We start from the raw sequence: 57,500 nt of genomic DNA, 5'->3' as shown, positions 1-57,500 counted from the left end.
ACCCGAATAAGGACGTGTATAAACGAATGTACTGCTCGCCGGCCAGCTTGGAAAGGCCATAGAAGGAGATCGGGTGCGTTGGGTCGTTTTCTGTCATGATGTCCTTCTGCAGGTTACCGTATACACCTGATGTGGATGCAAAGATGACCTTGCGGACCTTTGCTTCCCTGCAGGCGTTCAGTATGTTAAGCGTGCCCCCAATGTTAATGTCCATATCCAGAAAAGGATCCCGTATCGATTGCTGCACATCCGCCTGCGCAGCCAAATGGACAACGACATCCGGCTGAATGGAAACAATCATCTTATAGGCATCCGGGCTTCGAATATCAAGCGTATGAAGAACCGCCTCGGAGGGGACTTTTTCGGCTCGGCCCGTGGACAGATTATCAATCACATGCACCTGCGAACCAAGAGACGCAAGACGACGGACAAGATGCGAGCCGATAAATCCCGCGCCGCCTGTCACGACAACCGTATTCATGCATCTACCTCCTGTGTGTTAGGTCATGATCTATCGTATGTGGAGGAGAAACGTTCGGTATTAGGCGATCCAACCATTTCTGGGGCTGATGCAAAGTTCTCGAGCGGGATGGGTAAAATGAAGGCAAGGAAGGGTAAAACCGAATGCCTTCAAGCAAATGGGGGATGAGCCATGCACGTTAAGAAAAGCATAGGAGCGGCGGTGTGCCTGCTCTTGGGCGTCATCGTTGCAACACTCATGGCGGATCGTGAAGCGAACCCGCCGGATCCGGCCCGGGAAACAATGGCTGCTAATGGAGAGCAAATCCAGGAGTCGACGGGGATATTCCAATGGAATGATAAAGAGGTTCGAAGTGTGGAGTGGGAAGGGAGAAACCAGTCCTGGATTCTGCAGCGCCAACCGGCTGCGACGGAAGAGAGCATGTTAAGGGGCGGATGGCTGCTTAATGGAAGCGAGCTGCCTGTAAGTCAAGCGGAATCGAGGATTCGAAAGCTTCGCGAGTTGGGGAAAGAAGGGGGTACCCGCCGCACTTCGACTTTAAGCCATGAAGTGATCGTTGGTACCATTACGGTTACTTTAAGCGGATTAAAAAAGGAGCCGGAAGTTTACCTCATTGCGGTCGAACCGGATCACCCCGAACAGGTGTGGATCCTGCGCAGTGGCGATCCTTTAGCTTATTTGGTATCCAAGGATGCATATTTGGAACTTGAGCAGCTGCAGTAGCGCCTGATCCCGCCATGCCAAAACCTTTCAGCATACCGGATCATGCGGGTGGTCATCCTAAATGGTGTTATTAATACACCTATTAGAGATGGAGGATGAACTCATGCTACGATCCAAAGCGATTAGTCTTTCGGTATCAGCAGCCCTGCTCGTGAGCATGGCCGGTGTTGCCGGCTGTACGACGAAGGAGCCTGCAAATACGAACATCCGCACCAAAAACGTCATTGACGGCAACGGCAGAACGGGCCGTATCGGCGTGAATTCCCTGCGGGAAAACGGCTTGATCAGTCCGAAAGGCTACACATACAATACAAACAGCACGAATAACGGCAACGCAGCGACCACCCATAACTTGACGAATGCCCAATTGTCGCAAAAGCTGTCCGATAAAGTGGCGGCCATGAAGGAAGTCAAATCCGCCAACGTTCTCGTGGCCGGCAATACCGCCTACGTTGCCGTTTCCCTGCGTGATACCGCAAGCAACACCGGCGGAAACATGGGGGCGAAAAGCTACAGCGGCACCCACAACATGATGAACGGAAGCAGCTTTAACAATGCCGGAACGGCCAATGGAAGCAGCTTCAACAACCGGTCCAAATCCGGAACCGTGCGCAACGGCGTACGCGGTACTGCTCCAAATCCCGCTGCAGCGCATCATAACATCCGCAACTATTCGTCTAAAGGGGCCAGCATTACGGGGAACAACGGCTATAATATGACGACGTACGGTACGGCAGGTACGACGGATAACGGGGTCGGCACCAACAACGGTATGGGTGCCGGCGGATACAGCGATTACCGCAATGACACGATTACGTCCGATATCAAAGACCGTATCGCCAATACGATCAAGAGCACGGATAACACAATCAAGAACGTCTATGTATCTGCAAATCCGGGCTTTGTCCAGGGACTGGCTAACTTATCGGCACAAACGCAAGGAGGACATCCGATCAAAGGACTCATGTCCGACCTGTCGACGATGGTGGAGCGCATCTTCCCAATGAATGCCGGGAATGGCAACCGTACTACCAATTACAATGCCCCTGTTCACCATTTTGATACGACCAATCGGTAAAATTGCCGATAAAAAGGGGCTGCCATAAGCTTGTTATGGACAGCCCCTTATACATAATCCGTTTTTTAAAATACCTTACGTCCTTTAACCCAAACGCCTTGAATATCGAGCTGGTTATCCAGCAGCAGAACGTCTGCCTGCTTGCCGATTTCGATCGTGCCGGTGCGGTCTTCGATCCGCAGCCGTTTGGCCGGGTTGAAGCTGGCGGCGAGGGACGCCTCTTCGATCGACAGGCCCACGTTGTTGATGAGGTAGCGGAAGCCTTTAATCATCGTCAAGGTACTTCCGGCAAGACTGTCCCGCTGACCCTTCAAGGTAGCGATTCCGTCATGCACCTCAACCGGAAGGTCGCCGATCATGTATTCCCCGTCCCCGAGTCCGGCTGCGGACATGGCGTCCGTAATCAGGAGCAGATTGTTATCCTGCTTCAACCGGGCCAGGATGGAAATGCAGGCCGGGTGCACATGGATGCCGTCGGCGATGATTTCCGCGTGGATGCGCGGGTCGCTCAGCACCGCCCCTGCGGTTCCGGGCTTGCGGTGGTGCAGCGGCGTCATCGCGTTAAAGGTATGCACGCCTTGGCGCAGACCAGCTTCCACGGCCGCTTCCACCTCTTCGTACGTTGCATCCGTATGGCCCAGCGCGGCGTTGATACCGTGCTCGGTCATCCAGGCGATCGCTTCCAGCGCGCCTTCGCGCTCCGGCGCCAGCGTCACCTGGCGAACGAGACCCGGATACGCAGCTTCCCATTCTTCCAGCCATTCTACATTCGGCAGGACGATATGCTCCGGATTTTGCGCTCCCGGCCATTTCGGGCTGATAAAAGGACCTTCCAAATGAACGCCCTCCACGGTTGCGTAAGGCATGTCATGCTGCGTATACTCGTGAACTTCCTTGAGGACGCGGTCGATCGCCGCCTTTGGCGCGGTCATGGTCGTCGGAAGAATCGAGGTGGTTCCCTGTGAGCAGTGGAAGGCGGTAATGGTATCCAGCACTTCCTTGTTTGAATCCATAAAGTCCTGGCCGTTGCCTCCATGCACGTGGACATCAATAAAGCCGGGAACGATGTATCCGTCCGATTTGAATTGGCTTGCAGCAGAGTCCGTCCAGCGCTGCGGCAGATCGCGGGCAAGCCCCGCATAGACGATCTTGCCGTCCTGGATGGCGACCGCTCCTTCTTCCAATACCCCTGCCGGCGTTACAACCTTGCCGTACAAGAGCTGTACGTTTTCTTCACTCATCCTAACAACCTCCCTGCACCTTGATCCAGCAGCACCACGACGTTCGGATGGCATTGCAGCAGCGATGCCGGGCACTGCGTCGTAATCGGTCCTTTCAGCGCGCGCTTCACGATCTCAGCCTTGTCTTCGCCACGAACGAGCAGCAGAATCTGCTTGGCCTTTAGAATGCTGCCGACCCCCATGGTAATCGCGTGCTTAGGCACATCGTCCAGCGATGGGAAGAAGCGTGCGTTCGCCGTGCGGGTTTTTTCCTGAAGCTCAGCCACGTGCGTTCCGCCATCCAGGCTGTCATCGGGCTCGTTGAACCCGATATGCCCGTTGTGGCCGATGCCGAGAATTTGCAGGTCCACCGGGCCGTTCTGCTCCAACATGGCATCGTACTTGACGCATTCTTCCTCCAGATCGGCGGCGTTGCCGTTTGGAACATGCGTATTTTCAAGCTGAATATCGATATGGTTGAACAGCTTCTCGTTCATAAAGGTACGGTAGCTCTCTGAATGGCCCTCAGGCAGGCCGACGTACTCGTCCAGATTGTAGCTGGATGCTTTCGCAAAACTGACCAGGCCCTGCTGGTACATTTCGATAAGCCGTCCATAAATTCCTACCGGGGTGCTGCCTGTGGCCAGGCCGAGTACCGCTCTCGGTTTGGTATGAAGCAGGCTGGCGATCAGGCTGGCCCCGGTGGCGTTAAAATCAGCTTCGTTTTTAAACGTATAAATGTTCATGCTTGAAAATGACCTCCTCTGGATTTTCGGTAATTCTGTACGTTATGGTAGGACTGCTCCAGCTTGGGAACATACTGTCCGAACTGCTCGCTGTTCATCCCCATAAACAGGATGTCGACGAGATGGAGCTGGGCGATGCGCGAAGCCATGTCTCCCCGGCGCATTCCTTTTTCCAGGGAAGAGGCAAACAAAGGAATATCGGCCATGGCAGCCAGCGTATTGCTGCTGTACGACGTCAGCGAAATGGTCGCTGCCCCGCTGTCTTTGGCGCAGGCCAGCGCATCGATCGTTTCGAGCGTTTCCCCAGAATAGGAGATGGCGACCGCCACATCCCGGCCCGACAGCGTCGAGGCGGAAGTGATCTGCATATGTGAATCGGCGAAGGCGGTACAGTTCTTACCGATCCGGATCAGCTTCTGGTAGAAATCCTGGGCGACGATCGACGAGGTGGCTACCCCGTACAAGTCGATCCGATCGGCGGCGCAGAGCAGGCGGATCGCCTGGGCCAGACGGTCCATGTCGAGCAGGGACGTCGTGTCGCGGATAGAGGCCAGATGATTCGCTTCCATGGCCTCTACGATTTGGGATAACGGATTGTTGGCCACGATATCCTGGTAAGAAGACATGCCGCTCCGCTCCTGCATTTCCGTATGGGCGATTTCGGCGGACAGCTTCACTTTTAGATCCGGGTAGCCTTTGAGATGGAACGCTTTGCAGAACCGGGTCACGGTGGCGGGACTGGTCCCGCACTGCTCGGCCAGCTCCTTGATCCCCATGTGAACGACTTCGGAAGGGGAGGAGAGGATAAAATCGGCGATCCGGCGCTCCTGCTGGGACAGCCGTTCCTGTTCCTGCGCCAAGGCGTGTAATATAGGTGCCAATCGCAAGCCTCCTTGGATAAAACTATTGATGCTGTTAAAAGTGAAAATAATTTTAATGAATGATTCTGATTTCGAGAAAATAATTTTTGTTTCATCCCCATCATAGGCCATTTGTCTTACGTTTACAAGGGGCGGGAATGTTAAATTTCTGTAAAAGCGAAAAGCAAAAAACCGGACTTCTTAGAGTCCGGTTTTTATAAGAGATTTATGCGCGTGCCTTGGATCCCTGCGTATTCCGCAGTTCCACGCGAATCAGCTGCCACAGCACGAAAGCAAGCACGACCATCTGTGGAATGAACGTTTCCCAGGTCGGATACATGCCAAGCCAGGATACGGACGGAAGCCCGGTTTCCGAATGGGCGGGAATGCGACCCGAGACCTGGAGCGAATGGATGCTGTCGCCGAGGAAACGGAATACCAGGTAGTAGATCAGCACCGTCGCCGCCAGGAAAAAGCCGCGCAGAGGCAGGCGGGCGCTGAGCACGATAATCGCATAAGCGAGCACGGCCAGAACGGCAAAGGCGCCGGCGATTCCAAGGATCAGCTGCCCTATATCAATGGAGGAGGCCATCCCGGCATAGAAAATGGTCGTTTCCGCGCCTTCACGCAGGACGGCCAGACCGGCCAGCACGAAAAGAGACCACAGGCTTCCTCGGGCAAGCGCCTGATCCATCTGGCTGCCCACGTATTTGTTCCAGGCGGCCGTGTTTGACTTGCTGTGCAGCCATTGCCCGACGGTCAGCATCATCACCACAGCCACCAGACCGGTGATGCCTTCGATCAGCTCGCGGGCGCCGCCTGAAGCCGCTTTGGAGATGGAGAAAGTGAGCACAACCGCGAGCAGGAGGCTGAGGACGAGGCCTGACCCGGCTCCGCCCCAAATCCATTTCTGGCCGCGCGTATTTCCGCTTCGCTTCAAATAAGACAGCAGGGCGGACAGCACGAGAATGGCCTCCAGGCCTTCACGGAGCAGAATCAGTGCGGCATCCCACGCGGTATATTTGTGATCGACCGCAAGCGGGGTGAGGGAGGACTTCATCGCGTCCATGACCTTTACGGCTTCATCCAGTTTGGGCGGACTGGAGAGCAGGTAGCCCGAAACGGCCGACATTTTATTTTCAATATCCGTATACAGGTCAGGCGCAGATACCCGCACCTCGCCCTCGACCGCCGGCCAGATGGAAATGAACTTCGTCATCTGGTCCGCCGCTTCGCTGCTGCGGCCGGCCTGCGCATCCTGGCGTGCGGTTTCGAGGATGCCCAGCGCGTCGGATAGCCGGTAATTTCCGTCACTACCGGAATCAGCGGCAGCGATTTTTCCTTCAGTATAACCGGTCATCAGCGTAACAAGCTTCTGCATTTCCTGCACGGCCTGCTCTTCGCGTACCGGCTCAGCCTGAAGGGCGATCCGCACGAGGCTGATCCCGGTTTCAAGCTGTCCGTAGACCGTGAAGTTATCGCTGCGTATCGGAGTTTCTGCCGTCGGCCATGCATCCACGATCGACTGATAGCTTCGCTTGGCCGCGCCCCAGTCCCCCGCCTGCATGGCCTTCAAGCTGTCCTGAGCCAGAGGCAGCAGCTTCTTGGCCGATTCCACGCCGCTTATGGCCGTGCCGGAAGATCCGGTCGAGCTCTCGGCTGCGGAGACGTATGCGTTGACTTCTTTGGCCAATGCAGACAGCGCGGTTTTTGCCTCCGGTCCGCCGCTTGCAAGCTTGCTCTGAGCGTCTTGAAGCGCTGCGTCGACGGCCGCGGTCAAGCCGGCATGATCCGTGTCCCCGGCTTTGACCGGCTCCCAGAGCTGTTTGAATTGGTTCAGATCCTCGCTCGCTTTGGACCATTCCTGCTGGCCCGCTTCAACCAGGGCGCTGCCAACGGAAGGCAGGAGGGAGTCCAGGGCGGAATTTTCTTCCGCTTCGGCGTGCGGGGCCAAGATGCTCAGGAGGAGCATCGCAAGGGTCAGCAGGGCGCCGAGCATCGGGCGGTTCCATCGTCCGGTACGAGGCGTAAGGTTGCTTCGCAGCATGGTGAAGTCTCCTTTATGTCAATTCTGCTAGAGTTTGATATCTATTGGCTAGAGCAGCGTCTCTCCGATATAACCTCCCGAAGAGGCGCCGGGGAAGCAGGCGAACACCGCGCTCCCGACATGCTGAATATATTCGTTCAGCCGGTCGCTCTTCGCAAGCTTCTGCTGAAGGGGGATGAACTGCTTCTGCAGATCGCGCTGGAAGCAGATAAAGAGCAGTCCGGCATCCAGCTGGCCAGTCTTGGCGTCCATGCCCCCCGAATAAGAATAGGATCGGCGGAGGATCTGTACGGAGCCGTCTCCGCGGGCGAGCGCCATATGCGAATTGGCCGGAATAGCCGGCGATCCGTCAGGCCCTTTGGCGGACAAGTCGACCTTGTCGAACTCGTGCTGGCCGCCAAGCGGTGCGCCGCTGGCCCGGTACCGTCCGAACGTCTCCTCCTGATCCTTCAGGGAGGATCGGTCCCACACCTCGATCCGCATCCGGATCCGGCGCACCGCCATGTAGCTGCCGCCGGCCATCCAGGCTGCGCCGCCTTCGGCCCCGGCCCAAACGACCCGGTTCATCTGCTCGCTGCTTGTCGTATCCGGATTGGCCGTGCCGTCCTTGAAGCCGAGCAGATTCCGCGGGGTTCCGCCTGCGGGGTCGGCGCTGCCGGTGCGCTGGAAGCCCTCCTGGGTCCAGCGGAGCACGGCCGTGCCGCGGGCAATGCGCGCCAGATTGCGGATGGCGTGAAACGCCACCTGCAGGTCGTCCGCGCAGGCCTGAACGGCCAAATCGCCGCCGCACCAGCGGGCGTCCAGCTGATCCCCGTTAAAGGCCGGGAGATCGCTGAAATTCGCCGGCCGCTTGGAGGCGAGCCCGAAGCGCGAATCAAACAGGGACGGCCCTGCGCCGAACGTCAGGGTCAGCCGGGAAGGTGAAAGACCTGCCGATTCTCCGGTATCCACCGGCGGCAGGTTGTGATTGGCGCTCTCTTCCCCGAGCATGGAGCCTTCGGTCATGGCCGCAGCTGCGGCGGTCCAGGCTTGAAGCAGCTTCTTCAGCTCCTTCGCATCGGTCGTGGTCACGTCGAAAGCGGCGAAGTATATGAAGTTTTGCGAGGGGGTGATAATGCCGGCCTGATGCTTCCCATAGAACGGGATGCGGTCCCCGGCGTCAGGCTGGCCGGCAACGGCCGCCGCGGTCTTCCGCTCCTTCGCGGCGAAGAGGCCGCCGATACCGGCGCCCCCGATGATCAGTCCCAGGCCGCCGGTCCCCGCCAGCCGCAACAAGTCGCGGCGGGACAGCGGTTTTTTCAAAATCGACGAATCTTTGGTTTCCTCATGCTCACGGTTTGACATGCTTTACACTCCAAGCAGGGTGCCCATATTCGACAGCGGCTCCGCCAGGGCATCCAGGTTTTGGCTGAGCTTGCGGACTTCGTCCTCTTTCAGCTCGGTGTAGCTGACGTATCCGTCGCCTTTCTTGTAGGCGTCCAGCTCTTTCTTGAGCGCATCAAATCGCTCCCCGATCTGCTTTTCTAAATCCGGGTCCTTTTTGGCCAGGTCGGGCTTCAGGATTTCGTAAATTTTGGCGGCGCCTTCCACATTGGCCGCAAAATCGTACAAGTCGGTATGGGAGTACAGCTCTTCCTCGCCGGTTACCTTGGAGGAAGACACTTCGTTCAGCAGCTCAACCGCTCCGGTTACCATCAGGCTGGCGTCAATATCGACCGTCTCCACCTTGGCACGGAGCAGCTGCGCGTCCTGCAGAAGCCGGTCGGCAAAGGCTTCCTGGCCTTTGGTTGTCTTATCCTCCCACAGTCCCTTCTCGATCCGGTGGAATCCGCGCCATTCGGCGGCATCCACATCGTTCACGCGGGCGTCAATGTCGGGATCCAGATTGCCAAGCGCCTCGGCAATCGGTTCGATCCGCTCGTAATAGGAACGGGCCGGTGCGTACAGCGCCTTTGCTTCCTCGAGCTTGCCGGCTTTCACCGCTTCGGTGAATTTTTCCGTTTGCTTCACGAATTGATCACACTGCTCCACCGCGAAAGTGCGGTAGGATTCCACGGCTGCGCTGAAATCGGCCGTCTGCACCGCAGCTGTATCGGTACCGGCGCTTGGCGCCGATGTGTCGGTATTAGCGGCTGGCGTCTCAGTCTTCGTCTCGCCGGCAGCAGGATCCGCGCTTTCTTTCTCCGAGCATCCTGCGAAGAGCAGGGAGGAGAGAATAATACCGGCGGGAATGATCGTATGTAACTTCAAGTTCAAAGCAGCTCCTTTTTAAAAAAATTATAGAATGTGTACATTTTCAGCGGCGCTGAATGATTCTGTAACCACAAGAAAAACTTCCTCTATTTCTTATAGAAGAAAGGGGATGGATCAATTTGATAATGATTCTCAATTTCATTGATAGCAACATCATAATGAGTTACCGACCAAGTGTCAACTGCCATTTTAAAATGCCGAAATTTCTCCCACTGTAAGCCCTTTCAAGGCGGGTGCCTAATTTTTATGCATAACGACACCAAAGCCCGGTGCCTTACATAATATGAGTTGACTGTATCCCTTTACCTTGTTATACCATACAAACCCGAGCAAGGAGGGGTGACACCATTGAAGGGGAACGATCATAAGAGCAAATTTTTGTTGACTCATCGTGAGCGCGAAGTATTTGAACTGCTCGTTCAGGACAAAACGACACGCGATATCGCCGGTCAGTTATTTATCAGCGAGAAGACGGTCCGGAACCATATTTCCAATGTGATGCAGAAATTAAACGTCAAAGGCCGTTCTCAGGCCGTTGTCGAGCTGATCAAGCTTGGGGAATTAAAAATCTGATCGAAGCCTCTCTTGCGACCTTGGCCTTCTGCAGGATGTCTTCCTTGACGGGAAGACATGGCGGGAGGTTCTTTATTTTGTTCACTTTCCATCTTATGCGGGGATTTGGTTACATGAGAAAGGGTACCCTGTCGGGCACCCTTTGCAGATGGTTACTGTCTGATGATAAGAATGTCTTGCGGCGGTCTGCCGGTGCGTTGAATTTGGGAAATTTCGGCATTTGTCAGGTTGCGTCCAACGAGGATGAAAGAAGACGTGACGTTGTTAAAGTTGAAATTGCCCAGGTTGGCTACATTTTGGCTGCCACGGAACACGCGGAAAGATCCCTGGAAATTAATCCGTGAGAACAAAACAAGCGTCACTTGATTGCTCTGCACCGTATTTCTGAGACGGAAGCTGGAGAGAAGATTGTCGAAACGGAAAGCTCCAAGGTCGCGGACCGCAACTCCACCGCGTCTGAACAAGATTCTGCGGCCCGTAAAATTAATGCCGGACCAAAGGGCAAGACGTACATCGCTGTTTGCCAAATATATCACTCCTTTTCTTAAGATTGATATATTCTATGCCGGCTTCACAGATCGGTATCGGACAGATGATAGCGTGCAAAAGTTTGATTTTCAAAGATTCATATTTATGAGCACGTGGGGGAGCGGAAATCGCCCCAGCTAAGGAAAAAAACGCTATACCTAAACTTTATCGCTTCATCAAGGTGATTGCATGAGATAATGAGCGAGGCCAAACCAATACCATTTTTTGGAGGAATACATATTGTCAAACTTTACGATTCGCCGTTTTGGCATGGAGGATTTTCGAGCGGCCGCGGCGCTGCTGAGCCTGATCTGGTCGGAACCCGTCACCGCCAAGCAGCTGCAGGACGAAGAGGAGAGCATTCCGCAGCCGGGCCAGCTCCATTACGACGAAGAGGGGCGGCTGATGGGCTGGGATCGCCCGAAATGGGTCGCCGTTAACGGGGTAGGAGAGGTCATCGGTTACGCCATCGCCTGGCGTGCACCTTGGAACGAACCCGGCAGCCTCAACGTCACCCTTGTCGTCCATCCGGATGAACGCGGCCGCGGGGCCGGCAGGGCTTTGTCCCGGGAAGTGCGCGAATGGGCGTGCTTGGTTAAGGCTTCCCGTCTCGTTTGTTTTATGAGGGAGAATGATGGAGCCTCGCTATCGTTTGCGGAACGCCGGGGCTACGTGCTGGAACGCCACACCTTTGAATCTGTGCTGGACCTGTCGTCTTTTACCGACCAAGCTTTGCTGCCAAGCATTCGCAGCGCCGAGTCATCCGGCATTATGTTCGTGACGCTGAAGGATGAGCCTGGAGAGGCGCAGGAGCGGAAGCTTCATGAGCTGTACAGGATCGCCCATCAGGACATTCCGGGATACAACGAGGATTTCCCCTGGTTTGAGGAATGGAAGAAATGGAGCATTAACCTGGCCGGCGTACGGCCGGAGTATGTACATATCGCCAAGGACGGAGACCGCTATGTCGGCGTCGTGACCCTGCAGCAGAACGAACAAACCCAGGCGATGTACCACCAGTTTACCGGTGTGCTGCCGGAGTATAGGGGCCGGCGGATCGGGCTGGCGCTGAAGCTGTTGGCCATACAAACCGCACGCGCTGCCGGTGTGCCTTATTTGCGAACCCATAACGATTCGCTGAACGGTCCCATGCTTCGCATCAACCGCGATCTGCTGGGGTTTCAGGCGGTACCCGGGAACTTCAAAATGGTCTGTTCTCTGGAATAGGGGCGGTCATAAAAACAGCAGCATAAACAACCCGATCACGATAAAAATCGAGCCGAGCACGATCGCAAGGAAGCCGCGGATCTTTTGGAGTTCAAGGTAGGATTCGCTGGGCTCCGCTTCTTCTTCTGTCTTCCAGCTTTCACTGCTCCGCCATCCCCTTCCCGGGTTCCGGCGGGTCATGATGCCGCCTCCAATTAAGATCAGCCCAAAGGTGATCAGAACGAGGTCCAAATCCATCAGCTCCTTTCTATATAGAACGTCTGAATGAAGCCTGCGGTTCCAGAACATCAGTAATATGCAGCTTCATATCATTTTCAGCAATTCATAAGAAATCCCGGGAAATGAAACATGCTAGGATAATGGCAGAATCAACGAATCCTGTAAAATATGGAGGAGGATACCCGTGGATACGAAAAACACAGCACTTCCGCAAATCGTTTCGGAAACAGAGTGGATGGACGCACGCGACAAGCTGCTCGTCAAAGAGAAGGAGCTTACCCGCGCGCTGGACGCGCTGGCCGCAGAACGCCGCAGGCTGCCGATGGTACGGATCGGCAAAAATTATATGTTCGAGGGACCAGGTGGTCCAGCGCGACTGCTTGAGCTTTTCGACGGACGCCGTCAGCTCGTGGTGTACCACTTCATGATGGCTCCAGGCGCCAGTCAAGGCTGCACAGGCTGCTCCTCTTTTGTCGACAATATCGGCCACCTTGCCCACCTGAATGCCCGTGATACGACATTTATTCTCGTCTCCCCGGCGCCCTTGTCACAGATCCAGCCGTTCAAAGACCGGATGGGCTGGAATGTACCCTGGTTCTCATCAAACGGGAACGAATTCAACAATGACATGGGGGCTGGGGACGGGTTCGGCTTAAGCGTCTTTCTCCGCGATGGAGATGAGGTATTCCGCACCTATTTCACAGCCTCCCGCGGCGTCGACCGGATCCGCGCGGACTTCAATTTGCTCGACCTGACACCCTTTGGCCGCCAGGAAACGTGGGAGGATTCGCCTGAAGGCTGGCCGCAAACCCAGCCTTACATCTGGTGGCGTCTGCATGACGACTATCGTTAATCCGTTTTGATGCCACGCGATGCCGCTCAGGTTACCACTGTCGGTTTCTAGCCCGAGTTGTTTCCAAAAATGAAGGCAGCCTTTTTCTCCGACATGGAGAGAAGGGCTGCCTTCTGCTGCCTGCTGACCCGATATCAGGCCAGCTTCTTCAGCATTGCGTTGATCATGCCGGCATGCGATGCCTCATGATTAATGTTCATGACCAGCAGCTCGTCGATCGTCTCGGCTTTGGCAAAGTTGTCCGCTTTGGCGACTGGCTGATTTAGATCACCACCAAGCTGCTCTTGGAACACGCGAATCTGCTCGGTGAGCTGCGAAATCAGGGTATCCCACGCCGGTGCCTCGCCCTGCCAATCTGCCGGTTTCGTCCCTGAAGCAAAATAAGGGCGATATTCTGCCGGAATGATGCCGTCCTTGCCGCTGTACTGGAGCACGAGCATGTCGGATATGACCAGCAAATGCCCGAGGTGCCAGTGAATATTGTTGTTGAATCCCTCAGGGACGATATCCCGCTTGGATTCAGGCAGCGCGGACACCTTGTTGATAATGCCCGTGCGCACGCGCTCGATTTGGCCGAACAAATAAGCATTTCTCATTATTGTACCTCCGTCGTTCTCCGATTATGATGTAACAGTAGTTATTGTAAATCTGCACGGCCAGGGAGGCAACCCGGGCGAACGTCCCGGAGTCTCCCCAGCGGGAACCTCTGCAGAGCATGTGTTGGGAAGAACTGAGGGTCCGCAAACAATAGTCCTGATAGGGACGGCAGCTCACCCGCAGCCTGTATGCAAAATGATTGGAATGAAAAGAAAAAGTTTAAAAAATGCTTGTCGGTTAAAAGCTATACCGGTAGTTTGTTACGAGTAAGGCAGTAAAGGAGTGTGGCACCATGTACAAGGTAGTTCTGGTCAGACATGGGGAAAGCGAGTGGAACCGCGAGAACCGGTTCACCGGCTGGACGGACGTCGATCTGACGGACAAAGGGGTCCAGGAAGCGATCAAGGCCGGGCATCTGCTGCAGGATATTCCCTATGAAATCGATATCGCATATACGTCCGTATTAAAGCGGGCGATCAAAACGCTGAATTATATTTTGGACGTCAACGACCTGTTGTGGATCCCGATCCGCAAATCGTGGAAGTTGAACGAACGGCATTACGGTGCGCTTCAGGGACTTAACAAAGAGGAGACGGCGAAGAAATACGGCGCGGAGCAGGTCATGCTGTGGCGCCGGAGCTACGACGTACCCCCGCTGCAGATTACGGCCGACGATGACCGCTACCCGCCCAAGGATAAGCGCTACGGCAACTTGACGAAGCAGGAGATTCCGCTGGGAGAAAGCCTGAAGGATACGATCGCACGCGTGCTCCCTTACTGGGAAGCGGAGATCGTGCCGCAGATCAAGGCGGGCAAGAAGGTGCTCGTCGTCGCGCACGGGAACAGCCTGCGGGCCTTGATGAAGGTGTTGGAAAATATCAGCGAGGAGGACATCGTGGATCTGAACATCCCGACCGCGGTGCCGATTCTGTACGAGCTGGACGACGATTTGAAGCCGCTGAACCGCCATTTTCTGGGGAGCCCGGAGCGCGTGCAGGAGAAAATCGACGTCGTCGCCAACCCGTCAAAAATTATGGAATAACGGCGTCAGGCATCGGATTTGGGTATCGGCAGCATCCATGGCATTAAGGAGTGATCTCTTGGGGAGGTGACTCCTTTGCCGTTTTTATGGTAGGTTAGTAATGCCGATATATTTAGATCGGGCACAGCTTTAGAAAGAAAGAGAAAGAAGGGAACGGCTTTGCCTTTTGTCAGATTTACAGGTTTTGAAAAGAATGTGGTGGAGACCGCCGCACCGGCCATTATCGAATGCATTTCAGGAATCGCCAACATTCCGGAAGAAATCGTCAAAATTGAGCTTTTACATGTGGAAAAAATCACAAACAGCCCCCGGTCCGTGGAAATTTTCATGTTCCCGCGTGAGGAAGAGAAGCATCATGCGATCGCCGAGAACATCAACCGGATCCTCGAGAACCTCGGATGCCCGCATACCCATATTTTCTATGTGCTGCTGAATCCGTCCCTGTATTATAAAGAGGGCCAGCCGCTGAAGCGGATTCCGGCAAAGACGCCTCCCGAAATCAGGCTGTAATCAAGCCTTCAGGAATAAATCTCTGTAAAGGAATTGGAATATAGCCCAATTCCCGCTATAATCGTATGTAGATTACGGCATGAACCAAGTCTTCATTTATTCCAAACGATAAAGGAGCAGTTGAAACCATGGCAAAAACATTGATTTTCGGGCACAAAAACCCGGACACGGACACGATCACATCGGCGATCGTATACTCTTACCTCAAAAATAAGATCGGCCATAATACGGAGCCGGTTCGTTTGGGCGCCGTCAACGGCGAAACGCAGTTTGCGCTGGATTATTTCAAAGCCGAGGCCCCTCGCCAAGTAGAAACCGTGGCTAACGAAGCAAGCGAGGTTATTCTCGTTGACCATAATGAGCGCCAGCAAAGCGCTAGCGACATCGATCAGGTGCGCGTAAGCGAGGTCATCGACCACCACCGCATCGCGAATTTCGAGACAAGCCATCCGCTGTATTACCGCGCAGAGCCTGTAGGCTGCACGGCAACGATCCTGAACAAGCTGTTCAAGGAAAAAGGTGTTGAAGTTACGCCGCAAATCGCCGGTCTGATGGTATCCGCGATCGTATCCGATACGCTCCTGCTGAAATCCCCGACCTGCACCGAGGAGGACGTAGCCGCTGCACGCGAGCTCGCCGACATCGCCGGAGTGAACCTGGAGCAGTACGGACTGGACATGCTTAAAGCGGGTGCAGATGTCAGCAGCAAGACGATTGCCGAGCTGATCTCCCTGGACGCCAAAGAATTCCAAATGGGCAGCAGCAAAGTGGAAATCGCCCAAGTGAACACGGTGGACCCTAACGACGTCCTGAACCGTCAGGCTGAACTGGAGGACGCCCTGAACGCGATCATCAGCGAGAAAGGTCTCGATCTGTTCGTGTTTGTCGTAACGGATATCCTGAACAACGATTCCGTGGCACTGGCCCTCGGAAAATCCGCTGCTGCGGTTGAAACGGCTTATAACGTGAAGCTTGAGAACAATACGGCCGTATTGAAGGGCGTTGTGTCGCGTAAATCGCAAATCGTACCGGTGCTGACCGAAACGCTGAGCAAATAATTACATTGAACGGCTGAACAGGAGCAGGCTGATTCCTTGAAAGGGGAGGACGGCCTGCTCGTTCTATTTTTGCGATCGAAATCAAAAAACCTGTTCATCGCTGAACAGGTCTGTTGGATTAGCTTCTGTGTATCTGGGAGAAGGGATTGTGTTGCCAGTTAAGCTTCTTCGTCGTCTTCTTCATCGTCGGCTTCTTCGTCTTCGTCCTCATCCGCCTCTTCTACGAATTCGGATTCTTCCTCGTCTTCCGCCTCTTCATCTTCTTCTTCGATGTCGTCGATCTGCTCTTCCTGTTCTGCTTCTTCGTCAGCCATCAAGATGTCCAATTCCAAATGTTCCATATCTAATCCCTCCAATTTTTAAAACACTATGATTAGTGCATATTTACTATATCACCAGTCTGGTAAAAGGTTTGTCGCAATATGGGCCGGGTTCCGCATTATTTTCCGCTATATTTCGGCAAATGATGGCGGCTGTGGCAGCTCCCCTAATGCTTTTCATTTAAGGGGGTCGACACCGAAAGGCAGATGGATTAATCTGGATTCAATTCATTCAATGCGGTTCGAAGGAGGAGACATGAAATGAGGCTGGAGACGAACAGGCTGGTCATCCGCGAGTTTGTGCCGGAAGACTGGGAGAGCGTACACCGGTACGCATCAGATCCCAAAGTTACCCGTTATACCCTTTGGGGTCCGAATACCGAGGAAGAAACGAAGGACTATGTCGCAGGCATGAAGGCGATGCAGCAGAAAGAGCCAAGGACCCATTACGAGTGGGCGGTAATCCGCAAAACGGACGGGGAGCTGATCGGCGGCTGCGGAATCAACATCTCGGGCTCGAACGGAGAAATCGGCTATTGCTTCCATGCGGATCATTGGGGCCAAGGCTATGCATCGGAATGCGCGAAGGCGATGCTGGAATTCGGCTTCCGGCAGCTGGGATTACACCGGATTTATGCGACCTGCCGCCCGGAAAATATCGGGTCCGAGCGGGTCATGCAGAAGATCGGCATGCAAAAGGAAGGCTATCTCCGCGAGCATATGCCGACGAACAAAGGAGGCTTTGCGAATTCCTGGCTGTATTCGATCCTGTCGCATGAATATGTGCCTGAGTCGTAAACCGGATCAGTCCTATATCGGCTCGATTCATACAATCCCATGGCGCGTCGAATCCTATACTGCATACGGCGGGCACAGGCTGCCAGCCGGCTGGTTTCAACCGTCCTTTTTGAATGTAATAATTCATGGAACCGACTCACTTACACAGGAGGATGACGCAGAGGATGAAGGATTGGTATGAAAAAAGCTTTGGAGAGGATTATCTCCTGGTATATAAGCACCGTGACATCGAAGGGGCAGCCCGGGAGGTCAAGACGATGATCTCCTGGCTGGACCTGCCGTCAGGGGCGCAGGTGCTCGACTTGTGCTGCGGAACAGGCAGGCACTCCCTCGCACTGGTGGACGCGGGCTACCGCGTCACCGGGGTTGACCTCTCCGACGTACTGCTGCGGGAGGCCCGGAGGCTGGACACGAAGGAGCGGGTGGACTGGCGGCAGGCCGATATGCGCGAACTTCCGCTGGAAGGCGGGTTTGATGCGGTCGTCAATCTGTTTACGTCGTTCGGGTATTTTCGCGAGGACGGGGAGCAGCTCAAGGTACTCCGGGAGATTCGCCGAATGCTGAAACCCGGAGGGTGGTTTATCATCGACTTCATGAACTCCCCTTATGTCCGGAGACATCTGGTTCCGGCATCGGATCGGGAGGAGGAGGGGCAGCGGATCGTGGAGAAGCGCCGAATCGAAGGGGATTTTGTAATTAAGGACATCTCCATATCGGATATGCACGGCACCAAGGGCACACGGGAGTATCACGAGCGGGTGAAGCTGTACACGCGCGGCCGGCTGGAGGAAATGCTGCGGGAAGCCGGGCTCATGACAGACGAAGTGTACGGCGGCTATAATGAGGAAGTCGATTATGACGAGGGGCGCTCACAGCGGATGATTTTTGTGGGACGGCGCCCGCAAGAAGAGAAAGCATAAATGAAAGAAGGACGGGGCATTGAATATACCCGAGATTACGCACTACGAAGACGGCATCATTCAGGTAAAGATGGCGATGTCATATCCTTTGCGCTGGGTAAACAGCTATCTGCTGCGGGGGCCTTCAGGCGGGATTACGGTGATCGATCCGGGACCGCGGACCGCGGAGAATGAAGCTGCCTGGAACAAGGCATTGGATGAGCTGGGCATCCCTTTCGGGAACGTGGAGTCGGTCGTGCTTACGCACCATCATCCCGATCATTTGGGATTGTCGGGGTGGTTCCAGGAGAAGGCGGGCTGCCCGGTCCGGATGTCCGCGCGGGCGGCGGAGGAAATGCAGCGGATGTGGGGCGAGGCATCCACGATGAATGACGACCTGCCGCTATTGTTTCGGTCGCACGGCATGCCGGAGGCGTGGACAAGCCAGCTGCCCGCCCATTTGGAGAGCTTCTTCCCGCAGGTAGAGCCGCTGCCTTCGGCGCTGCCGCTGACCGAAGGGGAACCGCTGGAGATGGGCGGGCGGCGATGGACCCCCATCGAAACGTGGGGCCATGCGCCAGGCCATATGTCGCTCCTGCATGTGGAGAGCGGGGTCATGCTGTGCGGAGATGCGGTGCTGCCGCAGATCTCCCCGAACGTCAGCCTGCTGCCCGGAAGCGATCCTGAGCCGCTGCATTCGTTTCTGAACGGGCTCAGGAAGCTGCAGGGCTTCCAGGTAAAACGGGCCTATCCGGGACACCGGAATCCGTTTGACCATGTTGAAGCCCGGCTTGAGGCGCTCCTGCAGCATCATGAAGAGCGGCTGGTTCGGGTGCTGGGACGGATTCAGGCAGGGCCGGCGACCGGTTTTGAGCTGTGCACCGCCCTGTTCGGCACCGCGCTCGGCATTCACCAGATGCGCTTCGCCATGTGCGAGACGCTGGCGCATACGCAGGAGCTGGAGCGGCGCGGCCAGGTCAGGAAGATGCCGGGTGAAGACGGCATCTTCCGATATGAAGCCGCCGTTACATAGCGGCAGGAAGAGCGGGAAGGACGGCCAAGAGGCCGTCCTTGTTTGCGTTCGGAGCGCTGCATTAGTCCGGCTCCGAACCTTCTGCGTTATTTTCCTCGCCAAATGACAAGAGGAGGGCTGACGAATCAGCTCTCCTCGATGATGAAAGATGTTTTAGTGATCTTCGGGAAGCCGAACCTCTTCAGGCCCGTCTCCCGTTTCCTTCTCCGCCTGCTTGCCGTGCGCGATCCGGCTGCTGGCCGCCGCGGCGACCGCGCCGACGATATCGTCCAGGAACGTATGGGTTTCCCCGGTGCTTTTGTCATTCAGGCGCTCCAGCACGCCGGGCTTGAGCTTATCGATATACCCGTAATTCGTAAAGCCGATGCTGCCGTATACGTTCACGATGGAAAAGGCCAGCACTTCGTCGACGCCATACAGGCTCTCGTCATTTTCCAGCATGTCCTGCAGCGGGGAGAGCAGCTTGCCCTGCTCGGCCAGCATATCGAGCTGGATGCCGGTCAGCACCGCGTTTTGCACCTCGCGCTTGCTCAGCACTTTCTCCACGTTCAGGATGCATTCCTCCATCGTCAGGTTCGGATAGTACTTTTTCTGCAGCAGCATAACGAGCTCGGCGATCTCCTCCACCCTCACGCCCCGGTTATGAAGCCATTCCCGCGTCGCTTCGGATACCTTTTTACTGTTTAAGCTGTATGGAATTTTTGCTTGCTTTGCCTCATTTGCTTCACTCATTACGTCACCCCGTCATCCAAGTAGTATGTAACTTCACGCAATTTGATTGTATGTTTTGCAGTATATCTTTGTCCAGTTATGCCCATTTTGACGCATCCTCAAGCAGCAGGGTAGGCGCGAGGGGCCTGAATAAAATTAATATGGACCGGCTGTTATTTTTTCGGAAGGGGGCTCGTATACATGGTAGTACAAACTGTACAAAATGATTAGGAGGAACCAGACTTATGACCAAGCTTAACAAAATTCGCGGCATTTCCGCCGCCGGATTGCTGGCCGTTCCCGTTATCCTGTCCGGCTGCGGTTTGTTCGGGACCCATTCGGCTTCGGAAGACATCGATGCGCCGCCGAAGGCGGTCGAGGAGCAGATGCTCAATATGTCGGACGGCACAGGCACCACAGGCGCCAAGGCTAAGGCCGAGCTCACCGGCACCCCGACGACCGTGTATTTGGCGGACGGGAACGGGATGCTTGCCCCCGTCACCCTCGGTCTGCCGGAAGTAAAGGATAAAACTTCGGTTCAGCTGTCGGTGGAAACGCTCGTCTCCGGCGGTGCCTATGCCAAATATATTCCGGAAGGCTTCACGGGCGTCCTGCCTGCAGGAACCGAGGTCAAGAAGGTAACGGTGGACAAGGATAACAAGCTGGCTGTTGTCGAGTTTAACAGTGCATTCACGAAATACAAAGCGCCGGAAGAGCGCAAAATTCTCGAATCGCTTGCCTGGACCCTGACCGGTAATGCGGATGTGCAAAAGGTCCAGCTGTGGGTTGACGGCAAGAAGCTGTCGGAAATGCCTGTAGGGGGCACTCCGCTGGATCAGCCGCTCAGCCGGAGCATGGGCATCAATCTGGAAGTCGGGCAGGGGGCCACGCTGACGAATTCGTCGCCAGTCACCGTTTACTTCTCGGCGGCATCGCCGGCCGGCATCCAGTATTACGTACCGGTAACGCGGCTTGTCAAACCGGGACAGGACGCGCTGCAGTCGGCACTCGCCGAATTGATCCGCGGTCCGCAGGAGACAGACGGCCTGGAACAAGTCATGACCGACGAGACGCAGCTGCAGTCCGTGAAGAAGGAGAAGGATGGCACGGTAACGGTATCCTTGAAGGAAGACATGTTCGCCGAAGGCGATGCGGTACCGACCGAAATGCTCCAGTCCGTCGTGCTGACGGTGGCGGAAAACGCGGGGAATCCTAAGGTCAAAATCGAGCTGAACGGGGAGTCCAAGGTCGTCGGAACCGACAATCTGGACTACAGCCAGCCGGTCACACGCCCCGATTATATTAACGAAATCCCGCTTTAAGGGCAGCTCAGGGTGTTTTTATCCCTCCATTTTGGTAAAATAAAGGTTGCTTAAACAGGATGCGAACGAAGTAGGAGGCAGAAATGATGAGATCAAACGGACGCAGCAGCCATCAGCTTAGGCCGATGAATTTGACAGTGAACGTAAACAAGTACGCGGAAGGCTCCGTGTTCATTGAAATGGGGGACACCAAAGTCCTTTGCACCGCCACGGTGGACGAGAAGGTTCCTCCTTTTTTGAAAGGACAGGGGAAAGGCTGGGTAACGGCGGAGTATTCGATGCTGCCCCGGGCGACGCAATCCCGCAACCAGCGGGAAGCCGCGCGCGGCAAACTCAGCGGACGTACGATGGAAATTCAGCGGCTGATCGGCAGAGCGCTACGCTCCGTTGTGAATTTGCAGGCGCTGGGCGAGCGGACCATCACGCTGGATTGCGACGTCATTCAGGCAGACGGAGGTACGCGCACGACGTCGATTACGGGATCGTTTGTGGCGATGGCCATTGCGATTAACAAAATCGCCCAGCAGCACAAGCTGCCGGTGTTCCCGATTACCGACTTTCTGGCTTCGGTCAGCGTCGGGGTGGTCGGTGAAGAGCCGCTGCTTGATCTGAATTATGAGGAAGATTCGAAGGCGAAGGTGGACATGAACCTCGTCATGACCGGCAGCGGCGCGTTCGTCGAGCTGCAGGGAACCGGCGAGGAAAGCCCGTTCACGCGGCAGGAGCTTGATGAGCTTTTGAAGCTTGGAGAGCAGGGGATCCGCGAGCTGATCGCCAAGCAGAAGGAAGCTCTTGGCCCCATTGCGCTGATGATCGGCTCGGGACAAGCCGGAAGAGAGGCCTAGCATGATTCCTGCGGGCGATACGATTATTGTGGCGACGAAGAACAAAGGGAAGGTCAAGGAGTTTGAGCATGCTTTCGCCCCGCTGGGCAAACAGGTGAAAAGCATGTTCGACTATCCCGACATCCCGGATGTAGTAGAGGACGGGAGCACGTTTGCGGAGAATGCGCTGAAGAAAGCCAAAACCGTAGGCGATGCCCTCGGGCTTCCGGTGCTGGCCGATGATTCCGGCTTATGCGTTGACGAGCTGGAGGGCCGTCCGGGCGTGTACTCCGCCCGGTTTGCGGGTGAGCATGCCACGGATGAGCAGAACAACGAGAAGCTGCTGCAAATGCTGGAGGACAAAAAGATGGGCGCGGACGTTCAGGATTCGCTGCTCAGCCCGGCGAGCTTTGTCTGCACGCTGATACTGTATGATCCGGCAACGGGCGGCTTCATTGAGGCCTCCGGCTCGGTTCAGGGCTGGATTACCGCCGACCGCGCCGGCTCGGGCGGTTTCGGGTACGATCCGCTATTCTATCTTCCCGAATACGGGAAAACAATGGCCGAGCTAACGATGGAGGAGAAGCAGGCGATCAGCCACCGCGGAGCGGCGCTCCGCAGCCTGATGGCCAAGCTGGCCCCATAAATAAAGATGATTCCGCTGAAGGCTGCTCCTTTGGATCTACCCGATCCAAGGGGGCGGCCTTTTCGCCGTGTCCTGTATTGGCGTCCCACCTAGGAGATCCCGCAAAGCAGAGCAAAATCATATCAAAGCTGTGAACCGTCTGAAGGGGATGAATCGTGCATTTAACCAAATTTTGTGATCGCTTTCCGGCGGATTATGGTAGAATGGGCGTGCGCAAACTTTGAGAAATGAGGTGTTGATGTGAGCAACACAGCCATACCGGAGATGGAGCTCCGGTTCATGTCGTATAACATCAAAAACGACTATGACAAGGAAGGCGAGAATACATGGAACAGCCGGCGGGACCTGGTTGCCGGAATCGTCCGCTTCCACCGCGCCGACTTGGTCGGCATGCAGGAGGTGCTGCATAACCAGCTGACGGATCTGGAAGAGCGTCTGCCGGAGTACGGCTGGATCGGAGCCGGCCGGGAGGACGGGAAGCAGGACGGCGAATACGCCTGCATCTTTTACCTAAAGCAGCGGCTGGAGCCGCTGGAACACGGACATTTCTGGCTGTCCGAAGAGCCGGAGAAGCCGGGCAAATTAGGCTGGGACGCAGCCTGCACCCGGATGGTAACCTGGTGCCGGTTCAAAGATACATATACGGGAAAAGAATTTATCCATCTGAACACTCATTTTGACCACATCGGTGTGGAGGCGGTCAAGCAGAGCGCGCATTTGATCAAAAGCCGGATCCGGGACTTGGTGGAAAAGGGCACCGCGGTGCTGACCGGGGATTTCAATGTCACCAGCGATTCGGAAGCCTACCGCGTCCTCTGCGGCGAAGAAGAGGGCGGGGCTCTGCTGCGTGATGCGTCGGTCAGCGCGGATTACCGGCATTTCGGCCCGGCATTCACCTTCCAGGGCTTTGACTCCCGGGAAACGGCCGCGCGGCTGTTCCCTGCGTATTTGAACCCGGGCGAGGAGCATGGTCTCGAGTTTGAGAGCGCCATCGATTTTATTTTCGTGACCGACGGGGTACGGGTGCGCAATTTTGGCGTGATCACCGACCAACGCCAGGGCAAAATGCCGTCCGACCATTTTCCGGTGGTCGCCGACCTGCTGGTGTAGCAGGCATTGGCAATTCGCATGTCAGCAAAAAAACATCCGCTCGGCTTCGTCAGCCGCGGATGTTTTTTTGTCATACGCCATCTGTTTATCCGTTTAGCGTCGCCGTCTCGGACCCTGCGCCGGCCGTTTTGCCGTCATGGCGGACCATCGTCAGGAACAGCAGAGCGATCAGCAGGCTGGCCGACGCGACGACAAACAAGGAGGCGTAGCCGAACTGGTCGATGATCAGCCCGAGCAGCGGCGGCGAAGTGATTGCGGCCAGGGAGGAGACGAGGTAATACAGTCCGGTTCGGGTTCCGATGCTCGCTTCGCTTCCGGTCGATACGATGAACGGATAGGAGTTAATATTGATGCACGCCCAGAAGATGCCGCCGAGGGCAAGCAGCACGCGGAGCGGTCCCACGGTCCCGATGAACGGAACGGCCGCGAACACGAGAAACAGGCCGGCGACGCCCGTCAGGATGATCTTCTTCTTCCCGTACCGGTTGCCAAGCCAGCCGCTCGGGATAGCAAACAGAACGAAGAACAGAGAAAAGAAGGTCAGGGAGAAGGAAGCGGCGCTTTCCTGCAGCCCCATATGATGCTTGCCGTAAAGCGTAAACAACGATTCGACGCCTTGATACCCGACGAACCAGAAAAAGATGGCGATCAGCAGCAGCACCGTCGTCCGGTCCAGCTCGCCGCGCAGCTTGATCCGGCTTCCTTGCTGCGGCGCGGAGGAAGGTGTGGAACCGCTTCCCCGAACGGGGACGAAGCGGTACAGAATCCACAGCGACAGCAGGGTGATGACCGCCGCGGCGATAAACGGGAAGGAGCGGTTCTGGTTGTACAGCAGCGATCCGCCGGCAAACGCGAGAATGCCGCCTACGCCGCCCATGAAGTTGATGACGCCGTTGGCTTTGGTCCGCTTCCCTTCCGGCGTGATGTCCGGCATGAGCGCGATCGTTGGCGAGCGGTAGAGGCTCATCGCCAGGTTCATCAGCATCATGAACAGGACCAGCGTCAGCAGACTGGTGTGAAAGGGGATCAGGATGACGAACAGGGCAGCGAGCGGCATCCCGATAAGCAGGTAGGGCTTCCGCTTGCCGAAACGGGAGACGGTCCGGTCGCTCCGGTTGCCGATCCATGGCTGCAGGAACAGGGCGAAATAGTTGTCGATGGTCATCATGAAGCCGATCCACGCGGCGCTCTTCAGATACGGATCGAGGAAAAACGGAACAAACGCATTGTACAGCGCCCAGGTGATGCTGATGCTGAAAAATCCGAAGCCAAGCAGCCAGGTCTTTTTCATGGACGACAAATCCTCCGTTTCGTGTTAGGGGTCATTTTCCACTATTATACAACGGCAGTGTATCCGGTAGCTTCATGCGATTGTAAAAATTATTTCAGGAAGGATATTCCTGCCGCGTGTCGTATTATGTTTCAGGACACCCCAAGTGGGAACATAATAGGAGGTTTTTGTCATGTTGAAAGGAATTTCTGCATTGCTGTCTCCTGAGCTGTTGAAAATATTAAGCGAAATGGGGCACGGGGACGAGATCGTATTCGCCGACGGAAATTTCCCTTCCGCCAGTCTGGCCAAGCGGCTGGTCCGGGCGGACGGCCACGGCATTCCCGAGCTGCTCCAGGCTGCGCTTGAGCTGCTGCCCCTGAACAGGTACGTGGAGTACCCCGTCATGCTGATGCAGGTGGTGCCGGGAGATCCGATGGAAACGCCGGTGTGGGAAGTATACCGCAAGATCGTGCATGAGACGGAAGGGGAAGACATCAAGTTCACCGAATTGGAACGTTTCGAATTTTATGAACGCGCGAAGAAAGCCTACGCGGTCGTGGCGACCGGAGAACGTGCGTTGTACGGCAACCTGATTTTGTCCAAAGGGGTCATTTCTTAAGGGAATGACAGATACGAATGGTCCAGATTCCTCACCCCCAAGCAAGCAAAAACGGTGCTCTCCTCGCCTAAGAGGACGCACCGTTTTGTTGTATTTTCTGACATGTCACGAAAATGTAACACGCTTAGAGCTGGGGCAAAATATTCGCCCAGACGGCGTCCAGAATGCCCTGCATATCATCCTCGTCACTGTTGATGGCGATCACGGCCTCTTTGTCCGGGATGACGACGCAGAACTGTCCACGCATGCCGTCGGCGCGGTACGCTCCGTGCGTGCACATCCAGAATTGGCCGCCGTAACCCGCCCCCCAGTCCGCCGTTCCCGGCGTGTCGATTTGCTTCCGCGTAACCTCGCCGATCCAAGCCTCCGGGATCAGCTGGACGCCCTGCCACCACCCCTTCTGCAGCAGCAGCTGGCCGAACCGGCTCAGCTCTTCGCAGCTGATCCACAGCCCGGTGCAGCCGAGCGTGACGCCTAGCGGCGACGTGTCCCACCGGACATCCCGGATGCTGAGCGGCTCGAACAGCCGCGGCACCAAATAATCGCGCACCGTCTCTAGGACGGCTGCCTGAACCATAGCCGAGATCATAAACGTATCGCCGCTGCTGTACGTGAAGGTCTCACCGGGCATCCGGTCCAAGGGCAGGGACATATAGTATTTTGCCCAATCCTTCTCCTGCAGCGTTTCCCGTTCTTCCGCCCAGAGCGGCGGGGCATCGTGGCCGGAAGCCATCCGGAGCAGATGACCGAGGGTCAGCTCTCCCGGTGGATAGGCCGAATCCTTCACCGATTTTCCATAGTCCGGGAAAAAATCGTTTAACCGTGCATCCAGCGTCAGCTTTCCTTCGGCGATGGCAAGTCCGACCGCCATGCTTGTAAAAGACTTGCTGACCGAATGCTGAAGCCGGCGGGCGTCGCCATCCCGGTCCCAGAGCCCCAGCAGCTGCCCATTTTGCAGCACCCGGACGGATAAAACGTTTAGTTTCCTGCTGCCTGCGTTATCGACAAAACCGCCGATTTGAAATGTCATCGTTAAGCCTTCCTTCCGCTTGATCCCTATGGCTGAAACGGGTTACTGCATATGCCTTTCCGCTGCGGCCGTCAGGAATAGGATGAAATCTATAGAAACGTTTCCACATTGACTCGCTAATCTTGAGATTATTACAGATTACTTTATGTTGTCAACTCCATTTTGTAAGCGGTTACCATTTTCCGTACGCTAGGGATTTTGTCGCATTAACGTAAGTGAGATCAAGGATTTGCACAAAAATACAGTTCGCTGGGCCTTTGTAAAAAAGGTTGTTGACAGGTTTAGACAACGGGCTTATGATGTTAATCGAAACGATTCGAAAAAATCGCTTTCATCGCTTTTGACGCTCCTGCGGCAGCTACCGATAACGCTCGATGAGGCTGAATCGGATTTTGCTTAGGCGGGAACGCAATCGGCGATCAGAATTACCAAAGACGGGCCGAAACTGTCCGTTATCGGCTCAGCCGGGCCGGCTTCCCGAAAGGGGGCTGCTGCTGACTAAGGCGGACAACACGATAGAGCAGTCGAACTGAAATGAAAGGGGTTACATATGGCGCATCTAACGATCGATACCGGCTCGCCTACGCTGCGGATGACGACCAGCATCCATGTGATCTCTCCGGTGGATACCGGCGTCCCCACTTCAAGCACGTTGTATCTTCTGCACGGAGCGGGGGACAACGCCAGCACCTGGCACCGCCTGACGACCGTGGAAATGTTCGCGGCGAGGCACGGCTGTACGGTGATCATGCCGGAAGCAGGACGAAGCTTTTATACCGACATGGTTTACGGGCTGGACTATTTTCACTACATCACGGAGGAGCTCCCCGAGCTGTGCGGGCGCCTGCTGCATTTGAATACCGATCCCGAAAGAACGTTTGTGGCGGGATTGTCGATGGGCGGCTACGGAGCGCTCAAATGCGCGCTCACCTACCCGGAGCGGTACGCCAAAGTCGTATCTTTCTCGGGCGTGACCGACATCCGTCAGCGTCTGAATGACCCGGCGATGCCGGAAGGGATGCGCAGGGAGATGCAGGCCGTCTTCGGACCGGAGCTTGAGGTGAAGCCGGATCAGGATGTGTATGCGCTGTCCGCGAAATTGATCGAAGAGGGCCGAAGGCTGCCGCCGGTGCTGTGCTGCTGCGGATCGGAGGATCCGTTCGTCGGAATGAACCGGCAGTTTGCCGCCAGCATGGAGAACAGCCCGTTCGATTTCCGGTACGTTGAGGGACCGGGAACGCATGACTGGCTCTTTTGGGAAGAGCATTTAAAGACCGCTTTTGATTTTCTGTTTGAAGACAAGACCCAAGAATAGTGAGGAGATGCCAATTGAAACCCGCAGCCTTAGGGCCGAACAAAAATGCAAAGGAGCGTTCCAAAACCGGTAATCTGTTTACGGAAATTTGGAAGCACCGGATGACGTATACGCTGCTTATTCCCGGCATCATCTGGCTGATCCTGTTTGCTTATCTGCCGATGGGCGGCTTGTCGCTCGCGTTTAAGCATTACAAAGCCAACATGGGAATTTGGGGCAGCCCTTGGGTCGGCCTGGAGAACTTCAAGTATGTATTCCGCGACCCGACGTTTGCCCAAGCGGTGTGGAGAACACTGTACATCAACATTATCAAGCTGATCATCACCTTCCCGTTCCCGATTCTGCTGGCGCTCCTGCTGAATGAGCTCCGGATGCGGAAGACGAAGAAGCTGTTCCAGACGATCTTTACGTTTCCACAGTTCCTGTCGTGGATCATTGTTTCAGGGATCGTGATCAACGTCCTTTCCTATGACGGCCTGCTGAACAGCGCGCTGCAGCTTCTTGGACTTCCGACGATCAACTTCCTCGGCTCCGAGCCCATGTTCCTGCCGATGCTGATTTTGACGGACATCTGGAAATCCACCGGATGGGGGGCCATCATCTTCCTGGCTGCTATCTCGGGGATCGACCAGGACCAATACGAATCGGCGCAGATCGACGGCGCTTCACGGATGCAGCAAATTTTCAAAATTACGCTGCCGAACATTTTGCCGACCGTCACGGTCATGTTCATCCTGAACGTGGGCGGCCTGATGTCCGCCGGCTTCGACCAGATCTTCAACTTGGCGAATGCGGCGACGCAGAACGTATCCCAGGTGCTCGACGTGTACATTTACCGGATCACGTTCCAGTCTTCGACGGACTTCTCGTTCTCGACGGCGGTCAGCTTGTTCCGTTCGCTCGTGAACATGATTCTGCTGCTTGCTGCGGACCGCGTGGCCAAACTGATGGGCGGAGACGGATTGTTCCGTTAGGAAAGGAGTGTTAGAGAGATGAGTACGCATGCTGAGAAACGGCATAAATACCGGGTCGGTAAAATGACGCTTCTCGATTACATCATGTTTATCGTGCTGATTGTGTTGGCTTTAATTATTTTGATTCCGTTCCTGAACGTGATCGCGATTTCGCTCGCCTCACAGAAGGAGTATGCCGATAATCCGATGATGCTGTGGCCGAAGCATCCGACGCTGGACGCCTACCGTGCGCTGTTCGAGGACGGCAGGCTGCTGACGGGCTTCTGGAACACCATTAAAATTCTGGTGGTCGGCCTGCCGCTGAGCTTGTTCCTGACGAGCACGATGGCATACGGCCTCAGCCGCAACAAGTTCCCGGGGAAAAAGTTTATCTTCTTCCTCGTCCTGTTCACGATGATCTTTAACGGCGGGATTGTACCGCTGTATCTGGTCATGAAATCGCTGCACCTTACCGGTTCCCTGTGGTCTGTCATCCTGGTAGGAAGCTTCAGTGCCTTCAATATGATCCTGATGATGAACTACTTCCAGGGCCTGCCGGAGTCCTTGATGGAATCCGCGAGGCTCGACGGGGCGGGCGAATGGCGCATCTTGTTTTCCGTCGTCCTTCCGCTCGCGGCGCCGATTATGGCGACCATTACGCTGTTCTACGGCGTGGCCTTCTGGAACGGATGGTATGATGCGATGATCTTCCTGCGAAAAGCGGAAATGCTTCCGCTGCAAAACGTCCTGCGGACCATTATCGTCGAATCGTCGACAAACGTTTCGAATGCGGCCAGCGTGGATGCCCTGAACAAATCCGGTTTTTCCACGGGAATGAAGATGGCTTCGGTCTTCGTATCGATGGTGCCGATCATGTGCTTCTTCCCGATGCTGCAAAAGCACTTCGCCAAAGGGGTGTTAACAGGGGCTATCAAGACCTGATTACACAATAGATTTTTTTTACCACAAAAAATCTGATCAAAAGAGGGGAAAAAACATGAACACCAAAAAGCTGTTCAAACCGCTTCTGGCCGTTGCGCTGTCGGCGGTGATGCTGACGGTGACTGCCTGCGGGAAAGACACGGCATCATCCGGCGGCAACGAAAAAGACGCGGACGGGAACTACAAGGACAACTTAAAAATTTCCGTCGCGCAGACCACGGAAGTAAAAGACGGTGTGCTCGACAACGAGTTCCACAAGTACTGGATGGACAAATTCAACGTCGAGTGGGATTACAACTACGTACAGTGGGATTCCTGGCCGGAAAAACTCCGCTTGTGGATCAACTCCGGCGACCTGCCTGACGTGGCCAGCTGGAACTACGTGCACGGCGATTTTATGAACTATGTCGATCAAGGACTGCTCTACAAATTCCCGGATGACTGGAAAGAGCGCTGGCCGAATGTGGCGGCGGCCTACAAGCTGACCGGCCTCGGCGACAAGCTGGAAGAGCTGACAGGCGGTACTTACATTCTGCCGAAACCGGTGTACTACCAGAACAAACCGGCTGATCCGCTTGTGAACCAAATCGGCGTCATTGCGATCCGCAAAGACTGGGCCAAAGCTGTCGGGTTTGAACTGAAGGATGCATACACCACAAGCGAACTGATCCATTATGCGGAACTGGTCAAAGAGAAAGACCCAGGGAAGCTGGGCTCCAAGCTCGTTCCGATCTCATATACAGCGGATGACGCTTTGACCAACATCATCATGGCCAACAGTGAGCACTCCCGCGTGGAATCGGCGTTCTACAAAGGAGAAGACGGCAAGTTCCATTGGGGACCAGCCGATCCGGAGACGCTGACCGGTCTGAAGCTGATGCAGAAAGCGTACAAAGAAGGCCTGCTTAATCCGGAGTTCTACACTTGGAAAAACAACGAAGGCAGCGACAACTTCAGAGTTAAAGGCGTTGCCGCGATGATGTCCCTGGGCGGTCTGGCTTCGTACAGACAAGATATGGACAAGAACATGCAGAAGAACCTGGGCGTAAGCAGCGACGACCTCGTCCATACGGCGATCGTTCTGGGTGACGACGGCAAATACCGCAACCTGGAGCAGCCGAACTTCTGGTCTGCGCTGATCTTCTCGCCGAACATCAGCAAAGAGAAGTTCGAACGCATCATGGATATTATCGATTACTCGACGACCAAAGAAGGACAAATGCTCCTGAACATGGGCTTTGAGGGCAAGGATTGGAAGTACGACGAGAACAAAGAGCCGGTCAGCCTGCTTCCGGAAGGAACGACTCTGGAAGACAAATATCCGGCACGTTTTGAAGGACTGTACATTTTGGGCGACGACTTCAGTATCGTGAACCCTGCAATCAAGAAGGAATACCGTGACCGCGCCGTTGAGCTGTTTAAAGAGAAAGCGAAACTGGGCAGCGAAGGCGGCAAGCTGGCAACTTACGACTGGGATGTGCAGTTGTACGATTCCAAAGCGAAGAGCCAGGCATCCTTCGATTACCAGAACGAGTATGCGAACCTGATCCTGCAAGGCGGCGATTTGGAAGCAAACTGGAAGAAATGGGTACAAAGCAAACAGTCCCTCGTTCAGCCGGTTCTGGATGAACTGAACAGCAAATTTGCCAAGTAACAGATCGTTCTGAAATAAGGATAAGAACTGAGCATTATACGCAGTCCGAGTCTAAGGAACCCGGTGTGCAGCACATTTTGATGCAGCCGGGTTCTTCTCTTCCACGGTGGTGCCGGGCCGGGTTTCTTCTATTATAAATAGGCCGGCCTAGCCACAGGGAGGAGACATAGATTCTTATAACGATTAAAGAACGCAAATGTACATCGATAGACGCTTTTCTTCATGAGGAATTTGCACAAAAGATAAGCGCCAAGGACGGTTTCATCCTTGCTGCCCTTGTCAGCCAGGTTTTGTGCAAGCTCCTGAGAAAGGAGAAAGGGTCTGAAAGAGCCGGACCATTCGTGTCCGGAAGGCCTGGATCATCATACGACTTTGTTGTGGAGGGAATGGAATGGACAACCGGCAGTTAACCGAACTGTTGAATCAGATGACGCTGGAGGAGAAGATTGCGCAGCTGCTCCAGCTGACCGCCAATTTTCATGAAGGCGGCGAAAGCCAAATTACCGGACCGCTCGAGGAAATGGGGATCACCAAATCGATGGTGACCGCCAGCGGCTCCGTTCTGGGGTTATCGGGAGCCCAGTCGGTCATCGACGTGCAGAAATCATATTTAAGCAAAAGCCGGCTCGGCATTCCGCTGATGTTCATGGCCGATGTGGTGCATGGCTTCAAAACGATCTTTCCGATCCCGCTGGCGATCGGATGCTCCTGGGATACGGAGCTGGCCGAGAAGAGCGCCGAAATTGCCGCGAGAGAGTCGGCGGTATCCGGCATTCATGTAACGTTTGCACCAATGGTCGATCTGGTGCGCGATCCGCGGTGGGGACGCGTCATGGAGACGACCGGCGAAGATCCGTACCTGAACAGCCTGTTTGCCCGCGCTTTTGTCCGCGGCTATCAAGGCGGGAGCCTGAAGGATGAGCCGGAGCGGCTGGCTGCCTGCGTGAAGCACTTCGCCGCATATGGCGCTCCTGAAGGGGGACGCGACTACAACACGGTCAACATGTCGGAACGCAATTTGCGGGAGCAGTATCTGCCGGCTTATAAAGCGGCATTGGACGAAGGCTGCGAGATGGTCATGACGTCGTTCAATACCGTGGACGGCATTCCGGCTACCGGCAATGAGAAGCTGATGCGCGGCATCCTCCGCGATGAGTGGGGATTTGACGGCGTCCTGATTTCGGACTGGGCGTCGATCCGCGAAATGATCGCGCACGGCGCGGCGGAGGATGATTGCGAGGCCGCTTACCGGGCGATCCGGGCCGGCGTGGATATCGAGATGATGACCCCTTGTTACGTACAGCATCTGCCGGGCCTCATCGAGAGCGGACGCGTGGACGAAGCCTTGGTCGACGAAGCGGTGCTGCGGATATTGCGGCTGAAAGACAAGCTCGGGTTGTTCGACAATCCGCTGCGAGGAGCCGATCCGGAGCGTGAGCGCGAAGTGCTGTTCTGTCAGGAACATCGAAACGTTTCTTACGAGCTGGCAGCCAAATCGAGCGTACTGCTGAAAAACGAAGGCGGCCTGCTGCCGCTTGCGTCTGGGAAGAAGGTTGCCCTGATTGGGCCGTTCGCCCAGAGCGACGACATCCTCGGCTGGTGGTCCTGCGTCGGCGTGAAGGAAGACGCCGTGAAGCTCGGAACCGCGCTGCAGGAGCGGCTGGCTGAGGGACAGCTGGTCATTGCCGAAGGCTCCGGCGTCGTAAGCGTGGAGCAATCGCAGATTGACGCTGCCATCACCGCGGCTCAAGACGCGGACGTGATCGTGCTCGCCCTTGGCGAAGATTCGGCCATGAGCGGGGAGGGCGGGTCCCGCACGAACATCCGCCTGCCGGAAGCCCAGCTGGAGCTGGTGCGGCAGCTGAAGAAGACCGGCAAGCCGATGGCTGCGGTGATCTTCAACGGCCGCCCGCTGGACCTGCACGGAATCATTGACGAAGCGGATGCCGTCCTGGAAGCCTGGTTCCCGGGCAGCGAAGGCGGAGCCGCGATCGCCGACATTCTGATCGGGCGCGTGAATCCTTCGGCCCGGCTGACGATGTCCTTCCCGCATTCGGTGGGTCAAATTCCGGTCTATTATAACCATTACAATACCGGCCGTCCGATGAATCCGGACAAAACGGAAGAACGGTATGTGTCCAAATATATCGACAGTCCGAATGATCCGCTGCTTCCGTTCGGATACGGCCTATCCTATACGACGTTTGAATACGGCGAGCTGAAATTGTCCGGAAACGAGATAACGGCCAATCAGCCGCTTCAGGTCAGCGTGAACGTAACGAACAACGGGGATCGCACAGGGATCGAAACGGTTCAGCTGTATATCCGCGACGTGGCCGGTGAAGTGGTCCGTCCGATGCGCGAGCTGAAAGGCTTCGTACGTCTCGAGCTTGCTCCCGGCGAAAGCGCGGATGCGGTCTTTACGATCACGGAGGAACAGCTTCGTTATCATCATTCCGACCTTACGCAAGCCAGCGATCCGGGAACGTTCCAGGTGTTTGTCGGTCCGAACAGCCGGGACACCCTTGCTGAGTCGTTCCGGCTGGTTTAGATGAACAGACGGCCATGCGCGTACACAAAGAACAGCGCATGGCCTTGGAGAGAGCTGACCAACAAGACGATGCAGGATGAAAAATACTGTAAAAGCTGCCTCGAAGCCGTACCGGACAGGTTCCGGCCGGCTTCCGGGATAGGAGGATGAACAACTATGACAACCATTACGAATTCCAAGCTTCACGTCCAGGCCGGCGATCTGTCCTTTACGTTCTGGGAAAGCGGCGACCTGTTCCAAGCCGTCAGCGGCAAAACGATGATCAACCAGCTGATGAGCAGCCCGCTCGATGGGGCTTTAAATAATCTGTATCTTCGCATCCATGACGATTCTGCCATCCGCTTCTACCCTCTGCTCGGCATCCGTTCGGACAGCCGGGTCAGCACAGGCGAGGGACGTATCGTCTGGACAGGCGAAGCCGAAGGGGTAGCGTACAGCGTGACGTTTGCGCTCAGTCCGCTCGGCGTATGGTTCTGGGACGTCCGGGCGACCGGGCAGGGCCTCAAGATCGACGTTGTTTACGGCCAGGATATCGGGGACGCGGATCCGGGCGCCGTTCGCAGCAACGAGGCGTACCTGTCCCAATATATCGACCATACCGTCTTCGAAGACAAAGACCACGGCTATGTGGTGTGCTCGCGCCAAAACCAGCCGCAGGGCGGAGCGTTCCCTTACATACAGCAGGGTTCGCTGACGCGTGCCGCGGGGTTCTCTACGGACGGCTTCCAGTTCTTCGGCCTGTCTTATAAAGAAACGAACGTGCCGGCATGCCTCAGCCAGCCTCAATTGGCGAACGAGGTCTATCAATACGAGTTCGCCTACACGGCGCTTCAGTCCGAAGCGGTAACGCTGGACGGGGAAGCACGCTTCGTGTTCTACGGCCTGTTCAAGCCGGATCATGCGGCTGCGGTAACCGAGCTGGAATTCAAGGACGAGGTGCTGAAAGCCTGGGATCAGGTGCAGGCAAATCTGGCCGCTGCGGACGGACCGCTGCATGAACTGCCGCAGGTCCGCCTGAATCCGGAGATCGGCGAACCGCTGCGCACCCTGCCGCTTACCGCGGAGGAGCTCGAAACCCTTTTCCCGGCAGCCGGAAGACAGGAAGAGGAAACCGAGAACGGACAGCTTCTTGCGTTCTTTACCGACACCTATGAGCATGTCGTACTGAAGGAGAAGGAGCTGCGGGTGGAGCGTCCGCACGGGCATATCCTGATGAGCGGCGGCAGCGTGAAGCTGGGCGCCAAAGTCGTGACGACGACTTCTTATATGTACGGCATTTTCAACTCCCATCTGGTGGTGGGCAATACCAACTTCAACAAAATGATGAGCAATGCCCGCAGCGCCTTGAACGTGCCGAAGACGGCGGGACAGCGGATATACGTAAACATCGAAGGAGTGTACCGACTCCTGACGATGCCGTCCCTGTTCGAGATCGGCTTCAACTATGTGCGCTGGTATTACAAAACGGCGGATGACATGCTGGTGATCACCAATTTCGCGGCGGCGGATGCGCCTGAAGTACGCCTTCATGTGCGCTCGGAGAGTGGCAAAGCGTATGAATTCCTGGTGACCAGCCAGGTCACCATGGACGTCAACGAGTTCGGAGCGCCGGTCCGCATGACGGAATCGGCGGGTGTGCTGACGTTCCACGGCGCCAAGGACACGCTCCGGAAGGAAGCCTATCCGAACCTGAAATACACCATGCGGATCGACGGCGCCAAGGCGGCTGTTAGCGATGAAACGGCACTTGCAAGCGGCGTTCAGGCTGGAGAAGCATCGGTAGTGACGCTCAAGCTGGATGCTGCACCGGAGTGGACTTTGACGATGCAGGGGCTGCTGGACGGGGAAGACCTTCCTGAAGCTAACCGCAGCGCAGAAGATGAAATCGCGAAGTACCGGGAGTTCTTCCGGGACGTGATGAACGGATTCCGCTTAACCGGCGGGGATGGCACGGAAGGCAAGGACTTTTTCAAAGTGAATGCGCTGGCCTGGTGGTACACCCATAACATGCTGGTTCATTATTCGGTGCCGCATGGCTTGGAACAGTACGGAGGCGCGGCTTGGGGAACGCGGGACGTCTGCCAGGGGCCGACCGAGTACTTTATGGCGACGCAAAAATTCGAACAGGTGCGCGACATTCTGAAAATGGTGTATTCCCACCAGTACGAAGACGACGGCAACTGGCCGCAGTGGTTCATGTTCGACAACTACTATACCGTCCAGCAGGAGGAGAGCCACGGCGATATCATCGTATGGCCGCTGAAGGTGCTCAGCGATTACCTGCGGGCGACCGAAGACTTCGGCATTCTCGAGGAAAAGGTTCCGTATACGGTCAAGCACAAGTTCCATTTTACCGAAGAAACAGCCACGATTCTGGATCATGTGTACAAGGAGATCGGTTACATTCGCAGCCACTTCCTGCATGATACCCACCTGTCCTCTTATGGGGATGGAGACTGGGACGATACACTGCAGCCGGCCAACGCCCAGCTGAAGCAGTACATGGTCAGCAGCTGGACCGTCGCCCTGACGTACCAGACGATGACGCAGCTGTCGGGGGCCTTGAAATCCGCCAAGCCGGAACTGGCTTCGGAGCTTCATGACATGGCGCAGGGAATCAAGCGCGATTACGAAAAATACATGCTCGGAACGGAAGTCATTCCTGGGTTCCTCTATATGGAGAATCCGGACGAGGTGAAGCTGATGCTCCATCCGACCGACGAAGAGACCGGCATTCAGTACCGCCTGCTGCCGATGACCCGGAGCATGATTGCGGAGCTGCTGGATCCGGAGCGCGCTAAGGCGCATTATGAGCTGATCAAAGAGAAGCTCTTCTTCCCGGACGGCGTCCGTCTCATGAACCGTCCGGCCCAGTATGCCGGCGGCGTCAGCACGCACTTCAAACGGGCGGAGCAGGCGTCGAACTTCGGGCGCGAAGTGGGCCTGCAGTATGTTCACGCCCATATCCGCTTCATTGAAGCGATGGCGAAGCTTGGGCATGCGGATGATGTATGGAACGGCCTGAACGTGATCAACCCGGTCGGCATCCGCAATGTCGTGCCGAATGCCGAGCTGCGTCAAAGCAACGCTTATTTCAGCAGCTCCGACGGCAAGTTCAACACGCGTTATGACGCGCAGGCGCATTTTGATGAGCTGCGCAGCGGCAGCGTGCAGGTGAAGGGCGGATGGCGTATTTATTCCAGCGGCCCGGGGATCTACATGAATCAGCTGATCTCGAACGCGCTGGGCATCCGCCAGGAGCAGCAGGATCTCATCGTGGATCCGGTGCTGCCGCAGAAGCTGGACGGCCTGCGCTTCGACTTCCGCTACGACGGTCAGGACGTGGCCTTCATTTACCATTTGAACGGCACCGGCGAGCGCCGCGTGAAGCTGAACGGCCGGGAGCTGGAAGCTTCGGCGGTGAGCAATCCGTACCGCGAGGGCGGACTGCGGATTTCGAAGGACGTGTTTGAGCAGGGAATGAAGCCGGACGGCCACAATGTGGTTGAGATTTTTATGTAGCAGTTTAAGGCGATCTTCACGGATCGCCCTTTTCCATGAGAACTGGAATATGGATAATTTTGGACCTAGCAATGGTTTGATACGGGGGAGCGAGGAACATTGGTTAGTATTAAGGATATCGCTAAAAAAGCCGGGGTTTCCATATCGACGGTATCATATGCCCTGAACGGCAGCAGCAAGGTGACGGATGAAACCCGCTCGAAAATTTTGGCGATCGCCAAGGAACTGAACTATGTGCCGAACGCGGCCGCGAGATCGCTGAAGAAGCGGGAGTCCCGGATCATCGGGGTATTTCTGACGGATTTTAAGGGGGACGTGTATGGCGACCTGCTCGACGGGATGAAGGAGGTCTGCAACGCCCAGGGCTACGACCTGATCGTATGCAGCGGCAAGCAGGCCCACCGGATGCTTCCGGAGCGGATGATCGACGGAGCTATCATTCTGGACCATGCGTTCACGAACGCCGAGCTGCTCAAATATGCCGAGCGGAACCACAAAATCGTCGTGCTGGACCGGGAGCTCGAGCATCCCAACATCAATCAGGTGCTGCTGGATAATAAGGCAGGGGCTACGCTGGCCACCGAATTTTTGGTCGAGCAGGGCCACAAGAAGATTTACATCGTGACGGGACCAGATGACTCGTTTGACTCCATTCAGCGTATGAAGGCGGTCAAAATGGTTGCGGACCGCACGGAAGATGTGGAGTGGATCGAGATCCCCGGCGACTTCAAGAAAAGCGGAGGGGAACGCGCCGCCGAACGGGTCATCGGTGAGTATACCGGCCCGGCGGCCGTATTCTGCCTCAATGACGAAATGGCCATCGGTTTTTGCAACCGGCTGGCGGAGACCGATTACCGGATCGGGGAGCATGTGCATTTGATCGGCTTCGATAATATTGAGCTGACGAGCTACATGCAGCCGCGCCTGGCGACCATCAACTACTCCAAACGGAAATGGGGGGCGCTGGCGTCGGAGCAGCTGATCAAAATTTTATCGGGTGAGGAAGTGGAGCATGAGCGCATCTACGTCACGTTGATCAAAGGGGAATCTGTCGGAAAAAGCGCCCGGCAGGTTAACGTGGGATAGATGAAGCACGCATGCACCGCGGTAAACAAACAGAAGGGTATCCGGCTGACTAGAGCCTGTCGGATACCCTTTTTGCATGTTCATTTTACGTTAACGAATGGCCACGTTGTAGATTTTCAACCAGTTGTTGACCTGGGCCAGGTAAGCAAACAGCTGCGGCCCCGACATCAGCTGGCCGAACCATGGCAGATTCGAGGACGCCTCAGGGGAAGCGGCGATCTCGAGAATTTTGTTTTTGTCGATCAGCGGCAGGATCGGGGCAGACGGATCGTCCAGAATGTCGAGCATCTGCTGCTTGACGGCGGCAAGGAAATCCGGATTGTGGGTTTTCGGATACGGGCTCTTCTTGCGGTAGAGCACGTCGTCCGGCAGCACGCCTTCCAGTGCCTTGCGTAGAATGCCCTTTTCCCGTCCGCCGGTCATTTTGATTTCCCAAGGGATATTCCACACGTACTGGACCAGCCGGTGATCACAATAAGGCACGCGTACTTCGAGGCCGACGCCCATGCTCATGCGGTCCTTGCGGTCCAGCAGCGTCGGCATGAAGCGGGTGATGTTCAGATAGGACATGACCCGCATTTTGGCCTGCTGGCCGGTCTCGCCGCGCAGCTTGGGAACCTCCCGTACCGCATCGGCGTAACGGTCCCCCAGGTAATCCAGCGGACGGATCCATTCGCGGATTTCGGGAGACAGCAGGCTGGCCCTCATGTCGGGTGCGACCGACCAAGGGAACGTGCCGGAATTCAGCATTTCCTCGCGGTGAAACCAGGGATAGCCGCCGAAAATTTCGTCGGCCGCTTCGCCGGAGACGGCTACCGTCGCCCCTTTTTTGATCTCACGGCAAAATAAGTAGAGCGAGCCGTCCACGTCCGCCATGCCGGGCAGGTCCCGGGTCAGGGTAGAGGCGTTCAGCGATTCTACGAGCTCGGGGGTATCAAATTCGATGTAATGGTGCTGTGTTCCGAGCTCCTCCACCATCCGCTGGATAAACGGAGCATCGGCTCCCGGCTGGAAGGCATGCGATTTGAAATGCTTCTCATTGCCGACGTAATCGACGGAGTAGGTGTGGACCTGCCCTTGGTTGGTCCGGTTATAATACTGAACGGCAAGGGCCGTCAGGGCGCTGGAATCCAGCCCTCCGGACAGCAGCGTGCAGACCGGAACGTCCGAAACCAGCTGCCGTTCCAGCGTATCCTGCAGCAGCTCGCGCAGCTTGGCCGCCGTTTCCTCCACGCTGTCTTCGTGAATGTGGCTGTCCAGACGCCAGTAGGCGTAACTGCGGAGCCCGTCGCGGCTGAAGATCATCGCGTGCCCTGCCCGCAGCTCCTTCATGTCTTTATAGACGCCCTGTCCCGGCGTCCGCGCCGGGCCGATAATGAACACTTCGGCGAGCCCTTCCGGGCCGACCACGGCCTCCATTTTGGGATGCTGCAGCAGCGCTTTGGGCTCAGAGCCGAATATTAAAGTGCCGTCGATGTAGGCGTAGAACAGGGGCTTAACGCCCAGGCGGTCCCGTGCCATAAACACCTGCTCCCGGACGCTGTCCCAGATGGCAAAGGCAAAAATGCCGTTGAACCGGTCCACGCAGGCCGGCCCCCATTCGATGTATGAAACCAAAAGAACTTCCGTATCGCAATGGGTCCGGAAGTGATGTCCTCTTTTGACCAATTCGCTCCGCAGCTCGGCCGCGTTATATAGCTCCCCGTTATAACAAATCGCATACACATCATCATCATCATGAACGATCATGGGCTGTGCGCCGTTTTCGGGGTCAATGACGCTCAGACGGCGGTGGCCGAAGGCGCATGGATTGGAGATCCATGTTCCCGAAGCGTCCGGTCCGCGATCCGACATCGTTTCTGTCATTTTGACAAGGATCTGCGAATCCTGGGTTAAGTCGCCGCTCCATTGTATAAAACCGGTTATTCCGCACATGATGGGTCATCCTCTCTTTGTCGTTTGTCCACTCGCTGTCCTTTCTGTTTGCCAAAGTGATACAGTTATATGCCGAATCGGGGCATAAAATGTCTGTCCTTTAACGAAAACTATAGGAAAGGCAGTGTAAGAAAAACGTGTCTGTCGACGTACTTCTACAGCAGGCAGGCCGCATTTAGCGGATGTTTTTCTTGCGATCATGGAATGGTTCAGCTCCGCTGAAAACTTATAAATTTCTGTGATCTTTACAAAGGAGAGTAATGTGACATGGATAAGCAGCATTTTTATGTATCGGTACACGGCAGAAGCGTTCTTGCCGAACAAGGCGCCGCTCCTTATGAGCTGGTGATGTACTGCACGGTGGGGCAGGCCAGGGAAGTGCAGCAGATGATGGAGGATATGCAGGAGCATGCCGAAGACTCCTTCCTGGCTTATACGTTTCCATGGCCGGATACGCCGGAGGATGATGTCAATTCGCAGTACACGGAGAGCCTGAACAAGCTGTACCGGAAAATATACGAATACGGCACGGCAGAAACGCGCCAGCATCTGACGGAGAACAAAATGCTGGGTTATACTTGATTTCTGAATTCAAGCTGACCGGGAGAGGAGGAAAACATGTATTATATTAAGGATGCCAAGGTGCGGCGGATGACGGAACTGGACGGGGTCCGCTGCGCCGAGATCGGCGTGCTGCCAGGGGCGGTTGGCGATCCCGCGCTTTTGGCTTATGTGGCCGAGCAGACGCCGGGCTGCTACGACCTGATCCGGCTGATCCGCAACGATGCCGACACAGAGCTCGACTGGTACGACAACAGCATGCATCAGGCGTATATCGATGTGACGATGCAGGCGTTCGAAGGCAGCTTTTTTCTGACGGCCGACGAGGAGCGGGATCTGTTCCTGCGCGATCTGATCTCTTTTGGGAACATAGAGGAGGATCTGCGGAGCAGGTTCGCAAAGTAAACGCAGCCATAATTTAAGAAACATAGGAGGCAGACTCCCGCCCCATACTATGGTTTAGGGGAGGTGAGCTAAATGGCGGACTTCACGAACAAAAAAGGCAAGAGAAGCAAGTACGCCCGACAAAACGCTTTTGCGGGTGGAGTGACGAGCAGAAATTCGAGAAATTTGGCTGTGCCCCATAACCCAAGACGTTTTGGCAACCAGTAACCTCCTTGAACCATGAACAAACCTCCGGGGATATCCCTGGAGGTTTGTTCAGCTGTTCTTTGCTGTTCACGCTTCACGCATATTCGCGAAGCACCTGAATGCCTTTCACGATGTTGTAGACGAACGTGCCGAAGTAAATAACGCAGAACAGCAGGATATATCCCAGGATCGAGCCGGCATGGTGGGCTGCCAAAGTAAAAAACAGCAGCGGTACGGCCGCAATGAATGGCAGCAGATGCGAGAGCAGCGCTCGCTTGGCATGCCTGGCGACGTATTCGTCCCGGACGGCGATCCATACGATCACCGGCAGGATAAACGGGGCGAAAAATATGCTGAAGTAGGAAAGTGAAGATAACAACTGTCGCATGGAAATGCTCCTTTACAACTTATTTTGTTAAGTTATTACCCATAGTATTTCCCGCCAATCGGCTTTCTCATTTTCCTCTTGAAAAATTGGCTAAATGCGGTATAATAAATAACGCATTCGCTTTTTTTATTACATAACAAGTCCCAGTAGCTCAGCTGGATAGAGCAACGGCCTTCTAAGCCGTCGGTCGGGGGTTCGAATCCCTCCTGGGACGTACAAGGAAAGCCCTCACTTGAGGGCTTTTTCTTTAGATATAAGCAAGTGGAGCAAGAAGGGAGAGAGACCGGATGAATCAAGGTATTAAAGTATCACAGTGGACCGCAATTCTGATCGAGCAGGCGAAGCGGGCCGGACTGTCTGCGGCCGCCATCGCTGAAGCTGTCCATCAAAAGGACGCTGAGCCGTTTATCCAGGCAGGGCTCGAGGGCGAGCGTTATGTCAACCTGTTCGGCTACTCGGAGGAACACGGGGAGCCGCTGGCCCAAGCGGCAACGGAAGGCTACCGCATGACGTTTAACACGCGGAACGGGCTGAAAAACTGGCTGGTGCAGCGTTTTGGCCTGGATGAGGAAAAAGACTTTGAGGTTGGCGATGGCGTGATTCACGGGCTGCGGCTCACCTTGGAGCAGCTGGCTGCATTGCAAAAAGCACTGGCCGTAAATTGGGTGATTGCCGGATCGCGCGACCTTCCGGGCGGCATGGTGGAGCTGGATTTGTCCATTCGTGCCCTTCAATCCGCTTCTCAAGCCTAAATCGATCTAAATAGGGTATGCCGGTTAGCCATATATAAAAGGGGCTGTCCCATGCTGTCGTGTCATGCACGACGGTGGGCAGCCCCTTTGTCATTGAGTTTCAATCGCTCCCATCGAACGATTCCTGCTTACTTCCTTGTTAACCACGCCTAGCCGGAAGGTCCACGCTAACTGATCAACATCAGGATGATCGAGGACAATGACAGGCAGGCACTGAGCAAATAGATGAACACGACCGCCTGCTTCGGGCTCAGCCCCCAGGACAGCAGCCGATAATGGAGCTGGCTTCGGTCGGCCTTGTACACCGGCTTGCCGTCCCGATACCGTTTGATTACAACGTAAATGTTATCGAAGATCGGCACGCCAAGCGCCAGCACAGGCACGAGAATGGAAATGACGGTCACCTGTTTAAAGGCTCCGTCCAGGGCGATGATACCGAGCATGAACCCGATAAACGTCGCGCCTGCATCCCCCATGTAAATTTTGGCGGGCGGCTTGTTGTATCTCAAATAACCGAGCGTCACCCCGACCAGCAGCACCGCCATGATCGCGGAATGGGACTGGCCTTTGGCAATAGCAACGATAAACAGCGTCAAGGCCGAAATGGCGGCCACGCCTCCGGACAGCCCGTCCAGCCCGTCCATAAAATTGATGACCGTCGTGACGCCGAAGATCCACAGAATCGTCAGAATAAACTGCAGCCACTCCGGAAACACGACCATATGGCCGGCGAACGGAACGGTGATCCCTTCGAATGAGATCCCTGAATAATAGACGATCACCGCAGCGCCTACCTGCACGAGCGTTTTGGGCAGAGCGGCAAAATCCTTGCCTTTCGTCTTGTACCAGTCATCGATCATGCCGATGCCGAGGATGAGCAGCGAGCCGGCCACAATGCCGGCCATTTCCTTGTCCCAGTGTCCGGTGAGAACGATGTAGGGAACCATGAAGCCGAGAAAGATGGCGATGCTTGCCAGATGCGGTACGGGTTCCTTATGTATTTTGCGATGGGTGGGCCGGTCGACGAAATCAACCCGGATCGCGAGCTTCCTTAAAGGAGGGATCAAAGCCAAAACGATAACAAGCGACACAATAAATCCAATTACATACACAATGGTCAGGCCTCCAATACTTAGCTTTGCAATTTGCTGTCGTTTCATTCAAAGTCTCTGGTTGGTTTTCGGATAGGGTTAAATAGATTGAACTAAAGTTTATTATCGAAATAGTTGGTAAAGCGGCTCAATTAGGCGTTTATTTCTTTAGTTCATTTTACATAGATGTAGCATTTGTATTTTTAACTAGAATAATCGCTATTTTTGCAAAATACAACGATAAAATATTTAATATTTCCATAACATTCCAATCAACCGCTTTTTACAATTCTAGTAGAAAATAGGTCTATAGCACTTATGCTAATAGAAGAAGGGTGAGCCGATGTTGAAGAAAAATAAAATGTTTCAGGTACTCATGGCCTCTGCGGTTGTAACTTCCGTACTGGCCGGAGGAACGGCAGAAGCTGCTTCCGCTGCAAAATCATCATCTGCGGGTCAGGCTGCAAAGATGACGTCGCCAAAACTGAAAGCGGCCAAGGTGGAACTCAGCGTGAACGGCGCGAGCGTCTCCGTCAATGCGGTCCAGCTCAACCAGGCGTACCTGGTAGCCGTGTCAGACATCGTCAAGGCTTTCGGGGCAAGCGCAAGCGCCGCCAAAGGGATCGTCACGATAAAGGATGCGACCGGTTCACGCGTCGTTCAGCTGCAGGCAGGAGTAAAGTCCTATAAGCTGAATGGAGAGGCCGCAGCCTTTACGAACGCTCCTCTGCTTCAAGATGGCAAAACCTACGTAGAGATTCAATCGCTCGTGGAAGCACTGGGCGGGGAATGGATCGCAGGCAGCGGGCAGACGCAGCAGGTATTGACGGTTCAAAGAGCGGAAGGAAGCTATTCTTCGGTACGCTGGAACGCCCAAGGGCAAATCATTGCCAGCCGTGACGACGCGGAGTCCGCCCAAATCGTTAAACTGGACCCGGCAAGCTATGGCAGCACGGTGATCTCGACGGACGAATATGCTGCGGAATTGGCGGTGTCCCCGAACGGGCAGTGGGGAGCTTATACCGATAACGCCGGCCAGCTCTACCTGATGAACCTTGCCAGCGGGCTGTCGCAAAAACTCGGCTCCGACACTTCCGTCAAGACAGATTTGACCTGGTCGGCGGATAACAGCCGGATTTATTTCATCCAGGGCGACAAGCAGGAAAAAATATCTTACATGAATGTCGGCGACGGCAAGGTGACCGAAGTGCTGGCCGACAAAGTGGAGAACAAGTCCGACGTGAGCCTGTCCGCGGACGGCAAACGATTGGTCTATATCGTCAATGTGACCGGCGTGGCCAGCAGCGATAAGGACAGTACGGAAGAATCGCTCAGCATCGACTATTCAGGCGCAGGCCAGCAGCTGTATTCCCTGGACCTCACGGATAAAGAAGCTAAACCGGTTCAGCTAACAACCGCTAAAGACAATAAATTGTATCCTGTCGCACTGGATGGCGGCAAAGCGGCGTATTTGAGCGCCGATCCGGATAGCGTCACTGCCAAGGACGTCATCAAGGTGATCGGCCCAGGCGGCAGCGTCCAGGACCTGGCGAGCATCATCGATGTGACGGTCATTGCGCCCGGGCCATCCGGAACGCTTGCTGCAGCGGGCATCGCCGCCGACGGCAGCACGAAAGTGCTGAAGATCGACAGCGGCAGCCAGGCGCAGCTTTACAGCACGTCCGGAACCGTCAGCGAGCTGGCGGTGTCTGCGGACGGCAGCCGGATCGCGCTGATCGAGGACGGCAGGATTGTAGTCATAACAGGCGGAAAGACCATTCAGCTTACCAAATAAAAGCGGTTCTTAACCGAAAAGGAGAATAAACGATGAAACTGTTCAAAAAATTAACGCTGGCTGCCGTCACTTCCCTGGTAGCGGTAACCACTCTGGTCGGCTCCGCTAGCGCCGCCTCCGGCATCTCCGGCAAAATTACGATTAACGGGTCCACTGCGCTGCTTCCGCTCACGCTTCAGGCAGCCAAGGAATTCCAGAAAATCAATCCGAAAGTCAGAATCTCCGCTTCCGGCAAAGGCTCGGTAACCGGACCGCAGGCTGTGAAGAAGGGCATTGCCGACATCGGGGCGTGCGACTGGGACGCCAGCATGGACGTACCGGGCTTCAAGGCTTTTGAAGGCCAGGTAGCGAACAAGGTGGCCGTCATTCCTTTTGCGACAGTCACCAACAAAAACGTGAAGGTGAACAACCTGACCACCGAACAGCTGAAAGGGATTTTCTCCGGCAAAATCACGAACTGGAAAGAAGTCGGCGGTGACAACGCGGACATCGTCGTCATCACGCGCGCCTTCGGCTCCGGCACCCGCGTCAACTATCAGGCCAAAGCGCTGGCTGGCGGCGACATCGTCAAAAAGGCCAAAAACTACAAGGAAGTCGGCTCCAGCGGCGACATGAAAACCGCCGTAGCCACAACGCCGAACGCCATCGGATACATCGACCTGGTGTACGTAAACAGCGACATCAAGGCGCTGAGCTATAACGGCGTGCAGCCAACAACGGACAATGTCATCAACGGCAGCTACAAAATTTGGGCATACGGATATTACATGACCAAAGGCCAGCCGACCGGCGCTACCAAAGCATTTATCGAGTATGTTCAAAGCGCGAAATTCCAGCAGGGTTCCCTGAAAAAACTGAAATTCATTCCGATTTCCGCCATGCGTTAAGGCAAGTGGATTGAGCTGATCCAAGCCAAGCCATATTCATGATCGCGGCCAGCCCTCAAATACTGATGGGGCTGGCCGCTTTATAGGAGGAGAGCCAGTTTGAGCACCCCCGTGCAGCAGTACGTGCCCGAGGAACGTCAGGTGCTGACCCCGCCCGCGAAGCGTCGCAGGTTCAGCCGCAGCGCCAGGGTCCGTTTCACCAACCGCATGTTTACGTATTATTTCTGGTTCAGCATATTGGCGCTGTGCCTGGTGCTGGGCCTGGTGATCTTTTTTATCGGCAAAACCGCGCTTCTGACCTTCCGCGACATCTCTTTTGCGGATTTCTTCCTTTCCTTTAACTGGACTCCGGAAGAGGAGCACTACGGTGCAGCCGCGTTTATCATCAACACCCTGTCCCTGACGGCGCTTACGCTTGTGCTGGCCGTGCCGGTATCCGTCGGGCTGGCGGTGCTGATCGCCGAGATCGCGCCCGGCTGGCTGAAAAACGCCATGCGGCCGATTCTGGACCTGCTGGTCGGGGTTCCTTCCATCGTCTACGGATACCTCGGCCTGACGGTGCTGATTCCGTTTTTGCGCCGGCTGAGCGGGGAGAATCTGGGCGACGGGCTGCTGGCGGCGGCGCTCGTGCTCGCCCTGATGGTACTGCCGACGATTTGCCGGATCAGCGACGACGCGATTTCCGCCGTGCCGAAAAAATACCGCGAAGCTGCGTATGCCATGGGCTCCACGCGCCTGCAGGTCATGATGCGGGTTGTCCTTCCCGCCGCCGGCAGAGGCATCATTGCGGCGGTGATTATGGGAATGACCCGGGCGATCGGGGAGACGATGGCGGTGGTGATGGTCATCGGCAACACGGCGCAGCTCGCCAAGTCCCTGTTTACGCCGGCTTCGGTGCTGACCAGCAACATCGTGATGCAGATTTCCAACGTGGAGTTTGACTCCACCTGGAATTACGCGCTGCACATGATGGCCTTCCTGCTGCTCATCATCTCGTTTGTCCTGATTTTGTTCATCCGCTATTTGGGACGCAAAGGGAGGGAGCAGGCATGAGCGAATGGACGCGCACCCGCAAAATGCAAAGATCGCTTGTGTACGACCGGCTGGCAACGTACGGGTTCTACGGGCTCGGCATCCTGGTTCTGCTGCTGATCTTCTGGCTGCTGCTGACCATCCTGGGCAAAGGGCTGCCCGGGCTGAGCCTCGAGTTTTTGATGAAGCTGCCCGAGGACATGGACCCCGGCGGCGGTATCGGGCCGGTGCTGTTCAACTCGTTTTATATTTTGATTCTGTCGCTGCTTATTTCTGTTCCGATTGGGGTCGGAGCAGGGATCTACATGGCGGAGTACGCCCCGCCGAATAAATTTACAGAGGTGCTGCGGATTTGCGTCGAGAGCCTCTCCTCCGTTCCGTCGATCGTATTCGGGATGCTGGGCTTGGCCATTTTTGCTGAGTACTTTCAAATCGGCCTGACCATTCTCGGCGGAGCGGTTTCCCTGGCCTTCCTCAACCTGCCGATGCTGGCCCGGGTGACGGAGGAAGCGGTGCGCGCGGTGCAAAATGACGTAAAGAACGCATCCTATGCCCTCGGGATGACCAAATTCCAATGCATCCGGACCGTCGTTATCCCGATGGCCATGCAGGGGATAGTGACGGGCATCTGCCTCGTAGCGGGCCGGGCCTTCGGGGAATCGGCCGTCATCCTCCTGACCGCTGGGCTCAGCACCTCCGGGGAGATGTGGGACTTCAATCTGTTCTCACCGGGTGAGACGCTGGCGGTACACCTCTGGTACGTGCAGTCGGAAGCGATTGTGGAGGATGCCCGCCAGATCGCCGACAAGTCGGCCGCGGTGCTGGTCATCGTCGTCCTCCTGATGAACCTGCTGTTCCGCATTCCGCTGTGGATCAGCAACCGGCGCCTGAAGAAATAGGGCCTTCTAGAGGTTGTTCAAAAAGTCGGCTTTTGATAAGAAAACCAATCGAGGCCAATCAGGGATGAGTGACCGCGATTAAAATGTTGGTTTTCTTGCGATATCGAATTTCATCAGCTCTGCTGATAACGAATAAATTCTATATCTAGCACGAAGTAAATCGGGAAGCTGATTCGGCATCGAATCTTGAATTCAGCCGGGTCTAAGGTGGATGCTTGCGTAGTATGTTTCCTTCGGAAACATTTCAGGTGCTCACGTACCCACTACGTACGCTCTGCTCCTCAGCCCCTAGCTTCATCCAATCTTCTCGGTGCTGAAAACCGACCTTTTTGAACTTGCATTTATATGTATTCATACCGAAATAAGCTTTGATCTAGGAAAAAAAGGGCTGTCTTCCGGCAGAATGACTCTGTCGGCGAGACAGCCCTTTAAGGTTGACTGATTGATCAGCTTATTCAGCGAAGCTGAACGCTTGGGATTGCTACAAGCGATTAACTTTCGGCTGAAGGTGGTCAGCATTGTGTCTTCAACGGCCCGTAATAATATCCAGCTGTGCGGAAGTATCATATACCATCTGGTAAGGGTCGGAGCTGTACGGAGTGAGCTCGGCCGTGACGGTATCCGTGTAGCCGATCTCGTTCAACGCCCGCCGCACTTCGTTCCAGTTGACGCTGCCCGACAGCAGCGGGACGAAGCCGTTCGGTCCGGCTGCCGGATTAAAGTCCTTCACGTGGACTTTGCGGATCCGCTCGCCCAGCGTCCGGATCCAATGCTCGGGATAGCCGAAGAGGAGGACGTTTCCGATGTCAAAATAGGCTCCGGCCCAGGGCGAATCGAGTTCGTCGATATACCGGGCCATCTCCATCGGGGAGAGCAGAAATTTGTTCCAGACGTTCTCGATGCCGATATGAACGCCGTGCTGTTCGGCCAGCGGAATGAGTTCCCGCAGTTCTTCCTGGCTGCGACAATAACATTCCTCATAGGTGACGGAAGGCGTCACCGCCCCGGGAACGACCAGCACGGTGTCCATCCCGAGCAGGGATGCAAGCTCCAGCTGCCGGGTGACGATCTCCCGTCCGCCGGCGCGGACATCCGGATCCGCCGCGGACAGGGGGGATTTCCACAGCATGCCTGTCGACAGGCTGCGCAGCTGAATGCTGTGACGGGAAGCCAGGGCCAGTACGGCCTCCGCCTCCTGGGCGGTGGTGTCCATGGTCAGCCCGGTTCCGCCGGACGGATACAGGTTCAGCTCGACGGCATCGTAACCCGCCTGCTCCGCATGAAGAAAAATCGTCTCGAGCGGGGTTCCCTCCGGAAATCCCCATTGATTTATCGACTTCAGCATCGCTTCATACACCCCTTTGTCAGGTTTAGGTTCAGAGCTCTGCAGGCGAAACGGCGGCCAATCGCTCCGCTGAGCGGTATGCAGCCAGGGCCACTTCGAGCGCCTTGAGCCCGTCGACGCCTGTCACGTTCGCCTCGGTCTTGCCTTCCGCGATCGAGGCTACAAAATCCCGGACCAGGCCGAAGTCCATATCGTCGCCCCAGAAATGGTGCCGGTAACCGCGCTCTTCGCTGAATACGTTCAGCTTCTGTCCGAAGGCGTCGATCGTCAGGGTGCCGGCCGTCCCGACGATTTCCAGCGTCACGTCGCCCCAGGTCGGGAAGGAAGGATTCCTGGACCAGCTGCAGTCCAGCGTGGCAAAGACGCCGTTGTCAAATTCGATCGACAGAATTCCGCAGTCATCGATGGGGGCGGCGGACATGAGCTGCCCGATTTCCGCGTACACCTCTTTGACCTCCGCGCCGGTGAACCAGCGCATGATATCGGCGACATGAACGGTGTGGTCAATGACCGCTCCGCCGCCGGACAGGGCGGGGTCGACAAACCATCCGCCCGGATTTTGCCCGCGGTTGGTCCCCTTCATGGCGAGGATCCGGCCGAGCTTGCCTTCGTCGATCATTTGCTTGGCCCGGATGACGGACCGATTGTACCGGACCGTGAAGGCCGTCTGCAGCATGACGCCGGCGGCTTTGCAGGCCTCGATCATGTCCCGGGCGTCCGCGGCATTGGTCGATATGGGCTTTTCGCACAGCACATGGACCCCCGCCTTGGCGGCCGCAAGGACATGCTCCTTATGGTTTGCGTTCTCCGACGTAACGACGATCCCGCTGAGGCCTTGGGACAGAAGCTCGGCATAATCGCCGTAATAGCTGGTGCCAAGGATGCCGGCAAACTTTTGGCCCCGCTGCTCATCGGGATCGTAAATGCCGGCGAGCTCCACTCCTTCCAATTGGATCAGCGCTTTCGCATAACTGTATGCGTGCATATGGGCAAAACTGGCGATGCCGATTTTCATGAACCGATCACTCCTTTGCTGCTCGGGTCGGCTGCACCGGTCCCCAGATGAACCGGCCGCCCGGTCTCCATCGATTTCAGCGCCGAGAGCGCAATCTGAAGCGCCTTATAGGCGTCTTCCGCGGTTACGATCGGCTCTTCATCCTGCTCGATGCAATTCAGGAAATGGCGAAGCTCCTGGAAATACGGGTTTTCCTCGACCGGGCTTTCCGGAACGGGTACGCCGCCGCCTCCGCCTGCATGCCCGCCGCGGTGAAAAGACAGCAGCGGCTGATCCCGGGCGCTGTCATAGCCGATGATCCCCTGCGTGCCGGCCATCTCCAGGTTCATGGAGAAGCCTTCATGCGACCAGGTTCCCTCGACGTGGGCGATGGTGCCGCTTTGAAAGCGGAGGGTCACGAGCGAATAGTCCAGCTGGGCGTGAACTCTCCCATGGAGCCCCTTGGCATATACACGTTCCACTTCGCCGAAGCACCAGCGAAGAAAATCGAAATCGTGGATCATGGCGTCCAGCGTAATGCCGCCGCTGGCACCGAAATCGCTGTACCAGTGCTGCCAGCCGATCGGATACCCTCCGCCGCGGCCCGCGCGGATGACGGCCGGCTTGCCGATGACGCCATCATCCAGCAGCTGCTTGGCATGCGCATATTCGTGGAAGAAGCGGAGAACATGCCCGACAAACAGCCGGACACCACGCGAACGGCAGTGGTCGATCATTTCCCTGGCGTCGACCAGACTGCGCGCCAGCGGTTTCTCGCAGATGACGTGCTTGCCGTCGTCGGCCGCTTGAAGAACAAACTTCTTGTGGAGCGGCGTCGGCAGGCAAACATCGACGACATCGACGCGGTCAAGCGCTTCCATCGCCTCCGCGTAGGAAGTGAACGAAGAGGTGCCGCATGCCTCGGCAACCCGCGCTCCCTTGCCGGCGTCGGTGTCGACGATACCGGCCAAGTGCGCATTCGGCATATCGGCATAGGCTGCGGCATGGGTGCTCCCCATCGCCCCTGCGCCTATAACGAGTACGTGAATCATAACGGTTTTCAGCTCCTTTTATGATGGACCGGTTACACTTGTAAAAGGTCTATTCGTTTTCTTATCCTTTGATGCCATTCATAGCAATTCCTTCTATAAAATAGCGCTGCAGGAAAATGAACAGGATGATGATCGGCAGCGTAGCCATTACTGCACCCGCCATCAGCAGCGGATAATCGGTCGAATGCTGCCCCTGGAAGGAGGAGATGCCGATCGACAGCACGCGCATATCCTCCGAGCTGGTCATGATGAGCGGCCACAGCAGGTCGTTCCATGCCGCCAGAATCGTAAAAATGGCCAAAGAGACGAGAGCGGATTTGGACAGCGGCAGGTAGATGTTCCAATAAATCCGGAAATAGCTGCAGCCGTCGATTTTGGCCGCCTCCTCCAGATCCTTCGGCAGCGTCATGAAAAATTGCCTCAGCAAAAAGGTGCCGAATGCGCTGAAGATGCCGGGGATGATCAGGACATAGAAGGTATCCAGCCAGTTCAGCTGCCGCATGATGACAAAGCTCGGGATCATGACGACCTGGGACGGCACCATGAGCACGGCAAGCAGGGCGAGAAAAATGACGTTTTTCCCCGGGAATTTCAGGCAGGCGAAGGAGTATGCGGCCAGGGAACACAGCAGCAGTTGTCCGGCTGTCCGGCCTAGCGTCACCAGAATCGTATTGAGGTAGTAAGTGCCGAAATCGATGGTGGTCAGCACCTTGGCGTAATTTTCAAAATGCCATTCCGACGGCAGCAGCGTAGGGGGCACCTTCATGGAATCCGCAAAGGATTTAAACGATGTGGACAGCATCCAGACAAAAGGGGTCACCATCAGGACGGCTCCCGCGATCAGCAGAATATGAACGGCCAGCCGTCTTCCGCGGTCGGAAGTTCGGGTTATCATGACAGCCTCTCCTCCTCATGAAGGTTATTGATAATGAACCCAGCGTTTTTGGAAATACATCTGAAACGCGGTGATGATCAGGATGACGATAAACAGGATGAACGCCTCCGCCGAAGCGTAGCCCATGTTGAAGTACTTGAAGCCGTCCTCCCAAATGCTGTACACGACGGTGCGCGTGGAATCGAGCAGGGAGGTTTGCTGTCCCATCATGATGAAGACGAGGTCGAATACCTGGAAAGAGTTGATGAAGGACATGACGAGCACGAAAAACAAGCTCGGCGTCAGCAGCGGCAGCGTTATCCGGAAAAAGCGGTAGACCGTGCCGGCGCCGTCCAGCGACGCTGCTTCGTAATAGCTCGACGGAATTCCCTGCAGCCCCGACAGCAGGATGACGGCGTTGTAACCGACGCTCGTCCAGACGCTGACAATGACGATCGACATGAGCGCAAACTTTTCGTCGAACAGCCAGTTCGGCTGGGGCAGATGCATCGCCCCGAGCACGTAATTGATCAGGCCGAACTCGGAGTTATACAGCCATTTCCACACCATGCCGACCGCGATCGGCATGGTGATGACCGGGATGAAATAGAACGTGCGGTACACGACCATCCCTTTAATATGCTGATTGAGCAGCACGGCGAGCAGCGTGGCAAAGACGATGGACAGCGGGACGGTCGCAACGGTGTAGAGCAGCGTATTCAGCAGGGAGTGCGTAAACTTCTCGTCCTGCATCAGCTGGGTAAAATTGTCGATCCCGTTGAACGCCGGAGCGGACATGCCGTCCCAGTTCGTAAAGGACAGAATCAGGGAAGCGGCGGAAGGCACCATATAAAAGAGGGCCAGACCCAGTGCGACGGGGAGGATAAATACGTACCCCCAGACCGCCTCCTGGATGGCCAGCTTGGAAGTTTTCCGCTTCCGGGCTGCAGGCAGGTTCGGGTCTTTCGACTTGACGGCCAGCGGCGTATTCACCGGCAGCACCATCCTTTCTCTCGAAGTTAAGTGGATACAAGCGTAGACTCTTCTTTAATCCTTCTTCTCTTCCGCGAGAATCTCGTTCATTTTATCGGCTATCGTCTTCAGCGCTTCCTCAAACGACTTTTTCCCGAGGTAGGCGTCCTGAAGCTCCTTGGTCTCCACGTCCTGCCACTCGGCCGTCCGCTCGGACACCGGATACGGCACAGCAAAGTCCAGACTATCTACGAATACCTTCAGGTCAAGGGAAGGGATCGACTTCAGCCAGCCTTCCTCCGTTCCTTTATAAGCGGGAATGCTGAAGCCCGATTCGGCCAGGTACTGCTCGCCTTCTTTGCCGGAAAGCACCTGGATCAGATCCCATGCTTCCTGCTGATGCTTCGTTTTTTCGTTCATCGCCCAGCTCAGGCCGTGAACGATCGTCGCTTTCTGCTTGCCTGCGGGCAGCGGGGCAACCCCCAGCTTGTCTCCCAGCAATTTGTACAGCTCGGGCGCGCTGACGGAAATGGCGGGGAACATGGCGGCTTTGCCGGATCCGAACAGCTGGAGCGGCTTGGTCTCAAGCTGCTGCTGGGCGTTCGGGGAATAGCCCTGGTCCATCAGCTTTTTCTCCCATTGAAAAGCAGACAGCGCTTCGGGCGAATCGAAGCCGGATTTCGTTTTATCTTCGGAGATGATGTAACCGCCGGCCTGGTGGATCAAATCGTAATATCCGGACTGGCTGTCAATCAAAGCGGTGTAGCCGTACACGCCGTTCTGCTTGTCCGTCAGCTTGGCGGCATTCTGCTCGATCGTATCCCAGGTCCAGCTGCCGTCCGGGTAAGACACGCCGGCTTTGTCGAAAAGTTCTTTATTGTAGTAGAGTCCAACCGCATCGAGGAAATAAGGAAGTCCATAAAGATGATCGTTGTAGGTGTACAGATTGACGAGGGCGTCAGTGTAAACGGAGGTATCGAGCTTGCTTTCATCAATAAGCGGCTGCAGATCCTTGATCCAGCCTTTGGAGGCATAAGCGTAGAAGTTGGGGCCGTTCATCCAGAAAACATCGGGCCCACTATTGCCGGCGAGACTTGTTTTCAATTTGGTCCAGTAGTCGGCCCAAGGGGTGTAAGTTACTTTGACTTCCACGTCGGGGTGGTTTTTCTTGTACAGCTCAATCGATTTGTTGACGGTGTCCTTCACGTTCTCATCCCATAGAGCCACGTTGATTACTTTTTTGCCGCCGGCTTCTCCGGAAGAGCCGCCGTAGCCCGTCATTACAGCAGTGAACAGAAACAGGAACACGAGGATGATCGACATTTTTCTAGCCATTCCAATAACCTCCTCTAAATATGGTTCTTGCACTCATTCTTGATCTGCCGCAGTTCCAATGATGTACGAATTCTCCCCCCTTATCTTGCGAAAATCCATCGCCATACTTATTCCAATAATCAAAATAAGTAGATGCCAACTGACCATTCAATGTGAGGTTTTAGGAAAAGAATGGCATCTATTTGCGTAAGATTATATATTTGGTGATTTTTATTTTCAATAGTTTGATAAATATTTGCATAAAAACTTTTGGAAGGCAGGAAAACGGCGTTTTCAAGTGGAAAGTATCGGTTTCCGCATATTTTGGTTATTGGAATATGTTACATGGAATGGAGCATTGGGAACTATATTTTACTGCAAATATGGAATAAGATGGAATATATTGATGCATTTTGCCGAAGAAAGGGGAAGATGGTTGAAAACGATGAGAAAAGGCGATTGGAAACTGATTCAGGAGCTGAACCGGTCGATCATTTTAAATAAAATCCGTCTGGACGGCCCGATCTCCCGGATCGAGCTGGCCAAAGGAAACCGGATTAGCCCCTCCACCGTAGCTGCGGCGGTTCAGGAGCTGATCCGGGAAGGCTATGTGACTGAAATCGGCAGAGGAGAGTCCAGCGGCGGGCGCAAGCCCATTTTGCTGCGATTTGCGCCGGATAACCATTTTTTGTTTGCCGCATCGATCTCAAACACGGTCATCGAGGTTGCCCAATTAAACCTGGAGGCGAATATCCTGCGCAAAGAATCCGCCCCTGTTGGAACGCGGCAGGGAGAAGGCGTCATCGAGCTGATGCTCGGCATGATCGACCGCTTCGTCACCGAAACCGGCAGCCTGGACGCTTGCATCGGCATAGCCGTCACGACACCGGGCGTGGTTAATGTTGAGCAGGGGGTTGTCTACTATAATTCCAAGCTCCGCCTGAATGACGTTCCGGTCAAGCAACTCGTGGAAAGCCGCTATGGGATTAAAACCTGGGTCGAGAACGATACCAACTCGCTCGTGCTTGCGGAACGGCGGTTCGGGAGCTACAGCTCTTTTGCCAATCTGATCTATATTATGGTCGGCAATGGGATTGGGGCGGGCATCCTTGTCAACGACATGATCCTCCGGGGAAAGCTGGGGGGAGCAGGCGAATTCGGCCATACGAGCGTCAACCGGAGCGGAATCCGCTGCGAATGCGGAAACGTCGGCTGCCTGGAGAACTCGGTAAGCTGGCCTGCCGTGCACTCCCGAATGATGGCGGCGATGGCATCGGGCCGGCAGACGCTTATCCACGATTTGACAGGCGGCGACTTCAGCCGGATCGAGCCTGCAGTGTATAAAGAGGCACTGTCTAGAGAGGATCGGCTGGCCATGGACATCACCGAGGAGATCGCCGAGCATCTGGGCGCAGGCATCGTCAACCTGGTGAACCTGTTTAATCCGGGAGCGATCGTGTTAGGCGGGAACGTGGCTCAGGACAATCCTATTCTGCTTCATAAGGTTGAGGAGCATATTTCAAGGTATGCCATGCGTATTTTGAAGGACGATCTGGTTGTTGGGCAGTCTTCGCTTGGCGATGACGGCAAATTAATCGGTGCGGCCGCTGTCGTACTGCAGGATCTGTTTCAGTTTTCGTTAACATAGCCGTCATCCTTCGGTGAGGAGACTGTGAGGAAATGAAAAAGAAACTGGAAAAGGCTTCATACATAAATATGGTTGATGGAAACCGGTTCTAGCAGTACAATAAGGCAGCGGTTCTCGAAGGAATCCCTTAACATCTTTTGCAACCGGCAGAGAAAGGTTTGATATGGTGACGAAGGTAAATGCAATGATGCAGAGGCTGCGTCCTCTCGCCCCATTAGTACTGATGCTCGTTTTTCCCGTTCTGGGGTCGATTTACCAGCTGGTGAACCACCCGAATGACCGCGTGTATTCCCTTGTCACGCAAGCGGATCTGGCTATTCCATTTATAAAATATTTTGCGCTCCCTTACGGCGTATGGATCTTCTATATCTATGCCTGCCTGGTCTACCTTTTCTTTAAGGACCGGAATTTGTATTACCGGGGCATTATACTGTACACGGTATGCGCAATGACATGCTACGGCATTTATCTTGTGTTTCAAACGACGGTGCCAAGGCCGGTCGTGACCGGCAGCGATCCGTTCAGTGAGCTTGTCCGATTTATTTATAAACGGGATCAGCCCTACAACTGTTTTCCGAGCATTCACTGCTTCTCGAGTTACATGGTTATGCGACTCTTTCTGACAAGCAAGGCCCGGAGCCGCATGATCATGATTCTCGTCAGCACGATGTCGATTCTCATCATCGCCTCTACACAGTTCGTGAAACAGCATGTCCTCTGGGACGCTGTTGCGGCGATTGCGATGGT

Annotated in this window: 55 protein-coding genes and 1 tRNA gene (2 of these 56 only partly in view); 33 read left to right on the top strand and 23 right to left on the bottom strand. The window is 55.4% G+C overall.

The window, feature by feature from the left end; all coding sequences use genetic code 11:
• Positions 1-481: the 5' portion of an NAD-dependent epimerase/dehydratase family protein gene (locus BCV73_RS21035; protein ID WP_076174169.1), read on the bottom strand. 440 nt of this gene lie to the left of the window's left edge; only the first 481 of its 921 coding nucleotides appear in the window; it begins with the start codon at positions 479-481; its stop codon lies off the left edge, out of view.
• Between the two features lie 171 nt (positions 482-652).
• On the opposite strand from BCV73_RS21035, the gene BCV73_RS21030 reads away from it, so the two are divergent.
• Both BCV73_RS21030 and BCV73_RS21025 read left to right on the top strand, forming a co-directional pair.
• Positions 653-1,204, top strand: coding sequence for a hypothetical protein (locus BCV73_RS21030; RefSeq protein ID WP_089548433.1), 552 nt, complete (start codon positions 653-655; stop codon positions 1,202-1,204).
• A gap of 103 nt (positions 1,205-1,307) precedes the next feature.
• Positions 1,308-2,282 (top strand): YhcN/YlaJ family sporulation lipoprotein, encoded by a 975-nt coding sequence (locus BCV73_RS21025; protein WP_179232039.1) that lies wholly within the window; start codon positions 1,308-1,310, stop codon positions 2,280-2,282.
• A 65-nt stretch (positions 2,283-2,347) separates the two neighbouring features.
• Here the strand turns inward: BCV73_RS21025 and nagA are convergent, their stop codons facing one another.
• From nagA to efeO, 6 genes are all read right to left on the bottom strand, one after another.
• On the bottom strand, positions 2,348-3,523 hold the full coding sequence (gene nagA, locus BCV73_RS21020) for an N-acetylglucosamine-6-phosphate deacetylase (RefSeq protein WP_089548431.1): 1,176 nt from the start codon (positions 3,521-3,523) through the stop codon (positions 2,348-2,350).
• Entirely contained in the window at positions 3,520-4,248 is a 729-nt protein-coding gene (nagB, locus tag BCV73_RS21015; protein WP_089548430.1) for a glucosamine-6-phosphate deaminase, read from the bottom strand. The genes nagA and nagB overlap by 4 nt, the downstream gene beginning before the upstream one ends.
• Positions 4,245-5,129, bottom strand: a complete 885-nt coding sequence (locus BCV73_RS21010; protein WP_076174180.1) for a MurR/RpiR family transcriptional regulator — start codon at positions 5,127-5,129, stop codon at positions 4,245-4,247. The genes nagB and BCV73_RS21010 overlap by 4 nt, the downstream gene beginning before the upstream one ends.
• Before the next feature lie 205 nt (positions 5,130-5,334).
• Complete coding sequence (locus BCV73_RS21005; protein WP_089548429.1) at positions 5,335-7,155, bottom strand: FTR1 family iron permease; 1,821 nt, start codon at positions 7,153-7,155, stop codon at positions 5,335-5,337.
• A 48-nt stretch (positions 7,156-7,203) separates the two neighbouring features.
• Entirely contained in the window at positions 7,204-8,499 is a 1,296-nt protein-coding gene (gene efeB / locus BCV73_RS21000) for an iron uptake transporter deferrochelatase/peroxidase subunit (protein WP_089548428.1), read from the bottom strand.
• A 3-nt stretch (positions 8,500-8,502) separates the two neighbouring features.
• Positions 8,503-9,405, bottom strand: coding sequence for an iron uptake system protein EfeO (gene efeO, locus BCV73_RS20995; protein WP_089548427.1), 903 nt, complete (start codon positions 9,403-9,405; stop codon positions 8,503-8,505).
• Between the two features lie 351 nt (positions 9,406-9,756).
• Here efeO and BCV73_RS20990 point away from each other — a divergent pair, with 351 nt between their 5' ends.
• A complete protein-coding gene (locus BCV73_RS20990; RefSeq protein ID WP_036649309.1) occupies positions 9,757-9,981 on the top strand; it encodes a helix-turn-helix domain-containing protein in 225 nt (74 codons plus the stop codon).
• Between the two features lie 152 nt (positions 9,982-10,133).
• Here the strand turns inward: BCV73_RS20990 and BCV73_RS20985 are convergent, their stop codons facing one another.
• Complete coding sequence (locus tag BCV73_RS20985; RefSeq protein ID WP_076174186.1) at positions 10,134-10,508, bottom strand: hypothetical protein; 375 nt, start codon at positions 10,506-10,508, stop codon at positions 10,134-10,136.
• Positions 10,509-10,749: 241 nt separating this feature from the next.
• Here BCV73_RS20985 and BCV73_RS20980 point away from each other — a divergent pair, with 241 nt between their 5' ends.
• On the top strand, positions 10,750-11,736 hold the full coding sequence (locus tag BCV73_RS20980) for a GNAT family N-acetyltransferase (protein ID WP_089548425.1): 987 nt from the start codon (positions 10,750-10,752) through the stop codon (positions 11,734-11,736).
• A 6-nt stretch (positions 11,737-11,742) separates the two neighbouring features.
• Here the strand turns inward: BCV73_RS20980 and BCV73_RS20975 are convergent, their stop codons facing one another.
• Positions 11,743-11,973: a DUF6199 family natural product biosynthesis protein gene (locus BCV73_RS20975; protein ID WP_218828164.1), complete on the bottom strand. Its 231-nt coding sequence runs from the start codon at positions 11,971-11,973 to the stop codon at positions 11,743-11,745.
• 166 nt (positions 11,974-12,139) lie between these two features.
• Here BCV73_RS20975 and BCV73_RS20970 point away from each other — a divergent pair, with 166 nt between their 5' ends.
• A complete protein-coding gene (locus BCV73_RS20970) occupies positions 12,140-12,808 on the top strand; it encodes a DUF899 domain-containing protein (RefSeq protein WP_089548423.1) in 669 nt (222 codons plus the stop codon).
• A gap of 134 nt (positions 12,809-12,942) precedes the next feature.
• Here BCV73_RS20970 and BCV73_RS20965 read toward each other — a convergent pair whose 3' ends face one another.
• The gene (locus tag BCV73_RS20965; protein WP_089548422.1) at positions 12,943-13,404 is read right to left on the bottom strand and encodes a DinB family protein; all 462 of its coding nucleotides are present in this window, start codon (positions 13,402-13,404) and stop codon (positions 12,943-12,945) included.
• Between the two features lie 293 nt (positions 13,405-13,697).
• Between BCV73_RS20965 and gpmA the strand changes: the two genes are divergently transcribed.
• The 3 genes from gpmA (at position 13,698) to BCV73_RS20950 (ending at position 16,015) form a co-directional block, all read left to right on the top strand.
• Positions 13,698-14,447, top strand: a complete 750-nt coding sequence (gpmA, locus tag BCV73_RS20960) for a 2,3-diphosphoglycerate-dependent phosphoglycerate mutase (protein ID WP_076174196.1) — start codon at positions 13,698-13,700, stop codon at positions 14,445-14,447.
• A gap of 159 nt (positions 14,448-14,606) precedes the next feature.
• Positions 14,607-14,957, top strand: coding sequence for a DUF1904 family protein (locus tag BCV73_RS20955; protein WP_089548421.1), 351 nt, complete (start codon positions 14,607-14,609; stop codon positions 14,955-14,957).
• 128 nt (positions 14,958-15,085) lie between these two features.
• Complete coding sequence (locus tag BCV73_RS20950) at positions 15,086-16,015, top strand: manganese-dependent inorganic pyrophosphatase (protein WP_089548420.1); 930 nt, start codon at positions 15,086-15,088, stop codon at positions 16,013-16,015.
• 158 nt (positions 16,016-16,173) lie between these two features.
• On the opposite strand, the gene BCV73_RS35120 is transcribed toward BCV73_RS20950, so the two are convergent.
• Positions 16,174-16,356, bottom strand: coding sequence for a hypothetical protein (locus BCV73_RS35120; RefSeq protein WP_163881492.1), 183 nt, complete (start codon positions 16,354-16,356; stop codon positions 16,174-16,176).
• 240 nt (positions 16,357-16,596) lie between these two features.
• On the opposite strand from BCV73_RS35120, the gene BCV73_RS20940 reads away from it, so the two are divergent.
• The 3 genes from BCV73_RS20940 (at position 16,597) to BCV73_RS20930 (ending at position 19,065) form a co-directional block, all read left to right on the top strand.
• Positions 16,597-17,133 (top strand): GNAT family N-acetyltransferase, encoded by a 537-nt coding sequence (locus BCV73_RS20940; protein ID WP_089548419.1) that lies wholly within the window; start codon positions 16,597-16,599, stop codon positions 17,131-17,133.
• A 164-nt stretch (positions 17,134-17,297) separates the two neighbouring features.
• Positions 17,298-18,053, top strand: coding sequence for a class I SAM-dependent methyltransferase (locus tag BCV73_RS20935; RefSeq protein WP_089548418.1), 756 nt, complete (start codon positions 17,298-17,300; stop codon positions 18,051-18,053).
• Positions 18,054-18,072: 19 nt separating this feature from the next.
• Entirely contained in the window at positions 18,073-19,065 is a 993-nt protein-coding gene (locus tag BCV73_RS20930; RefSeq protein ID WP_089548417.1) for an MBL fold metallo-hydrolase, read from the top strand.
• A 153-nt stretch (positions 19,066-19,218) separates the two neighbouring features.
• Here BCV73_RS20930 and BCV73_RS20925 read toward each other — a convergent pair whose 3' ends face one another.
• Entirely contained in the window at positions 19,219-19,797 is a 579-nt protein-coding gene (locus tag BCV73_RS20925; RefSeq protein WP_076174206.1) for a phosphatidylglycerophosphatase A family protein, read from the bottom strand.
• A gap of 224 nt (positions 19,798-20,021) precedes the next feature.
• Here BCV73_RS20925 and BCV73_RS20920 point away from each other — a divergent pair, with 224 nt between their 5' ends.
• The 4 genes from BCV73_RS20920 (at position 20,022) to BCV73_RS20905 (ending at position 23,678) form a co-directional block, all read left to right on the top strand.
• Positions 20,022-21,098, top strand: a complete 1,077-nt coding sequence (locus tag BCV73_RS20920; RefSeq protein WP_089548416.1) for a GerMN domain-containing protein — start codon at positions 20,022-20,024, stop codon at positions 21,096-21,098.
• Positions 21,099-21,181: 83 nt separating this feature from the next.
• Positions 21,182-21,943 carry a ribonuclease PH gene (rph, locus tag BCV73_RS20915; RefSeq protein WP_076174210.1) on the top strand — a complete coding sequence of 254 codons (762 nt, stop codon included), beginning with the start codon at positions 21,182-21,184 and terminating at the stop codon, positions 21,941-21,943.
• Between the two features lies 1 nt (position 21,944).
• A complete protein-coding gene (locus BCV73_RS20910; protein WP_089548415.1) occupies positions 21,945-22,568 on the top strand; it encodes an XTP/dITP diphosphatase in 624 nt (207 codons plus the stop codon).
• Positions 22,569-22,808: 240 nt separating this feature from the next.
• Complete coding sequence (locus BCV73_RS20905; protein ID WP_256992927.1) at positions 22,809-23,678, top strand: endonuclease/exonuclease/phosphatase family protein; 870 nt, start codon at positions 22,809-22,811, stop codon at positions 23,676-23,678.
• Positions 23,679-23,763: 85 nt separating this feature from the next.
• On the opposite strand, the gene BCV73_RS20900 is transcribed toward BCV73_RS20905, so the two are convergent.
• Positions 23,764-24,969 carry an SLC45 family MFS transporter gene (locus BCV73_RS20900; protein WP_089548414.1) on the bottom strand — a complete coding sequence of 402 codons (1,206 nt, stop codon included), beginning with the start codon at positions 24,967-24,969 and terminating at the stop codon, positions 23,764-23,766.
• A gap of 172 nt (positions 24,970-25,141) precedes the next feature.
• On the opposite strand from BCV73_RS20900, the gene fucU reads away from it, so the two are divergent.
• A complete protein-coding gene (gene fucU, locus BCV73_RS20895; RefSeq protein WP_089548413.1) occupies positions 25,142-25,570 on the top strand; it encodes an L-fucose mutarotase in 429 nt (142 codons plus the stop codon).
• A 124-nt stretch (positions 25,571-25,694) separates the two neighbouring features.
• Here the strand turns inward: fucU and BCV73_RS20890 are convergent, their stop codons facing one another.
• The gene (locus BCV73_RS20890; RefSeq protein WP_089548412.1) at positions 25,695-26,600 is read right to left on the bottom strand and encodes a serine hydrolase domain-containing protein; all 906 of its coding nucleotides are present in this window, start codon (positions 26,598-26,600) and stop codon (positions 25,695-25,697) included.
• 550 nt (positions 26,601-27,150) lie between these two features.
• Here BCV73_RS20890 and BCV73_RS20885 point away from each other — a divergent pair.
• From BCV73_RS20885 to BCV73_RS20855, 7 genes are all read left to right on the top strand, one after another.
• The gene (locus BCV73_RS20885; protein WP_089548411.1) at positions 27,151-27,915 is read left to right on the top strand and encodes an alpha/beta hydrolase; all 765 of its coding nucleotides are present in this window, start codon (positions 27,151-27,153) and stop codon (positions 27,913-27,915) included.
• Between the two features lie 14 nt (positions 27,916-27,929).
• A complete protein-coding gene (locus tag BCV73_RS20880) occupies positions 27,930-28,889 on the top strand; it encodes an ABC transporter permease (RefSeq protein ID WP_076174221.1) in 960 nt (319 codons plus the stop codon).
• Between the two features lie 18 nt (positions 28,890-28,907).
• Positions 28,908-29,810, top strand: coding sequence for a carbohydrate ABC transporter permease (locus tag BCV73_RS20875; protein WP_076174223.1), 903 nt, complete (start codon positions 28,908-28,910; stop codon positions 29,808-29,810).
• Between the two features lie 55 nt (positions 29,811-29,865).
• Entirely contained in the window at positions 29,866-31,464 is a 1,599-nt protein-coding gene (locus BCV73_RS20870; protein ID WP_089548410.1) for a type 2 periplasmic-binding domain-containing protein, read from the top strand.
• A 391-nt stretch (positions 31,465-31,855) separates the two neighbouring features.
• Complete coding sequence (gene bglX, locus BCV73_RS20865) at positions 31,856-34,015, top strand: beta-glucosidase BglX (RefSeq protein WP_089548409.1); 2,160 nt, start codon at positions 31,856-31,858, stop codon at positions 34,013-34,015.
• 156 nt (positions 34,016-34,171) lie between these two features.
• Entirely contained in the window at positions 34,172-37,537 is a 3,366-nt protein-coding gene (locus BCV73_RS20860; RefSeq protein ID WP_089548408.1) for a GH36-type glycosyl hydrolase domain-containing protein, read from the top strand.
• Between the two features lie 99 nt (positions 37,538-37,636).
• Positions 37,637-38,623 carry a LacI family DNA-binding transcriptional regulator gene (locus BCV73_RS20855; RefSeq protein WP_089548407.1) on the top strand — a complete coding sequence of 329 codons (987 nt, stop codon included), beginning with the start codon at positions 37,637-37,639 and terminating at the stop codon, positions 38,621-38,623.
• Positions 38,624-38,713: 90 nt separating this feature from the next.
• Here the strand turns inward: BCV73_RS20855 and asnB are convergent, their stop codons facing one another.
• A complete protein-coding gene (asnB, locus tag BCV73_RS20850) occupies positions 38,714-40,558 on the bottom strand; it encodes an asparagine synthase (glutamine-hydrolyzing) (protein ID WP_089548406.1) in 1,845 nt (614 codons plus the stop codon).
• Positions 40,559-40,825: 267 nt separating this feature from the next.
• Between asnB and BCV73_RS20845 the strand changes: the two genes are divergently transcribed.
• Complete coding sequence (locus BCV73_RS20845) at positions 40,826-41,140, top strand: hypothetical protein (RefSeq protein WP_076174234.1); 315 nt, start codon at positions 40,826-40,828, stop codon at positions 41,138-41,140.
• A 36-nt stretch (positions 41,141-41,176) separates the two neighbouring features.
• Positions 41,177-41,524, top strand: coding sequence for a hypothetical protein (locus tag BCV73_RS20840; RefSeq protein WP_076174236.1), 348 nt, complete (start codon positions 41,177-41,179; stop codon positions 41,522-41,524).
• Between the two features lie 280 nt (positions 41,525-41,804).
• Here the strand turns inward: BCV73_RS20840 and BCV73_RS20835 are convergent, their stop codons facing one another.
• Positions 41,805-42,098: a magnetosome magnetite crystal formation protein family gene (locus BCV73_RS20835; RefSeq protein ID WP_076174239.1), complete on the bottom strand. Its 294-nt coding sequence runs from the start codon at positions 42,096-42,098 to the stop codon at positions 41,805-41,807.
• A 140-nt stretch (positions 42,099-42,238) separates the two neighbouring features.
• On the opposite strand from BCV73_RS20835, the gene BCV73_RS20830 reads away from it, so the two are divergent.
• Together BCV73_RS20830 and BCV73_RS20825 are read left to right on the top strand one after the other, a co-directional pair.
• Positions 42,239-42,312 (top strand) — tRNA-Arg (locus BCV73_RS20830).
• Positions 42,313-42,385: 73 nt separating this feature from the next.
• Positions 42,386-42,850 carry a hypothetical protein gene (locus tag BCV73_RS20825; RefSeq protein ID WP_089548405.1) on the top strand — a complete coding sequence of 155 codons (465 nt, stop codon included), beginning with the start codon at positions 42,386-42,388 and terminating at the stop codon, positions 42,848-42,850.
• Positions 42,851-43,017: 167 nt separating this feature from the next.
• Here BCV73_RS20825 and BCV73_RS20820 read toward each other — a convergent pair whose 3' ends face one another.
• On the bottom strand, positions 43,018-44,010 hold the full coding sequence (locus tag BCV73_RS20820; RefSeq protein ID WP_076174244.1) for an MraY family glycosyltransferase: 993 nt from the start codon (positions 44,008-44,010) through the stop codon (positions 43,018-43,020).
• 274 nt (positions 44,011-44,284) lie between these two features.
• On the opposite strand from BCV73_RS20820, the gene BCV73_RS20815 reads away from it, so the two are divergent.
• The 4 genes from BCV73_RS20815 (at position 44,285) to pstA (ending at position 48,554) form a co-directional block, all read left to right on the top strand.
• A complete protein-coding gene (locus tag BCV73_RS20815; RefSeq protein ID WP_089548404.1) occupies positions 44,285-45,736 on the top strand; it encodes a stalk domain-containing protein in 1,452 nt (483 codons plus the stop codon).
• 32 nt (positions 45,737-45,768) lie between these two features.
• On the top strand, positions 45,769-46,623 hold the full coding sequence (locus tag BCV73_RS20810) for a phosphate ABC transporter substrate-binding protein (protein WP_076174249.1): 855 nt from the start codon (positions 45,769-45,771) through the stop codon (positions 46,621-46,623).
• A gap of 99 nt (positions 46,624-46,722) precedes the next feature.
• Positions 46,723-47,676: a phosphate ABC transporter permease subunit PstC gene (gene pstC / locus BCV73_RS20805; protein WP_481855797.1), complete on the top strand. Its 954-nt coding sequence runs from the start codon at positions 46,723-46,725 to the stop codon at positions 47,674-47,676.
• On the top strand, positions 47,673-48,554 hold the full coding sequence (pstA, locus tag BCV73_RS20800) for a phosphate ABC transporter permease PstA (protein WP_089548403.1): 882 nt from the start codon (positions 47,673-47,675) through the stop codon (positions 48,552-48,554). Before pstC ends, pstA begins: the two co-directional genes overlap by 4 nt.
• A gap of 526 nt (positions 48,555-49,080) precedes the next feature.
• Here pstA and BCV73_RS20795 read toward each other — a convergent pair.
• The 6 genes from BCV73_RS20795 to BCV73_RS20770 all read right to left on the bottom strand — a co-directional run bounded on the left by BCV73_RS20795 (position 49,081) and on the right by BCV73_RS20770 (position 55,126).
• Positions 49,081-49,899 (bottom strand): sugar phosphate isomerase/epimerase family protein, encoded by an 819-nt coding sequence (locus BCV73_RS20795; protein WP_089548402.1) that lies wholly within the window; start codon positions 49,897-49,899, stop codon positions 49,081-49,083.
• Between the two features lie 31 nt (positions 49,900-49,930).
• The gene (locus BCV73_RS20790) at positions 49,931-50,914 is read right to left on the bottom strand and encodes a Gfo/Idh/MocA family protein (protein WP_089548401.1); all 984 of its coding nucleotides are present in this window, start codon (positions 50,912-50,914) and stop codon (positions 49,931-49,933) included.
• The gene (locus BCV73_RS20785) at positions 50,911-51,945 is read right to left on the bottom strand and encodes a Gfo/Idh/MocA family protein (protein WP_089548400.1); all 1,035 of its coding nucleotides are present in this window, start codon (positions 51,943-51,945) and stop codon (positions 50,911-50,913) included. Before BCV73_RS20785 ends, BCV73_RS20790 begins: the two co-directional genes overlap by 4 nt.
• A 61-nt stretch (positions 51,946-52,006) precedes the next feature.
• Positions 52,007-52,840: a carbohydrate ABC transporter permease gene (locus tag BCV73_RS20780; protein WP_076174262.1), complete on the bottom strand. Its 834-nt coding sequence runs from the start codon at positions 52,838-52,840 to the stop codon at positions 52,007-52,009.
• A gap of 24 nt (positions 52,841-52,864) precedes the next feature.
• Positions 52,865-53,812, bottom strand: coding sequence for a carbohydrate ABC transporter permease (locus tag BCV73_RS20775; protein WP_076174475.1), 948 nt, complete (start codon positions 53,810-53,812; stop codon positions 52,865-52,867).
• Between the two features lie 54 nt (positions 53,813-53,866).
• Complete coding sequence (locus tag BCV73_RS20770; RefSeq protein WP_089548399.1) at positions 53,867-55,126, bottom strand: ABC transporter substrate-binding protein; 1,260 nt, start codon at positions 55,124-55,126, stop codon at positions 53,867-53,869.
• 424 nt (positions 55,127-55,550) lie between these two features.
• Here BCV73_RS20770 and BCV73_RS20765 point away from each other — a divergent pair, with 424 nt between their 5' ends.
• Together BCV73_RS20765 and BCV73_RS20760 are read left to right on the top strand one after the other, a co-directional pair.
• On the top strand, positions 55,551-56,753 hold the full coding sequence (locus BCV73_RS20765; protein WP_089550341.1) for an ROK family transcriptional regulator: 1,203 nt from the start codon (positions 55,551-55,553) through the stop codon (positions 56,751-56,753).
• A gap of 223 nt (positions 56,754-56,976) precedes the next feature.
• On the top strand, positions 56,977-57,500 hold the 5' portion of the coding sequence (locus BCV73_RS20760) for a phosphatase PAP2 family protein (RefSeq protein WP_218828163.1). It continues 88 nt past the right edge of the window; 524 of the gene's 612 nt are visible here — the first part of the coding sequence; its start codon is at positions 56,977-56,979; the stop codon falls past the right edge of the window.

The organism is Paenibacillus sp. SSG-1 (assembly GCF_002224835.1).
Lineage (GTDB): Bacteria > Bacillota > Bacilli > Paenibacillales > Paenibacillaceae > Paenibacillus_AQ > Paenibacillus_AQ favisporus.
Note: the sequence above shows the minus strand (reverse complement) of the source record. Positions and strands in the feature narration are given on the sequence as shown.

What these genes read in the sequence shown, in the direction of transcription:
- BCV73_RS20935 (WP_089548418.1), top strand. Translation starts at nt 17,298, where the DNA reads ATGAAGGATTGGTATGAAAAAAGCTTTGGAGAGGATTATCTCCTGGTA.
- BCV73_RS20925 (WP_076174206.1), bottom strand. Translation starts at nt 19,797, where the DNA reads ATGAGTGAAGCAAATGAGGCAAAGCAAGCAAAAATTCCATACAGCTTA.
- BCV73_RS20795 (WP_089548402.1), bottom strand. Translation starts at nt 49,899, where the DNA reads ATGCTGAAGTCGATAAATCAATGGGGATTTCCGGAGGGAACCCCGCTC.
- BCV73_RS20810 (WP_076174249.1), top strand. Translation starts at nt 45,769, where the DNA reads ATGAAACTGTTCAAAAAATTAACGCTGGCTGCCGTCACTTCCCTGGTA.
- BCV73_RS20780 (WP_076174262.1), bottom strand. Translation starts at nt 52,840, where the DNA reads ATGATAACCCGAACTTCCGACCGCGGAAGACGGCTGGCCGTTCATATT.
- rph (WP_076174210.1), top strand. Translation starts at nt 21,182, where the DNA reads ATGATGAGATCAAACGGACGCAGCAGCCATCAGCTTAGGCCGATGAAT.
- BCV73_RS20860 (WP_089548408.1), top strand. Translation starts at nt 34,172, where the DNA reads ATGACAACCATTACGAATTCCAAGCTTCACGTCCAGGCCGGCGATCTG.
- BCV73_RS20940 (WP_089548419.1), top strand. Translation starts at nt 16,597, where the DNA reads ATGAGGCTGGAGACGAACAGGCTGGTCATCCGCGAGTTTGTGCCGGAA.
- BCV73_RS20840 (WP_076174236.1), top strand. Translation starts at nt 41,177, where the DNA reads ATGTATTATATTAAGGATGCCAAGGTGCGGCGGATGACGGAACTGGAC.
- BCV73_RS20845 (WP_076174234.1), top strand. Translation starts at nt 40,826, where the DNA reads ATGGATAAGCAGCATTTTTATGTATCGGTACACGGCAGAAGCGTTCTT.
- BCV73_RS20785 (WP_089548400.1), bottom strand. Translation starts at nt 51,945, where the DNA reads ATGATTCACGTACTCGTTATAGGCGCAGGGGCGATGGGGAGCACCCAT.
- nagB (WP_089548430.1), bottom strand. Translation starts at nt 4,248, where the DNA reads ATGAACATTTATACGTTTAAAAACGAAGCTGATTTTAACGCCACCGGG.
- nagA (WP_089548431.1), bottom strand. Translation starts at nt 3,523, where the DNA reads ATGAGTGAAGAAAACGTACAGCTCTTGTACGGCAAGGTTGTAACGCCG.
- asnB (WP_089548406.1), bottom strand. Translation starts at nt 40,558, where the DNA reads ATGTGCGGAATAACCGGTTTTATACAATGGAGCGGCGACTTAACCCAG.
- BCV73_RS20870 (WP_089548410.1), top strand. Translation starts at nt 29,866, where the DNA reads ATGAACACCAAAAAGCTGTTCAAACCGCTTCTGGCCGTTGCGCTGTCG.
- BCV73_RS20890 (WP_089548412.1), bottom strand. Translation starts at nt 26,600, where the DNA reads ATGACATTTCAAATCGGCGGTTTTGTCGATAACGCAGGCAGCAGGAAA.
- bglX (WP_089548409.1), top strand. Translation starts at nt 31,856, where the DNA reads ATGGACAACCGGCAGTTAACCGAACTGTTGAATCAGATGACGCTGGAG.
- BCV73_RS20950 (WP_089548420.1), top strand. Translation starts at nt 15,086, where the DNA reads ATGGCAAAAACATTGATTTTCGGGCACAAAAACCCGGACACGGACACG.
- BCV73_RS21030 (WP_089548433.1), top strand. Translation starts at nt 653, where the DNA reads ATGCACGTTAAGAAAAGCATAGGAGCGGCGGTGTGCCTGCTCTTGGGC.
- BCV73_RS20965 (WP_089548422.1), bottom strand. Translation starts at nt 13,404, where the DNA reads ATGAGAAATGCTTATTTGTTCGGCCAAATCGAGCGCGTGCGCACGGGC.
- BCV73_RS21025 (WP_179232039.1), top strand. Translation starts at nt 1,308, where the DNA reads ATGCTACGATCCAAAGCGATTAGTCTTTCGGTATCAGCAGCCCTGCTC.
- BCV73_RS20765 (WP_089550341.1), top strand. Translation starts at nt 55,551, where the DNA reads ATGAGAAAAGGCGATTGGAAACTGATTCAGGAGCTGAACCGGTCGATC.
- efeB (WP_089548428.1), bottom strand. Translation starts at nt 8,499, where the DNA reads ATGTCAAACCGTGAGCATGAGGAAACCAAAGATTCGTCGATTTTGAAA.
- BCV73_RS20900 (WP_089548414.1), bottom strand. Translation starts at nt 24,969, where the DNA reads ATGAAAAAGACCTGGCTGCTTGGCTTCGGATTTTTCAGCATCAGCATC.
- BCV73_RS20835 (WP_076174239.1), bottom strand. Translation starts at nt 42,098, where the DNA reads ATGCGACAGTTGTTATCTTCACTTTCCTACTTCAGCATATTTTTCGCC.
- BCV73_RS35120 (WP_163881492.1), bottom strand. Translation starts at nt 16,356, where the DNA reads ATGGAACATTTGGAATTGGACATCTTGATGGCTGACGAAGAAGCAGAA.
- gpmA (WP_076174196.1), top strand. Translation starts at nt 13,698, where the DNA reads ATGTACAAGGTAGTTCTGGTCAGACATGGGGAAAGCGAGTGGAACCGC.
- BCV73_RS20875 (WP_076174223.1), top strand. Translation starts at nt 28,908, where the DNA reads ATGAGTACGCATGCTGAGAAACGGCATAAATACCGGGTCGGTAAAATG.
- BCV73_RS20885 (WP_089548411.1), top strand. Translation starts at nt 27,151, where the DNA reads ATGGCGCATCTAACGATCGATACCGGCTCGCCTACGCTGCGGATGACG.
- BCV73_RS20770 (WP_089548399.1), bottom strand. Translation starts at nt 55,126, where the DNA reads ATGGCTAGAAAAATGTCGATCATCCTCGTGTTCCTGTTTCTGTTCACT.
- pstA (WP_089548403.1), top strand. Translation starts at nt 47,673, where the DNA reads ATGAGCGAATGGACGCGCACCCGCAAAATGCAAAGATCGCTTGTGTAC.
- fucU (WP_089548413.1), top strand. Translation starts at nt 25,142, where the DNA reads ATGTTGAAAGGAATTTCTGCATTGCTGTCTCCTGAGCTGTTGAAAATA.
- BCV73_RS20920 (WP_089548416.1), top strand. Translation starts at nt 20,022, where the DNA reads ATGACCAAGCTTAACAAAATTCGCGGCATTTCCGCCGCCGGATTGCTG.
- BCV73_RS20790 (WP_089548401.1), bottom strand. Translation starts at nt 50,914, where the DNA reads ATGAAAATCGGCATCGCCAGTTTTGCCCATATGCACGCATACAGTTAT.
- BCV73_RS20975 (WP_218828164.1), bottom strand. Translation starts at nt 11,973, where the DNA reads ATGGATTTGGACCTCGTTCTGATCACCTTTGGGCTGATCTTAATTGGA.
- BCV73_RS20825 (WP_089548405.1), top strand. Translation starts at nt 42,386, where the DNA reads ATGAATCAAGGTATTAAAGTATCACAGTGGACCGCAATTCTGATCGAG.
- BCV73_RS20815 (WP_089548404.1), top strand. Translation starts at nt 44,285, where the DNA reads ATGTTGAAGAAAAATAAAATGTTTCAGGTACTCATGGCCTCTGCGGTT.
- BCV73_RS20910 (WP_089548415.1), top strand. Translation starts at nt 21,945, where the DNA reads ATGATTCCTGCGGGCGATACGATTATTGTGGCGACGAAGAACAAAGGG.
- BCV73_RS21005 (WP_089548429.1), bottom strand. Translation starts at nt 7,155, where the DNA reads ATGCTGCGAAGCAACCTTACGCCTCGTACCGGACGATGGAACCGCCCG.
- BCV73_RS20820 (WP_076174244.1), bottom strand. Translation starts at nt 44,010, where the DNA reads ATGAAACGACAGCAAATTGCAAAGCTAAGTATTGGAGGCCTGACCATT.